General features: G+C 73.7%; 50 protein-coding genes and 1 pseudogene (1 of these 51 only partly in view). 26 read left to right on the top strand and 25 right to left on the bottom strand.

The genetic code is table 11. The features are described from left to right. Positions 1-257, bottom strand: the 5' end (the start) of a protein-coding gene (locus tag ABWI04_RS11375; protein WP_353832332.1) for a methyltransferase. The gene continues 748 nt to the left of window position 1, outside the view; 257 of the gene's 1,005 nt are visible here — the first part of the coding sequence; the start codon lies at positions 255-257; its stop codon lies off the left edge, out of view. Between the two features lie 129 nt (positions 258-386). Between ABWI04_RS11375 and ABWI04_RS11370 the strand changes: the two genes are divergently transcribed. The 3 genes from ABWI04_RS11370 to ABWI04_RS11360 all read left to right on the top strand — a co-directional run bounded on the left by ABWI04_RS11370 (position 387) and on the right by ABWI04_RS11360 (position 3,609). Further along, positions 387-1,148, top strand: a complete 762-nt coding sequence (locus ABWI04_RS11370; protein ID WP_353832331.1) for a class I SAM-dependent methyltransferase — start codon at positions 387-389, stop codon at positions 1,146-1,148. A gap of 32 nt (positions 1,149-1,180) precedes the next feature. After that, positions 1,181-2,380 (top strand): macrolide family glycosyltransferase, encoded by a 1,200-nt coding sequence (locus tag ABWI04_RS11365; RefSeq protein ID WP_353832330.1) that lies wholly within the window; start codon positions 1,181-1,183, stop codon positions 2,378-2,380. An 80-nt stretch (positions 2,381-2,460) separates the two neighbouring features. Next, positions 2,461-3,609, top strand: a complete 1,149-nt coding sequence (locus tag ABWI04_RS11360) for a DegT/DnrJ/EryC1/StrS family aminotransferase (RefSeq protein ID WP_353832329.1) — start codon at positions 2,461-2,463, stop codon at positions 3,607-3,609. Positions 3,610-3,646: 37 nt separating this feature from the next. Here ABWI04_RS11360 and ABWI04_RS11355 read toward each other — a convergent pair whose 3' ends face one another. The 3 genes from ABWI04_RS11355 to ABWI04_RS11345 form a co-directional block, all read right to left on the bottom strand. Further along, a complete protein-coding gene (locus tag ABWI04_RS11355; RefSeq protein ID WP_345182108.1) occupies positions 3,647-3,922 on the bottom strand; it encodes a MoaD/ThiS family protein in 276 nt (91 codons plus the stop codon). Positions 3,923-3,931: 9 nt separating this feature from the next. Further along, on the bottom strand, positions 3,932-4,840 hold the full coding sequence (locus tag ABWI04_RS11350; protein WP_353832328.1) for an SUMF1/EgtB/PvdO family nonheme iron enzyme: 909 nt from the start codon (positions 4,838-4,840) through the stop codon (positions 3,932-3,934). Between the two features lie 81 nt (positions 4,841-4,921). Next, positions 4,922-6,274 carry a nucleotide sugar dehydrogenase gene (locus ABWI04_RS11345; RefSeq protein ID WP_353832327.1) on the bottom strand — a complete coding sequence of 451 codons (1,353 nt, stop codon included), beginning with the start codon at positions 6,272-6,274 and terminating at the stop codon, positions 4,922-4,924. Positions 6,275-6,500: 226 nt separating this feature from the next. On the opposite strand from ABWI04_RS11345, the gene ABWI04_RS11340 reads away from it, so the two are divergent. Genes ABWI04_RS11340 through ABWI04_RS11315 form a run of 6 tightly spaced genes read left to right on the top strand, consistent with a single transcriptional unit; the run spans position 6,501 to position 12,599 of the window. Then, a complete protein-coding gene (locus ABWI04_RS11340; RefSeq protein ID WP_353832326.1) occupies positions 6,501-7,298 on the top strand; it encodes a crotonobetainyl-CoA--carnitine CoA-transferase in 798 nt (265 codons plus the stop codon). Then, positions 7,291-8,601: an aminotransferase class V-fold PLP-dependent enzyme gene (locus tag ABWI04_RS11335; protein ID WP_353832325.1), complete on the top strand. Its 1,311-nt coding sequence runs from the start codon at positions 7,291-7,293 to the stop codon at positions 8,599-8,601. The genes ABWI04_RS11340 and ABWI04_RS11335 overlap by 8 nt, the downstream gene beginning before the upstream one ends. 1 nt (position 8,602) lies before the next feature. Continuing rightward, on the top strand, positions 8,603-9,721 hold the full coding sequence (locus ABWI04_RS11330; protein WP_345182118.1) for a trans-sulfuration enzyme family protein: 1,119 nt from the start codon (positions 8,603-8,605) through the stop codon (positions 9,719-9,721). Between the two features lie 19 nt (positions 9,722-9,740). Further along, entirely contained in the window at positions 9,741-10,694 is a 954-nt protein-coding gene (locus ABWI04_RS11325) for a homocysteine S-methyltransferase family protein (RefSeq protein ID WP_353832324.1), read from the top strand. Between the two features lie 37 nt (positions 10,695-10,731). Further along, a complete protein-coding gene (gene rfbB, locus ABWI04_RS11320; protein ID WP_345182123.1) occupies positions 10,732-11,730 on the top strand; it encodes a dTDP-glucose 4,6-dehydratase in 999 nt (332 codons plus the stop codon). Further along, the gene (locus ABWI04_RS11315) at positions 11,727-12,599 is read left to right on the top strand and encodes a class I SAM-dependent methyltransferase (protein WP_345182125.1); all 873 of its coding nucleotides are present in this window, start codon (positions 11,727-11,729) and stop codon (positions 12,597-12,599) included. The genes rfbB and ABWI04_RS11315 overlap by 4 nt, the downstream gene beginning before the upstream one ends. A 30-nt stretch (positions 12,600-12,629) precedes the next feature. Here ABWI04_RS11315 and ABWI04_RS11310 read toward each other — a convergent pair whose 3' ends face one another. Continuing rightward, positions 12,630-13,352, bottom strand: a complete 723-nt coding sequence (locus ABWI04_RS11310) for a hypothetical protein (protein ID WP_353832323.1) — start codon at positions 13,350-13,352, stop codon at positions 12,630-12,632. A gap of 397 nt (positions 13,353-13,749) precedes the next feature. On the opposite strand from ABWI04_RS11310, the gene ABWI04_RS11305 reads away from it, so the two are divergent. The 4 genes from ABWI04_RS11305 to ABWI04_RS11290 all read left to right on the top strand — a co-directional run bounded on the left by ABWI04_RS11305 (position 13,750) and on the right by ABWI04_RS11290 (position 18,650). Then, on the top strand, positions 13,750-16,644 hold the full coding sequence (locus ABWI04_RS11305; RefSeq protein WP_353832322.1) for a M36 family metallopeptidase: 2,895 nt from the start codon (positions 13,750-13,752) through the stop codon (positions 16,642-16,644). A gap of 256 nt (positions 16,645-16,900) precedes the next feature. Then, complete coding sequence (locus tag ABWI04_RS11300; protein ID WP_345182130.1) at positions 16,901-17,494, top strand: lytic polysaccharide monooxygenase auxiliary activity family 9 protein; 594 nt, start codon at positions 16,901-16,903, stop codon at positions 17,492-17,494. A gap of 95 nt (positions 17,495-17,589) precedes the next feature. Continuing rightward, the gene (locus tag ABWI04_RS11295) at positions 17,590-18,246 is read left to right on the top strand and encodes a TetR family transcriptional regulator (protein ID WP_179848736.1); all 657 of its coding nucleotides are present in this window, start codon (positions 17,590-17,592) and stop codon (positions 18,244-18,246) included. Continuing rightward, positions 18,243-18,650 (top strand): phosphomannose isomerase type II C-terminal cupin domain, encoded by a 408-nt coding sequence (locus ABWI04_RS11290; protein WP_345182132.1) that lies wholly within the window; start codon positions 18,243-18,245, stop codon positions 18,648-18,650. The genes ABWI04_RS11295 and ABWI04_RS11290 overlap by 4 nt, the downstream gene beginning before the upstream one ends. Here the strand turns inward: ABWI04_RS11290 and ABWI04_RS11285 are convergent. From ABWI04_RS11285 to ABWI04_RS11230, 12 genes are all read right to left on the bottom strand, one after another. Then, the gene (locus tag ABWI04_RS11285) at positions 18,635-19,705 is read right to left on the bottom strand and encodes an ABC transporter ATP-binding protein (RefSeq protein WP_345182134.1); all 1,071 of its coding nucleotides are present in this window, start codon (positions 19,703-19,705) and stop codon (positions 18,635-18,637) included. The genes ABWI04_RS11290 and ABWI04_RS11285 overlap by 16 nt on opposite strands. After that, positions 19,702-20,736, bottom strand: coding sequence for an ABC transporter ATP-binding protein (locus tag ABWI04_RS11280; RefSeq protein ID WP_345182137.1), 1,035 nt, complete (start codon positions 20,734-20,736; stop codon positions 19,702-19,704). The genes ABWI04_RS11285 and ABWI04_RS11280 overlap by 4 nt, the downstream gene beginning before the upstream one ends. A 25-nt stretch (positions 20,737-20,761) precedes the next feature. Then, positions 20,762-21,640: an ABC transporter permease gene (locus ABWI04_RS11275; protein WP_345182139.1), complete on the bottom strand. Its 879-nt coding sequence runs from the start codon at positions 21,638-21,640 to the stop codon at positions 20,762-20,764. 103 nt (positions 21,641-21,743) lie between these two features. Beyond that, the gene (locus ABWI04_RS11270) at positions 21,744-22,670 is read right to left on the bottom strand and encodes an ABC transporter permease (protein ID WP_353832321.1); all 927 of its coding nucleotides are present in this window, start codon (positions 22,668-22,670) and stop codon (positions 21,744-21,746) included. After that, positions 22,670-23,731 (bottom strand): LacI family DNA-binding transcriptional regulator, encoded by a 1,062-nt coding sequence (locus ABWI04_RS11265; protein ID WP_353832320.1) that lies wholly within the window; start codon positions 23,729-23,731, stop codon positions 22,670-22,672. The genes ABWI04_RS11270 and ABWI04_RS11265 overlap by 1 nt, the downstream gene beginning before the upstream one ends. After that, positions 23,728-25,242 carry an ABC transporter substrate-binding protein gene (locus ABWI04_RS11260; protein ID WP_353832319.1) on the bottom strand — a complete coding sequence of 505 codons (1,515 nt, stop codon included), beginning with the start codon at positions 25,240-25,242 and terminating at the stop codon, positions 23,728-23,730. The genes ABWI04_RS11265 and ABWI04_RS11260 overlap by 4 nt, the downstream gene beginning before the upstream one ends. 11 nt (positions 25,243-25,253) lie before the next feature. Beyond that, on the bottom strand, positions 25,254-25,595 hold the full coding sequence (locus ABWI04_RS11255) for a hypothetical protein (protein ID WP_345182147.1): 342 nt from the start codon (positions 25,593-25,595) through the stop codon (positions 25,254-25,256). A gap of 14 nt (positions 25,596-25,609) precedes the next feature. Continuing rightward, positions 25,610-26,560: a DUF6772 family protein gene (locus tag ABWI04_RS11250; RefSeq protein ID WP_345182149.1), complete on the bottom strand. Its 951-nt coding sequence runs from the start codon at positions 26,558-26,560 to the stop codon at positions 25,610-25,612. Next, entirely contained in the window at positions 26,557-27,657 is a 1,101-nt protein-coding gene (locus tag ABWI04_RS11245; RefSeq protein ID WP_345182151.1) for an exonuclease/endonuclease/phosphatase family protein, read from the bottom strand. The genes ABWI04_RS11250 and ABWI04_RS11245 overlap by 4 nt, the downstream gene beginning before the upstream one ends. A 167-nt stretch (positions 27,658-27,824) precedes the next feature. Further along, the gene (locus ABWI04_RS11240) at positions 27,825-30,617 is read right to left on the bottom strand and encodes a family 20 glycosylhydrolase (RefSeq protein ID WP_353832318.1); all 2,793 of its coding nucleotides are present in this window, start codon (positions 30,615-30,617) and stop codon (positions 27,825-27,827) included. A 143-nt stretch (positions 30,618-30,760) separates the two neighbouring features. Continuing rightward, the gene (gene mctP, locus ABWI04_RS11235; protein WP_345182155.1) at positions 30,761-32,371 is read right to left on the bottom strand and encodes a monocarboxylate uptake permease MctP; all 1,611 of its coding nucleotides are present in this window, start codon (positions 32,369-32,371) and stop codon (positions 30,761-30,763) included. 4 nt (positions 32,372-32,375) lie between these two features. Next, positions 32,376-32,627 carry a DUF3311 domain-containing protein gene (locus ABWI04_RS11230; protein WP_353832317.1) on the bottom strand — a complete coding sequence of 84 codons (252 nt, stop codon included), beginning with the start codon at positions 32,625-32,627 and terminating at the stop codon, positions 32,376-32,378. 333 nt (positions 32,628-32,960) lie between these two features. Between ABWI04_RS11230 and ABWI04_RS11225 the strand changes: the two genes are divergently transcribed. From ABWI04_RS11225 to ABWI04_RS11210, 4 genes are all read left to right on the top strand, one after another. Next, entirely contained in the window at positions 32,961-35,123 is a 2,163-nt protein-coding gene (locus ABWI04_RS11225) for an anthranilate synthase component I (protein ID WP_353832316.1), read from the top strand. Between the two features lie 148 nt (positions 35,124-35,271). After that, positions 35,272-35,418: a GPGG-motif small membrane protein gene (locus ABWI04_RS11220; protein WP_165959128.1), complete on the top strand. Its 147-nt coding sequence runs from the start codon at positions 35,272-35,274 to the stop codon at positions 35,416-35,418. 70 nt (positions 35,419-35,488) lie between these two features. Then, the gene (locus ABWI04_RS11215; protein WP_345182161.1) at positions 35,489-36,406 is read left to right on the top strand and encodes an SDR family oxidoreductase; all 918 of its coding nucleotides are present in this window, start codon (positions 35,489-35,491) and stop codon (positions 36,404-36,406) included. Positions 36,407-36,482: 76 nt separating this feature from the next. Beyond that, entirely contained in the window at positions 36,483-36,887 is a 405-nt protein-coding gene (locus tag ABWI04_RS11210; protein WP_353832315.1) for a ChaB family protein, read from the top strand. On the opposite strand, the gene ABWI04_RS11205 is transcribed toward ABWI04_RS11210, so the two are convergent. Beyond that, positions 36,884-37,870: a helix-turn-helix transcriptional regulator gene (locus ABWI04_RS11205; protein WP_345182165.1), complete on the bottom strand. Its 987-nt coding sequence runs from the start codon at positions 37,868-37,870 to the stop codon at positions 36,884-36,886. The genes ABWI04_RS11210 and ABWI04_RS11205 overlap by 4 nt on opposite strands. 100 nt (positions 37,871-37,970) lie before the next feature. Between ABWI04_RS11205 and add the strand changes: the two genes are divergently transcribed. After that, positions 37,971-38,996, top strand: a complete 1,026-nt coding sequence (gene add, locus ABWI04_RS11200; RefSeq protein WP_353832314.1) for an adenosine deaminase — start codon at positions 37,971-37,973, stop codon at positions 38,994-38,996. Positions 38,997-39,005: 9 nt separating this feature from the next. On the opposite strand, the gene ABWI04_RS11195 is transcribed toward add, so the two are convergent. Both ABWI04_RS11195 and ABWI04_RS11190 read right to left on the bottom strand, forming a co-directional pair. Continuing rightward, positions 39,006-40,259, bottom strand: coding sequence for a DUF1266 domain-containing protein (locus tag ABWI04_RS11195; protein WP_353832313.1), 1,254 nt, complete (start codon positions 40,257-40,259; stop codon positions 39,006-39,008). Between the two features lie 204 nt (positions 40,260-40,463). Next, entirely contained in the window at positions 40,464-42,524 is a 2,061-nt protein-coding gene (locus tag ABWI04_RS11190; protein ID WP_353832312.1) for a molybdopterin-containing oxidoreductase family protein, read from the bottom strand. 160 nt (positions 42,525-42,684) lie between these two features. Here ABWI04_RS11190 and thyX point away from each other — a divergent pair, with 160 nt between their 5' ends. Together thyX and ABWI04_RS11180 are read left to right on the top strand one after the other, a co-directional pair. Then, positions 42,685-43,482 (top strand): FAD-dependent thymidylate synthase, encoded by a 798-nt coding sequence (thyX, locus tag ABWI04_RS11185; RefSeq protein WP_345182173.1) that lies wholly within the window; start codon positions 42,685-42,687, stop codon positions 43,480-43,482. A gap of 51 nt (positions 43,483-43,533) precedes the next feature. Further along, positions 43,534-44,256, top strand: coding sequence for a dienelactone hydrolase family protein (locus ABWI04_RS11180; RefSeq protein WP_353832311.1), 723 nt, complete (start codon positions 43,534-43,536; stop codon positions 44,254-44,256). Positions 44,257-44,274: 18 nt separating this feature from the next. Here ABWI04_RS11180 and ABWI04_RS11175 read toward each other — a convergent pair whose 3' ends face one another. Beyond that, on the bottom strand, positions 44,275-44,679 hold the full coding sequence (locus tag ABWI04_RS11175) for a PaaI family thioesterase (RefSeq protein ID WP_353832310.1): 405 nt from the start codon (positions 44,677-44,679) through the stop codon (positions 44,275-44,277). 121 nt (positions 44,680-44,800) lie between these two features. On the opposite strand from ABWI04_RS11175, the gene ABWI04_RS11170 reads away from it, so the two are divergent. After that, the gene (locus tag ABWI04_RS11170; RefSeq protein WP_345182190.1) at positions 44,801-45,601 is read left to right on the top strand and encodes a helix-turn-helix domain-containing protein; all 801 of its coding nucleotides are present in this window, start codon (positions 44,801-44,803) and stop codon (positions 45,599-45,601) included. Positions 45,602-45,607: 6 nt separating this feature from the next. On the opposite strand, the gene ABWI04_RS11165 is transcribed toward ABWI04_RS11170, so the two are convergent. After that, entirely contained in the window at positions 45,608-46,663 is a 1,056-nt protein-coding gene (locus ABWI04_RS11165; protein WP_353832309.1) for a globin domain-containing protein, read from the bottom strand. Positions 46,664-47,271: 608 nt separating this feature from the next. Between ABWI04_RS11165 and ABWI04_RS11160 the strand changes: the two genes are divergently transcribed. From ABWI04_RS11160 to ABWI04_RS11150, 3 genes are all read left to right on the top strand, one after another. Then, positions 47,272-48,021, top strand: coding sequence for a gamma-glutamyl-gamma-aminobutyrate hydrolase family protein (locus ABWI04_RS11160; protein WP_353832308.1), 750 nt, complete (start codon positions 47,272-47,274; stop codon positions 48,019-48,021). Positions 48,022-48,099: 78 nt separating this feature from the next. Beyond that, the gene (locus tag ABWI04_RS11155) at positions 48,100-49,065 is read left to right on the top strand and encodes an alpha/beta hydrolase (RefSeq protein WP_345182184.1); all 966 of its coding nucleotides are present in this window, start codon (positions 48,100-48,102) and stop codon (positions 49,063-49,065) included. Next, positions 49,062-49,853 carry an enoyl-CoA hydratase/isomerase family protein gene (locus ABWI04_RS11150; RefSeq protein ID WP_353832307.1) on the top strand — a complete coding sequence of 264 codons (792 nt, stop codon included), beginning with the start codon at positions 49,062-49,064 and terminating at the stop codon, positions 49,851-49,853. Before ABWI04_RS11155 ends, ABWI04_RS11150 begins: the two co-directional genes overlap by 4 nt. 70 nt (positions 49,854-49,923) lie before the next feature. Here ABWI04_RS11150 and ABWI04_RS11145 read toward each other — a convergent pair whose 3' ends face one another. Further along, positions 49,924-51,105, bottom strand: coding sequence for an acyl-CoA dehydrogenase family protein (locus ABWI04_RS11145; protein ID WP_345182188.1), 1,182 nt, complete (start codon positions 51,103-51,105; stop codon positions 49,924-49,926). A gap of 130 nt (positions 51,106-51,235) precedes the next feature. On the opposite strand from ABWI04_RS11145, the pseudogene ABWI04_RS11140 reads away from it, so the two are divergent. Beyond that, positions 51,236-52,669, top strand: a pseudogene (locus ABWI04_RS11140) (aldehyde dehydrogenase family protein). A 3-nt stretch (positions 52,670-52,672) separates the two neighbouring features. Here the strand turns inward: ABWI04_RS11140 and ABWI04_RS11135 are convergent. Both ABWI04_RS11135 and ABWI04_RS11130 read right to left on the bottom strand, forming a co-directional pair. Beyond that, the gene (locus ABWI04_RS11135) at positions 52,673-53,266 is read right to left on the bottom strand and encodes a TetR/AcrR family transcriptional regulator (protein WP_353832306.1); all 594 of its coding nucleotides are present in this window, start codon (positions 53,264-53,266) and stop codon (positions 52,673-52,675) included. A gap of 25 nt (positions 53,267-53,291) precedes the next feature. Then, positions 53,292-54,527, bottom strand: coding sequence for an ROK family transcriptional regulator (locus tag ABWI04_RS11130; protein ID WP_345186288.1), 1,236 nt, complete (start codon positions 54,525-54,527; stop codon positions 53,292-53,294). A 156-nt stretch (positions 54,528-54,683) separates the two neighbouring features. On the opposite strand from ABWI04_RS11130, the gene ABWI04_RS11125 reads away from it, so the two are divergent. Further along, entirely contained in the window at positions 54,684-55,988 is a 1,305-nt protein-coding gene (locus ABWI04_RS11125) for an ABC transporter substrate-binding protein (protein WP_353832305.1), read from the top strand. Positions 55,989-56,037: the final 49 nt, after the last annotated feature.

Raw genomic sequence — 56,037 nt, 5'->3', positions numbered from 1 at the left:
AGCGCGTCGCCCCTCGCGGTCAGCCGGAACCGCCCCGGCTCGTCCTCGTGGACCACGTCCCGCGCCGCGAGCAGGCGCAGGATCCGGTACAGCGCGCCCTGCCCCGTCCCGGTGGCGGCGGCGAGCTCGGCCGTCGTGCGCGGGCCTTCGGCCAGGTGGTCGGCCACACCGAGTTCGGCCGCCGCGCGCAGCGCGGCCGAGTAGGTGAACCCCATCGCCTCCTCGAACAGGAAGAGCGCGGACTGCTGCGCGTCCATCGGCCTCTGCTCCCTCCCGACGGCAGCCCGCCGTGGTCCGTCCTCGCCAGAGAGTTACTCTATGAATATAAAGTAACTTGGGCCTCGTGCAACGGGGGTGGATCAAGGTTGACGCCAGGAGACGCACCGATGGGCTACGGAGCGGCGCACGCCGAACTCTACGATCCCGTGTTCCTCAGCCGCGGGAAGGACTTCGAGGCGGAGGCCGAGGGGCTGAACCGCCTGGTCCGGTCCAGGCTGCCGGGAGCGCGGTCCCTGCTCGACGTCGCGTGCGGCACCGGAGCCCATCTGGAGAACCTCGCCAAGCACTTCGACCACGTGGAAGGACTCGACCACTCGCCCGCCATGCGGGAGGTCGCGCGGGGGCGTCTGCCCGGCGTCGCGGTGCATCCCGGCGACATGCGGGACTTCGAGCTCCACCGGACCTTCGACGTCGTGACCTGCATGGGCAGCGGCCTCGCCGAGGCCGACTCGCCCGAGCAGATGGCCGGCTCGGTCGCCAGGATGTCGGCGCACCTCGCTCCGGGCGGGGTCCTCATCGTCGAGCCGTGGTACTTCCCTGACAACTTCCTCGACGGGCACGCCGCCGGGCACCTGTTCCGGGAGGACGGGCGGGTGGTCTCGCGGCTGACGCACTCGGCGAGGCACGGGGACAAGAGCCGGGTGGAGATCCGGTTCATGATCGTGGACTCGTCCGGGTTCCGGGAGTTCACCGAGGTGGTCGTGAAATACCTGCTCCCCAAGGAGCGGTACGAGGCCGCCTTCGAGCGGGCCGGCTGCTCCGTCGAGTTCGTGCCCGGCTTCTCGCTGGCCGACGGCCGCCCGAACAGCCCCGGCCTCTTCGTCGGAGTCCGCGCGGGGGAAGCGGCCGAACCCGTCCGTCATGCTTGACTTTCATATAGTCAACGCTTGATGCTACCGCCATGCGGAGCGCAGCGGCCCACCGAATCGCCCTTGTCAACGTCGCCAACCACGGCAGCGTGCTTCCCACCCTTCCGGTGGTGTCGGAGCTGGTCCGGCGCGGCCACGACGTCGGTTACGTGACGTCGCCGGAGTACGCCGGGATGGTCGAGCGGGCCGGCGCGACGGCGATCCCCTACGCGTCGGGGGCCTCCGGCGCGGCCGAGGCGTTCGCGGACGACGACCCCGCCCGGCCGCACCTGCTGTACCTCGCGGAGAACGAGGCGATCCTGCGGGCGGCGCACGCGCACTACGGCGAGGACGCGCCGGACCTGGTGCTGTACGGGGAGGTGCCGATCATCGCCGGCCAGGCGCTGGCGGCCGTCTGGAAGCGCCCCGCGTGCCGGATCAACCCGGGCTTCGCCTCCAACCACGTCTACTCCTACTCGCGGGAGATGATCGAGGAGACCGGCGGCGTCGACGAGCGCACGCGGGACGTCGTCGACGCGCGGCTGGCCGATCTCCTCGCCGGGTACGGCCTGCGGGACCGGGCGGGGGAGTTCGCCGAACGCGTCGAGGACCTCAACCTGGTCCTCATCCCGCGCGAGTTCCAGATCGCGCAGGACACCTTCGACGAGCGGTTCGCGTTCGTCGGGCGCTCGGCGGCGCGAGAGGACCGGCCCGGCACGTGGCGGCCTCCGGAGGACGGCTCGCCGGTGGTGCTGATCTCGCTGGGGACGACCTTCAACGACCATCCCGACTTCTACCGGCAGTGCGCGGAGGCGTTCGCGGGCACGCCCTGGCACGTGGTGATGGCCCTGGGGGACCGGGTCGGGGCGGGCGATCTCGGCCCGCTGCCCCCGAACGTCGAGGCGCACCGCTGGGTCTCCCTCCCCGCCGTGCTCGAACACGCGCGCCTGCTCGTCACCCACGGGGGCATCGGAGCCGTGATGGACGCGCTGACCGCGGGGCGGCCCATGGTCGTCGTGCCGTTCACGTTCGACGTCAAGCCGATGGCCCGGCGGGTGGGCGAGCTCGGGCTCGGGACGGTGGTCCCCGCGGCGGAGTTCACCGGCGCGCGGCTGCGCGAGGCGGTGGAGGACCTGGCGGGCGACCGGGCCGCGCTGGAGCGGGTGCTCCGCATGCGCGAGCACGCGGCCCGGGCCGGCGGCGCCGCCCGCGCCGCCGACGTGCTCGAGGCCTATCTCGCACGGGAGCGTTGACCGGGACGAAGGCCGCGCCTTAACTTTAAAATTAGGTACTAAATACGGCCGGGCGCCGTCCCGAAGAGAGGGAGTCCGCGATGATTCCGCTGTTCAAGGTCGCGATGGCGCCGGACGCGCTCGGCCGGATCTCCGAGGTGCTCGACAGCGGCCGCCTGGAGCACGGACCCAAGGTGGCCGAGTTCGAGAAGGCCCTGGCGCTGCGCCTCGGCAACCCGCGCGTCCTCGCGGTCAACTGCGGCACCTCCGGTCTCCACCTCGCGCTCAGCATGGTGGCCGACCCCGACCGGTTCCCCGCGACGGCCCAGCCCTCCGGCGGCGCCGGCGGGCCGGGCGAGGTGCTGAGCACGCCGCTGACCTTCGAGGCGACGAACTGGCCGATCCTGGCCCACGGGCTGCGCGTGCGCTGGGTCGACGTCGATCCGGGCACGCTGACGATCGACCTGGACGACCTCGCCGCGAAGATCTCACCGGCCACCCGCGCGATCGTCGTCGTCCACTGGCTGGGCTACCCGGTGGACCTGAACCGGCTGCGCGAGATCCTCGACCGGGCCGAGGAGGCCCACGGGTTCCGCCCCGTGGTGATCGAGGACTGCGCGCAGGCGTGGGGCGCGACCTACCGGGGGGCGCCGCTCGGCAACCACGGGAACGTCTGCGTGTACAGCTTCGGCGCCATCAAGATCCTCACTGCCGGGAGCGGGGGGCTGATCGTGCTCCCCGACGACGACCTGCACCGGCGGGCCCGGCTGCGCCGCTGGCTCGGCATCGAGCGGCAGGCCGACCGGGTGCACGGCGACTACGACGTCGCCGAGTGGGGCTACCGCTTCCCGATGAACGACATCTCCGCCGCGATCGGGCTGTCCAATCTGGAGATCGTCGACGGGCTGCTCGCGCGGACGCGCCGGAACGCCGCCTTCTACGACAAGGAGCTGTCGGGGATCGCGGGCGTCGAGCACACCGAGCGGGCCGACGACCGGGAGCCCTCGTTCTGGGCGTACCCGCTGAAGGTGGCGGACCGTACGTCCTTCATGCGGAAGATGGCCGACGCCGGGATCATGACGAGCGTGATCTCGCGGCGCAACGACGCCCACAGCTGCGTCGCCGCGGCCCGGGAGGAGCTGCCGGGCCTGGACGGCGTGCACGACCGCGTGGTCAACGTTCCCGTCGGCTGGTGGCTGTCGGAGGAGGAGCGCGCCCACATCGCGGACACGATCAGGTCGGGCTGGTGACCGCCGCGGCCGCGGCGGGCCGGGCCGGGCGGGAGGCCTAGCCTCCCGCCAGCGGCGGAATGATCTCGACGCGGCTGCCGGGCGCCAGCTCGACGTCGTCCGGCGGCGTCGTGCGGGGCACCTGCTCGCCGTCGACGAGGAACAGGTGGTAGGGCAGCAGGTCGCCGGCGGGGGAGTAGAGCCGGTAGCCGGCCTCCGGGTGCGAGCGCACGAACGTCCGCAGGAGCTCGCTCAGGTTGGCCGCGGGCAGCTCCGAGCGCACCTTGCCGGAGGTCACGTTGTGCCAGCTGCCGGGGACGATGAGGTGGGGCATGGGGCATCCTCACAGGTCGCGGACGCATCGGAAACCACTGGCGAAGCAGGCCCATCCGGTGGGGTCGCCGTGCAGGCGCTCGCTGGTGCGGGCCTGGAAGCGCAGGTTCATCCACGAGCCGCCGCGGATGACGCGGAACCGGCCCATCACGCTCAGCAGCGACTCGTCGCAGTCGGGGGACGGGCCGTAGAGCCGGCTCGGCGAGGCCGTCCACTCGTAGACGTTGCCCGCCATGTCCGCCACCCCGTAGGGGCTGTCGCCGTGCGGGCTGAAACTGCCGACCGGGGTGGTCAGGGGGATCGGGCCCTGGTCGTTCTGGAGCTTCTTCCACCACGCGCGCCATTCGGCGGCGCTGCGGGCGGCGTCGCCCAGCCGCAGTTCGGTGGTGTTGGTCCACTCGCGGGACCACTCGTCGCCCCACGGCCACAGCCGGTACCCGGGGCCGCGCGCGGCCAGCTCCCACTCCGCCTCCGTCGGCAGCCGTGCGCCCGCCCACGCGGCGAAGGCCTCGGCGTCCTCGACCGCGATGTGGACGGCGGGGTGGTCGTCCGGCGGGACGTACCCGGAGTCCCGCCCCGCCGGACGGCGCCAGGACGCGCCGGGCGTGCTCTGCCAGTAGTCGGCGCCGTAGACCAGGCTCCAGCCGCGGCGCTCGGCGACCGTCCGGTACCCGGTGGCCTCCACGAAGGCCGCGTACCGGCCGGAGGTGACCGGGTGGCGGTCGATCAGGAACGGCGCGACCTCCACGAGCGTCTGCGGGGTCTCGTCGCGGAACCAGGGCGTGGGGAAGGGCTGGTCCTGTTCGGCCAGCCAGTCGAGCACCCACTCGGGCGATCCGAGCCGGAAGGACGCTCCCTCGATGAGGACCGCCTCCCCGGCCGAAGCCCCGCCGCGCAACGCCGCCTCGTGGTCTGCCACAGCGCCATCCCGTAGATCAGGGTTCTCGTCGAGCAGAAACTATATAAACATATAGCACTTGGGTGCCGCTCGCGTCACGGCTCACCGCCCGATCCCGCGGTAGCCGAACCCGAGGTCGCGGAGCCGCTGGATCGTCTCCGCCGGATAGTGCATGCGCCCGTCGAAGACCAGGCACGGCATCGCGACCAGCCGCCGCAGCCTCTCCAGGTCGATGCCGTGGAACCCCCGGTGCCCGGCGAGGAAGGCGACGGAGTCGGCGCCCTCGACCGCCTGGTCGAGGTCGTCGGCGGGGGAGCCGCCCACCTCCGCCCGGATCCGCTCCCGGTCGGCGAGGGGGTCGAAGACCCGGACCTCCGCGCCGGCCGCCTGGAGGGCCCGGACCACCCCCCTCGCCGGGGTGTTGCGCAGGTCGCCGGTGTCGTTCTTAAAGGCGGCGCCGAGGACGGCGATTTTCGCCGACGCCAGGTCCTTGCCCAATTTGGCAAGGCCGTCCCTGATGACCTCGTAGGCGTATTCGGGCATGGCGTCGTTGACGTGCCGCGCCGTCTCCACCGTCCGCAGCCGGACGCCCCGGTCGCGGGCGGTGCGCCAGGTCATCCAGGGGTCCTTGGTCAGGCACGGTCCGCCGACGCCCGTGCCGGGCCGCAGGATGTTGACCCGCCCGTCCCCCTTCGGGAGCGAGTTCGCCGCGGCGATCACCTCCATCACGTCGACCTCGAACAGCGCGCAGAACCGGGCGAGCTCGTTGGCCATCGCGACGTTCGCGTCGATCCACCAGTTGCCGGCCAGTTTGACGATCTCGGCGATGTCGGCCGTGGGCACGATCCGGACGGGCACGCCCAGCGCCGCCTTCCAGAACCGCGCCGCCGCCGCCGTGACGCCGGGGCCGCACCCGCCGACGACGACCGCCAGTTCGCGCAGCTGGGCCAGCGCGTCCCCCTCGGCCAGCCGCTCCGGGCAGTAGGCGAGTCCGAAGTCCCGGCCCTCGGCCAGGCCGCCGCTCTCCAGCAGCGGAACGACCAGCGTGCGCGTGGTCCCGGGGGCGACGGTGCTCTTCAGGATGACCAGCTGGCCGGCGCGCAGCCGGGGCGCGAGCTGCCGGCACGCCTCCTCCAGTTGCGCGGTCACCAGGGCGCCGTTCCCGTCGACGGGCGTGCCGACCGTGATGAGCACGACGTCGGCGTCCGCCAGGACGTCGTAGTCGGTCGTGCACGCCAGCCGCCCGCTCGCGACCAGCGGGGCCAGCGCCTCGGCGAGTCCGGGCTCGGGGATCGCGCACCGGCCGGCCCGCAGCCCGGCGATCATCGGCGCGTCGCTGTCGACGCCGACGACGGTCATGCCGCGCTCGGCGAGCGCCGTCCCGAGGCACGTGCCGATGTAGCCGAACCCCAGGATCGCGATCCGCGGGCTCGGAGAATCTGACAAGAATTCCATGGCCGCCTTCCTCGCCGTTCTCCGCGCCTTCGGCGCTGCCGGGCATAGTTACAATATATTACTGAAGTGATGATGTCCCGGGCTGGCCTGCGAGAGCGCCGGTCCGCACGGGCGCCGACTGCCTGTTCTCCGGGGCGCTTCCGGGCGTGGTCGTTGGAGTCGTCCGATCACTTGCTATATGATAGTTAAGTGAGTGACCTCGCGCTCGTGACCTCCGGAACGGGAGATGGTGACCGAGGAACGCCCCGCCGGCGTCGACCTGTCCTCGCTGGCACAGCGCCATGCCGACCAGTGGGCCCTCGCGGGCGGGCGCGGCCCCTCGATCGCCCGGCTGGCCCGGACCGCCGTCCGGCTGGACGAGGACTACTGCCGGGCCGTGGCGGCGTACTACGACCGCGCGCCGCTGCGCGGCGGCGACGCGGAGCTGCGCCGGCGCTACGACCGGTTGAAGCGCCAGAACCTCCGGCAGTTCCGGTCGATCGTCGAGGCGGGCATCGAGATCGCCCCGTGGCTCGGAGAGGGGCAGCCGTACAGGGGATCACGAGACCTGCGCGAGAGCGTGCACCGGACCGGGCGGCTCCACGTCTACCTGACCAGCGCGGGCCACGGACCGTCGCCGGCCGCCGGCGACCACCCGCTGTCCGGGCCGTCGGGCATCGTGGTCGACGGGGTGGAGTTCTGCCACAACGACCTGTTCCGGGCCGTGCACGACATCTTCGGGCACGTGATGCTCGGCAACGGGTTCGGCCCCAAGGGCGAGTTCCTCGCGGCCTTCTGCCACATGCACACGTACTCGCGGGACGTGCATCCGATCCTGTTCACCGAGCAGATCGGTCAGATCTGCTGGTTCTTCTACGGCCCGCACCTCCTGGACGGCGCGGGCAGGCTGCCGGGACCCGGCGAACCCGGCCACGTGCCGCCGGCCCGCCGCCCGTACCCGGAGCAGAAGGTCTTCGCGTTCCCGGTGCGATTCCTCGACGCGTTCACGAGCCTTTTCCAGCTTGAGAGGAGTCCGGATGACTGACCTGATGCCGCAAGCGGGGGGACCTCCCGTACGGTTCGCGGACCAGGATCTCCTTCCCAGATCCATCAGGGACGACTTCCCGATCCTGGCGACCGCGCAGGGCGGCGGCGGGCCGCTGGTCTACCTGGACAACGCCGCGACGGCGCAGAAGCCGCGGGCGGTCCTCGACGCGATCGTCGACTACTACTCGACGGCGAACAGCAACGTGGGCCGCGGGTACTACCGGCTGAGCATGGCCTCCACCGACCGCTACGAGGAGGCGCGCGAGACCGTGCGGCAGGCGCTCGGCGCCGAGCACGCCGACGAGATCGTGTTCACCCGGGGCACCACGGACGCGGTGAACATGATCGCGGACGGCTTCGGCGCCGGGCTCGTCGGCCGGGGGGACCAGGTCGTCGTCACCGGCATGGAGCACAACTCCAACCTGCTGCCGTGGCGGCGGCTCTGCGAGCGGGCGGGGGCGGAGCTGGTCGTGGCCCCCGTGGACGAGCGGGGCGCCGTCGACGCCGCGGCCTTCGCCGCCGTCCTCGGGCCCCGCGTCCGGATCGCCGCCGTCGCCCACGTGTCCAACGTGCTGGGCACCGTCAACCCGGTGCGCGCGATGATCGCCGAGGCGCACCGGCGCGGTGTCCCGGTCGTCGTGGACGGAGCCCAGGCGGTGCCGCACGCGCCGGTGGACGTGCGCGGTCTCGACGCCGACTTCTACTGCTTCTCGGGGCACAAGGCCTACGGCCCGATGGGCACCGGGGTGCTGTACGGCAGGCGGGAACTGCTCGCGGAGCTGCCGCCGTACCAGGTCGGCGGGGGGACGGTGAAGGGGGTGAGCCACACCGAGCCCGTCCGCTACGTCCCCGTGCCCGCCCGGTTCGAGGCGGGCACCCCGAACGTCGCGGGAGCCGTCGGCCTGGCCGCCGCGCTCCGGTATCTCCGCGATCTCGGCTGGGACGCCGTGCGGCGGCATGACGAGGCCCTGGTGCGGTACGCGGTCGAGTCGCTGCGGCGGATCGACGGCGTGCGGGTCGTCGGCGACCCGGCCGCGGCCCCGAGCGGGATCGTGTCCTTCGTCGTCGACGGCATCCACCCCTACGACGTCGGCGGGCATCTGGACCGCCACGGTGTGGCCGTGCGGAGCGGCGTGCACTGCGCCAGCACCTTCCTGGACGAGATGGGCCTGCTCGGGACCGTGCGGATGTCGTTCGCCGTCTACAACACCGTCGACGAGATCGACGTCGTGGCCGGCGCCCTGCGCTCGGTGCGGCCGGGCACCTGGACCGCCGACCACCCGACCACGCGTTTCCTGTGACATGCGCTTCGACACAAGGCTGGTCCACCTCGGCCAGGAATCCGACGGCGTCACCGGGGACGTGGTGCCGCCCGTCCATGTCGCGGCCACGTTCGAGCGGCGGGTCCAGGACCCGTTGCGCTACTTCTACTCGCGCGGCGAGAACCCGACGCGGGAGGCCCTCGAACGCTGCCTCGCCGGACTGGAGGACGCGCGCTTCGCCCTCGCCTTCGCCTCCGGGCAGGCGGCGGGGACCACGGCGCTGTCCCTGCTGCGCGCCGGCCGGAGGCTGATCGCCTCGGACGACGTGTACGGCGGCACCCGGTCGCTGTTCGCGCTGCTCGGCCGGCACGGCATCGCCGTGGACCACGTCGACCTCACCGACGCGCGCGCGCTCGACGCCGCGCTCGGCGACGACGTGGACATGATCTGGGTGGAGGCGCCGACCAACCCGCTCCTGAAGGTCGCCGACCTCGCGGTGGTGTGCGAGCGGGCCCGGCGGGCCGGCGCCCGCGTGGTGGTGGACAACACCCTCGCCGGCCCGGCGCTGCAGCGGCCGCTGCGGTTCGGCGCCGACATCACCCTGTACAGCACCACCAAGTCGATCGCCGGCCACTCCGACGTCATCGGCGGCGCTCTGGTCTACGACGACGAGGACCTGCACCGCGAGCTGTCGTCCCACCGCACCACCACGGGGAGCGTGCCCGGCGGCTTCGACTGCTTCCTGGTGCACCGCGGGCTCAAGACGCTCTCGCTGCGCACGGCCCGGCAGGTCGCCAACGCGGAGGAGATCGCCGCCGCGCTGCGCGGGTGCGCGCGGGTGGGCGCCGTCCACTATCCGGGGCTGCCCGAGCATCCGCAGCACGAGGTGGCGGCCCGGCAGATGTCGGCGCCCGGGTCGATCCTGAGCTTCGAGTACCTCGGCGAGCCGGAGAAGCTCCTGGACCGGGTGCGGCTGTACGCGTGCGCGGTCAGCCTCGGCGGCGTGCGCTCGCTCATCGAGTGCCCCGCCATGATGACGCACGCCTCCGTCCCCCGCGAGGTCCGGGGGCGGCTGGGCGTCTCGGACAACCTCATTCGGGTGTCGGCGGGCATCGAGGACCCCGCCGACCTGGTGCGGGACCTGATGGACGCGCTCTGAACTGCGGAGGGATGGACACATGAACGACCTATCCGGGGCACGCCGGTCCGGAGGCGGCGGGCCCCTGTGGCTGGACGGCGCGACCGCGACCGAGCTGCAGCGCGCCGGCATGAGCGTCGACGGCCCGTGGTGGACCAACCGGGCCATGAACACCGAGGCGGACCGCACGCGGCTGCGCGGGATCCACCAGGGCTACCTGGGCGCCGGAGCGCAGGTGATCACCGCCAACACCTTCCGGTGCAACCTGCGGGCGCTCAGCCGCCTCGGCCTCTTCGACGCCGGCCTGGCCTGGATGGTGCACGCCGCCGTGGGCGTGGCCCAGTCGGCGGTCCGCGCCGTCCAGGACGGGCGGGCGGACGGGCCGCAGGACGCGGACCGCCCCCTGGTCGCGGGCTCGGTGGGGCCGGTCGAGGACTGCTACCGGCCCGACCTGGTCCCTCCCGACGACGAGTTGCGGGACGAGCACCGCTGGCTGGCGACGGAGCTGATGCGGGTGGGCGTGGACCTCGTGCTGGTCGAGACGATGAACTCCGAGCGCGAGGCGCGCATCGCGCTGGAGGAGGTGCGGCGGGCGGGCGCCCGCGCCTGGGTCGGCTTCGTGTGCGACGCCGACGCCCGGCTGCTGTCGGGGGAGAAGCTGGCCGAGGCGGCCGCCGCCGCCGAACGGGACGGCGCCGAGGCCGTGCTCGTCAACTGCACCGCTCCCGCCGACAGCGAGACGGCGCTGCGGGCGCTGCGGGACGCCTGCTCGGGCCCGATCGGCGTCTACCCCAACATCGAGGACCGCGGCGGCATCCCCCGTTCGGCGCACGTCGACCGGCACGTCCCCGCCGCGATGGGGCCCGAGGAGTTCGCCGATCTGGTCGCCCGCTGGGACGCGGAGTTCTCCCTGGACGTGGTCGGCGGCTGCTGCGGCACGACGCCGGACCATCTGGCCGCGGCCCGCGACCGGCTGCTCCGGAGCGGGCGGTGAGGGTCCGCGGCGCCCGCCGCCGGGCGCGGACCGGCTCATGAGGATCCTCGTGACCGGCGGCGCCGGGTTCGTCGGGTCCCACTACGTGCGCCGGCTCCTCGGGCCCGAACGGGCCGGGGGCGGCGCGCACCAGGTCACCGTCCTGGACAAGCTCACCTACGCCGGCAACCCGGCCAACCTCGACCCGGTGCGCCGCGCGCCGGGCTTCGCCTTCGTCCACGGGGACGTCGCGGACGCCGCGGTGGTCGACGACCTCGTCGCCGCCCACGACGCGATCGTCCACTTCGCCGCGGAGTCCCACGTCGACCGGTCGATCCGGTGCGCGCAGGACTTCGTCGTCACCAACGTCCTCGGCACGCAGACGCTGCTGGAGGCGGCGCGGCGCCACGGCACCGCCCCGTTCGTGCACGTGTCGACCGACGAGGTCTACGGGCCGATCGGGACGGGGCGGTGGAGCGAGCGGGACCCGCTGTCGCCGGGGAACCCGTACGCGGCGTCCAAGGCCGCGGCCGACCTCGTCGTGCTCGCCTGCCACCGGACCTTCGGGATGGACGTCCGGATCACCCGGGGCTGCAACACCTACGGCCCGTACCAGTTCCCCGAGAAGATCGTCCCGCTGTTCGTCACCGAGCTGCTCGACGGGGGGAAGGCGCCGCTGTACGGCGACGGGCTCCACGTCCGCGAGTGGCTGCACGTCGACGACCACTGCCGCGCCGTGCACCTGGCGCTGACGAAGGGCCGGGCGGGCGAGGTCTACAACGTCGGCGGCGTTCCGCTGACCAACCGCGAGCTGACCGGGCGGCTGCTGGCCCAGTGCGGCGCGGGCTGGGACGCGGTCTCGTACGTGGAGGACCGCAGGGGCCACGACCGCCGGTACGCGATGGACTGCACGAAGATCGCGGCGGAGCTCGGGTTCCGGCCGCGCCGGGACCTCGCCGCGGGCCTCGCGGAGACCGTCGCCTGGTACCGGGACAACCGCGAATGGTGGGAGCCGCTCACGATGCACGTGCCGCGGGACGTGGAGGTGAACTCGTGACGGCCGCGGACATCGACCCCGTCGCCGTCAAGCAGGGGCAGCGGGCCTCCTGGGACGCCCTCAGCGCGAACTGGGCGGCGGCGCAGGAGAGGTTCGAGCTCGGAGCCGCGGCGGTGACGCGGCGGCTGCTCGATCTCGGCGGCGTGCGGGAGGGCCAGGCGGTCCTCGACGTCGGGACCGGCCACGGGGAGCCCGCCCTGACGGCGGCCCGTCGGGTGGGGCCCACCGGGAGGGTGACCGGAGTGGACATCTCCCCGGCGATGCTCGACCTGGCCAGGCGCCGGGCCGAGGGCACGCCGAACCTCGTGTTCGCCGAGGCGGACGTGGAGTCCATCGACCTGCCGGCGGGCTCGTTCGACGTCGTGCTCAGCCGCTGGGGGCTGATGTTCGCGGTGGACCGCGTCGCCGCCTTCCGCGGCCTCGCCCGGCTCCTGGCCCCCGGGGGCGTGCTCGCCGCGGCGGTGTGGGGCGAGGCGCCGAGCGCGCCGGCGATCTCGCTGGGCTTCCGGGTGCTGAGCGAGCGGCTCGAACTGCCGCCCCCGCCGCCCGGAACGCCGGGCCCGTTCAGCATGGCCGACCCGGAGCGCCTCGCCGCCGAGGTGGCCGCGGCGGGGTTCGCCGACGTGTCGGTGACCGAGTTCGTCGTGCGGTTCCCTTTCGACTCCGTCGAGCAGTGCGTCGCGTTCACCAAGGCCGTGACGCCGCCGATGCTGCTGCGGAAGCTCGCGGAGCGCTTCGGCTCCGCGGACGACCCGGGCACGTGGCGGGCCTTCGCCGACGCCACCGGGCCCTACCGCTCCGGCGGCGAGGCGTTCACGCTGCCGTCGACGGCGCTGATCGTCCGGGCCGTCGCGCCCGTCCGGGACTAGCCCGCCGGCCCCGCGCCGGGGCCGGCGGCGTCACGGTGCGGGCGGCGGGCACCGGCGGGGCAGCACGACCCTGCCGGGGGCGTGCTCGAAGGTCGACATCACCAGCCACTCGTCCAGCTCGGGGTCGTACAGGTTCTGGAGGCCGAACTGCAGCACCTGCCAGAAGGTCGTCGGGTCGCGCTGGTCGACGTAGACGTCGCCGAGCGCGATCGGGAACCTGAGGTAGTTCCCCGGAGGGAGCTGCGGAGCGACGACGCCGACCCGCCAGTGGTCGACGTGCCGCTGCGGCCTGCGCTGAAGGATCTCCCGCCCGACGAACCGCGCCGTCGCGAGTTTGCGGTTGAGGACGCCGAGGTCGAATCCCGGAATCCGCGAGCACCGGTGGTCGCGGAGACCGGGCCATTTGTAGGTCAGGGTGTAGAGGGAATTCTTGTAGATGAGGTTCGTGAACCAGATCGGGTATCGCGGACCGCCCGCGATCATCTGGCTGTTACCGCCGTTCCCCGTCCAGGTGAACGGGACCGTGATGCCGAGATCCCGGACGATCCATTTCCCCGTCCCGCGGAAGTCCCGCGGGAGTCGGGGCGGCGAAGGCGTGTGCGGGCCGGCCTGCTCCGCGGTCGTCGCATCGCCCGGCGGCCGGGGTCCGATCGGGGAGGCGGCCCGGGCGGGCCCCACGGCCGCCGGGGCCATGGCGACCGATCCGGCGAGCACACCCAGCGCGGCCGTCCGGCGCGAACGTGTCCAGTTCATGATTCTCCCGGCGCCGCGTCGCGCGCGGGTTCCGGCGCGGCATGTCGAACGCGGCGATCATTTTGCTCCCTCCCCGGCGGCGGAGGAGCGAAGACCACAGGCAGGTCAGGGTCTGTTCCCGACCCGGTGAGGGCGCGGGCGGCGGGCGGTGGCCGGGCCCGGTCAACCGGCCGGGCGGTCGCGGCGGGCGTGGCCGCCCGGCAACGATCGGGCGCCTGACATGGGGTTTTCGAGGAAACGGCGGTGTCAAGGGCGAAGACCGCCGCACGGCGACACTTCGTAAATGTGGTGATTCGCCATAGGTGAGTGGTGAAAGCGCTGCTTGTCTCTAGATCGGCCGGATGTCCCCTCCGGCCGATTCCCGAGACCGGGCCCGTCGGCCCGCCTCCAGGAGGCAATGGTGCCCAGGACGCGCTGGACCGCCCTGACCGCTCTGGCGGCCACCGGAACACTCCTCACCGCCGGCCTCGCGGTCCCCGGACGGGCCGAGCCGCCGCCTCCCCGCCCGCGGCCGCCGGGAGAGCACACCGAGCCGGCCGACAAGGACGCGCGGCCCGGGCGGCTGGCCCCGACGAGCCGCCAGGTGGGCGCCGCCCGCGGCGTGACCGTGCGGTGGAACAGGCTCGGCACGCCCGCCTCGGTGACCGATGCCGGGCCCCTGGCCGGCGGGCTGCCCGGGGATCCGGAGAAGGCCGCCCGCGCGTACCTCGCCGGGCACCGGGACCTGTTCGGCCTCGACGCCGCCGCCGTCGGCGCGCTGGAGAAGGTCGCCGTCAACCCGGTCGGCGACGGCGCGGCCGTGCTGCTGCGCCAGCGGTTCGGCGGCCTTCCCGCCGGCCACGACGGCCTGGTGGCGGTCGGGGTGACCCGCGGCGAGGTCGTCTCGGTCACCTCGACCCTCTCCCGCGACGTCGCCGCCCCGGCGCCCGCCACGCTCTCCCCGCGGGACGCGGTGGCCGCGGCCGGGCGGGACGCGGGCATCCCCGCGTCGGCCGGCGACCCCCGCAAGGCGCGGCTCGTCGCGGTGCCCACGGCCGAGGGCGTCCGCAGCGCGTACCAGGTCACGCTCATGGACGCCTCCGGGGCGGAGCCGAAGGCCGTCACCTCCCACGTCGACGCCCGGACGGGCTCGGTGCTCGTGCGGGAGAACCTCGTCGACCACGACAGCGACGACCCGCGCTGGGCGGTGTTCCCGGCGACCCCGCCCGGCGACTACTCCTCCCGCGACACCCGGGAGACCTGGTGCTTCGCGCCCGCGGCGGGGTGCCGCACCGTCGGCGGCGACCCCTCCAGCGGACGGCCCTGGGACGTCGACCCGGCGACCGGCGCGTCCAGCGCGACGACCGTGGGCAACGCGGCGAGGTCGTACGAGAACCGCGCGAGCGGCGACCCCTTCACGGTGGGGACCCGCACCAGCGCGCCGAAGCCCGACCGGAACTACACCTACCCGTGGACCAACCAGTGGCACACGGGCAGGTGCGACCCCGCGACGCTGGACAGCCCGCAGGAAGCGGACCTGGAAGCGGCCATGTCCAACCTGTTCGTCCAGCACAACCGGATGCACGACTGGTCGTACCGGCTCGGGTTCACCGAGTCGGCCTGGAACATGCAGGCCGACAACGGTGGGCGCGGCGGGCTCGGCGGTGACCCCGAGCAGGGCAACGCGCAGGCCGGCGCGCGGTTCCCGACCGTCCGCGACAACGCCAACCAGATCACCCCGCCGGACGGGACGCCCGCCATCACCAACATGTACCTATGGCAGCCGATCGCGGGCTCGTTCTACCCGCCGTGCGTCGACGGCGACTTCGACATGAGCGTCATCGGCCACGAGTACACCCACGCCATCTCCGGCCGCATGATCGCCGGACCGGACGCCGGGTGGAGCGGCCCGCAGGCGGGCGCCATGAACGAGAGCACCTCCGACCTGTTCGCCATGGAGTACCTCAACGAGTACGGGCTGCGCCAGCCCGGCCGCACGCCGTACGTCATCGGCGGGTACGTCACCGGAGACCGGCGCGCCGGGATCCGCAACTACGACATGAGCCGGAGCCCGCTGAACTACGCCGACCTCGGATACGACCTCGTGGGCACCCAGGTCCACGCCGACGGCGAGATCTGGACCGCCACCCAGTTCGACCTGCGCCGGGCGTTCGTCCGGAGGTACGGCGAGGGCGGCGCCGCGTCGCAGCGCGGGTGCGCCGACGGGACGGTGCCGGCGGCGAAGTGCCCGGGCAACCGGCGCTGGGCGCAGCTGTCGTTCGACGCGCTGCTGCTCATGGCCGGCGGTGCGGTGAGCTACGTCGACCACCGCGACGCCCTGCTGGCCGCCGACACCCTCCGCTTCGGCGGCAGGGACCACGAGATGATGTGGAAGGTCTTCGCCGAGCACGGCCTCGGGAAGGACGCCGCGAGCAACGGCCCCGCCGACGCCGACCCGACGCCGAGCTTCGCCTCGCCCCTGTCGCGCAACGCCCGCGTCCGGCTGACGCCCCTCGGGGACGCCAGGGGCGGCAAGGTGCGCCTGTACGTGGGCGACTACGAGGCCCGCGCGGTCCCCGTCGCCGACACCGACCCGGCGACCCCGCTCGGCGACACCGTCGCGCTCACCCCGGGCCGCTACTCCTTCGTCGCGGTGGGCGCGGGCTTCGGGCACCGGCGGTTCACCGCCGCGGTCGGCGCGTCGCAGCGGACCCTGCCGGTGGCGATGTCCCGCAACGAGGCCGCAAGCGCCAACGGCGCGACGGCGACCGGCGACGGCGCGTCCCAGGCCGCGCTGCTCGACGAGACCGAGGCGACGAACTGGCAGTCGGTGGCGGCCCCGGTCGCCGGACGCCAGGTGACCGTGGACCTGGCCGGCGACCGCCCGGTCAGGGTCGGCAGGGTGCAGGTGAGCGCGATGCTGCGGCCGTCGGTGGCGGGCGACCCGGAGGGCGCGGGCGGCACGCAGAACCGGTTCACGGCGCTGCGCGCCTTCCGGCTGCTGGCCTGTGACGCCTCCAAGGCCGACTGCGCCCAGAACGCCTCGTACCGCACCGTCTACACCAGCCCGTCCGACGCGTTCCCGGCCGACCGGCCGCGGCCCACGGCGCCGGACCTGATCCTGCGCTCGTTCGACCTGCGGGACGTCACCGCGACGCACCTGCGGCTGGAGGTGGTCTCCAGCCAGTGCACGGGCGCGCCGGCCTACGCCGGGGAGCAGGACGACGACCCGCGGTCGGCCACCGACTGCGGCACCGCGAGCCCGAGCGCGGGCATCGTGCGGACCGCCGAGCTCCAGGCGTTCGCCCGCTAGGAGAGAGGCCGGACCGAGCGGGGGGGCGGAGAGGATCCGCCCCCCCGCTTCGCCTCGCAGGGCGGGCCGCCGGGGCCCGCGGCTTTGCCGTGCCTGCCAGAGGCTTGTCTCCGCGTGCCCGATCCCGGGCGGTCCGGTTGACGGAGCGGCGCGGCGCCGCGACCTTCTAAAAGGAAAGTTTCCTTAGAGTTGGCCTCTGGGCCGGCTCCCTCCGCCTTCGGGTACGCCGTACCTCCCCCCGCCAAGGAGACGCAGGATGCCAAGGAAGACCAGCCTCGCCGTGGCCGCCGCCGTGACCGCCGGGCTGCCGCTGGCGCTCGCCGTGCCGGCCTGGTCCCACGGGTACACCACCTCGCCCCCGAGCCGCAGCTACCTGTGCGGGACGCACCAGGTCCGCAACTGTGGCCAGGTCCAGTGGGACCCCGACGGCGTCGAGGGGCCGAAGGGCTTCCCGCAGCGCGGACCGGGCGACGGGAAGATCTGCGCCGGCGCCGACGGGCGCTGGGCGCCGCTCGACGACCCGCGCGGCGGGACCGGGTGGCCCGCCACGAAGGTGACGGCCGGCCAGTCGTTCAGCATCAGCTGGCAGTTCACCGCCGCGCACGCCACCACGTCCTTCCGCTACTTCCTCACCAAGGACGGCTGGGACGCCGCCAAGCCGCTGACCCGCGGCGCTCTGGAGCTCACGCCGTTCCTCCAGCAGAACTACAACGGGCGGCCGCCGTCCGGCCAGACCACCCACACCGGGACGCTCCCGCAGCGGCACGGCCGGCACCTCCTGCTCGCCGTGTGGGACATCGCCGACACCGGCAACGCCTTCTACCAGTGCTCTGACCTCGACTTCGGCTGACCCGCCGGCGGGCGGCCGGCCCGCGGCGGGCACGCCTCCCCGCCGCGGGCCGGCCGGTGTTGTCACCGGGTAACACCCCCGGATACCGTGCTGTCATGACGAGTGCGGCGGGCCGGCCGGGGCCCGGACCACGGCGTGACCCCGGCCGCCGCCGTGCCCTGCTGGAGGCGGCCGACCGGGTCATCCAGCGCGAGGGGCCCGAGGCGTCCATGGCCGCGATCGCCGCGGAGGCGGGGATCAGCAAGCCGATCCTGTACCGCCACTTCGGCGACAAGAGCGGCCTCTACCAGGCGCTGGCCGAGCGGCACACGCGCAAGCTGATCGAGGGCATCCGGGACGAGTTCTCCCGCGGCGACCCGATCCGCGACCGCACCCGCTCCACCATCGACACCTACCTGGCGACGATCTCCAAGAACCTCAACCTCTACCGGTTCCTCATGCACCGGGCGAGCGCCGAGGACACGGCCACGCACAGCGCGATGAGCACCATGATCCGGGACGTGAGCCGGGAGCTGGCCGAGGTGATGATCGCCGAGGGGGAGATGGCGGACCGGACCCGCGCCTACGTGTGGGGCCACGCGATCGTCGGCATGGTGCAGACGGCCGGCGACTGGTGGCTGGACCACGCCGACGACGTGCCGCGCGAGGCCGTCGTCGACGGCCTCGTCGACCTCGTCCTCGGCGGGCTTCCCGCCGCCGCGTCCGAAGCCCGCGGCCCCCGCCCGCCCGACGACCCGCGATCCCCGAGGTGACCGTGCAGACCGACGTGCCGACCGGCGCGCAGCCCCAGGCCCGCCGTGACCCGCGGCCCGTGCCGGACGTGCGGACCGAGCGGCGGCCCTGGGGCCGCTTCGAGCGCTTCACCCTCAACGAGCCGTCCACCGTGAAGATCATTCACGTGGAGCCGGGCCAGCGGCTGAGCCTCCAGCGGCACCGCGACCGCGACGAGCTGTGGGTCGCGCTCGACCCCGGCGCGGTGTTCGAGGTGGCCGGGCGCCGCGTCCTCCCGGAGGTGGGGGAGCGGGTGCTGATCCGCGCGGGGGAGACCCACCGGCTCGGCTCGGACGGCCCGGCCGTGCGCGTCATGGAGATCGCCTTCGGTCGGTTCGACGAGGACGACATCGAGCGCCTCGACGACGCCTACGGCCGCGCCTGACCCTCGCGGCCCCCGCCCTCCGGCGCCCGTTCCCGCGCGGGCGGGGCCGTCGTTCCGGCGCCGTCGGCGAAGTGGCAGGCCACCGCCTGGGGCAGCCCGTCCCGCGGGACGAGCGCGGGCGTCTCCCGCTCGCAGACGTCGGCGGCCATGTAGCAGCGGGTCCGGAACCGGCATCCGCTGGGCGGCTCGGCCGCCGACGGCACCTCCCCGCGCAGCACGATCTCACCCGCGTCGTCGCCGGGCCGGTCGCGGACGGACGGCGCCGCCGACAGCAGCGCCCGCGTGTAGGGGTGCTGCGGGTCGCCGAACACCTCGGCGGCCGGCCCCCGCTCGACGATCGTGCCGAGGTACATGACGGCGACGTCGTGGGCGATGTGCCGGACGACGTCCAGGTCGTGGGAGATGAACAGGTACGCCACGCCCAGCTCGGACTGCAGGTCCGCCAGCAGGTTGAGGATCTGCGCGCGGACCGACACGTCCAGCGCGGACACCGCCTCGTCGCACACCAGGAGCTTCGGCCGCAGCGCCAGGGCGCGGGCGATCGCGACGCGCTGGCACTGGCCGCCCGACAACTGGTGCAGGTGCCGGGGGCCGTGCTCGGGGGCGAGGCCCACGAGGTCGAGGAGCCGGGCGACCTCGGCGTCCTCCCGGTCGCGCGGCACGATCCCCGGGTGGACGCGCCAGCCCTCGGCGACGACGTCGGCGACGGTCATCCTCGGGTTCAGCGACGTGTAGGGGTCCTGGAACACCATCTGCAGGTCGCGGCTCATGCGGCGGCGCCGGCGGGGCGGGACGGACGCCAGGTCCGCGCCCGCGAACTCGATCGACCCGGCGAACGCCGGGCGCAGCCCCACCACGGCCCGCGCCAGCGTCGACTTGCCGCAGCCCGACTCGCCGACGACGCCCAGCGTCCGCCCGGCCCGCACGGTCAGGTCGAGCCCGGCGACGACGGGCACCCGCCGCCGTCCGAACCCGTGGCGGCCGGGGCGCTCGTACCCCGCCTCCAGGCCGCTGACCCTGAGCACGACCTCGGTGTCCTGCGCGGTGGCCGTCATCGGGGCTCCTCGCTGTGCTGGGAGGCGACGACCTCCGCGGAGTGGTGGCAGGCGACGGCGCGGTCGCCGTCTCCGGTGAGCGGCGGGTCCTCGGTGCGGCACCGGTCGGTCGCGAACGGGCAGCGCGGGTGGAACGCGCAGCCGCCGGGACGGTGCCGCGGGTCCGGCGGGACGCCGTCGATCGGCTTGAGGCGGCCGCCGGACCCGGCGTCCGGCACGGCCTCCAGCAGGCCGAGCGTGTACGGGTGGGCGGGGCGGGTGTAGACGGCGTCCAGCGGGCCCCGCTCCACGATCCGCCCGGCGTACATCACCGCGACGTCCTGCGCGACCCGCGCCACCACGCCGAGGTCGTGCGAGACCAGCAGCGTCGCGAGGTCGGCCTCGCGCTGCCGCCGCGCGAGCAGCCGCAGGATCTGCGCCTGCACCGTGACGTCGAGCGCGGTGGTCGGCTCGTCGGCCAGCAGCACCGACGGGCCGAGCGCCAGCGCCATCGCGATCACCGCGCGCTGCCGCATGCCGCCGGAGAACTCGTGCGGGTGGTCGCCGTAGCGGGACTCGGCGGAGGCGATGCCGACCTCGCGCATCAGCGCGACCGCCCGCTCCCGGGCCTCCCGCCGGCCGAGGCCGAGGCGCCGCCGGAAGGGCTCGGCGATCTGCGGGCCGACGGCGAAGCCGGGGTTCAGCGCCGCCATCGGGTCCTGGAAGATCATCGCGACGCGGCTGCCGCGGGTCTCGCGCCAGCGCCGGGCCGAGAAGCCGCCCGTGTCCTCGCCCTCCAGGACGACGGACCCGGAGGTGATCTGCGCGCCGGGCGGCAGCAGCCCGATGAGCGCGAGCGAGGTCAGGCTCTTGCCGCTGCCGGACTCGCCGACCAGGGCGAGGACGCGGCCGCGCCGCAGCCGCAGGTCGACGCCCCGCACGACCGGCGTGACCTGCCGGCCGGAGCGGAACCCGATGTGCACGTCGCGCAGCTCCGCGGCCACGTCCCCGGAGGCCGGGGCGTGCGCGTGATCGACGGCTGGAACGGTCATGTGCGCCTCCATGGGATGTGCGCCATCAGATCTGCGAGCGCGGGTCGGACAGGTCGCGGAAGGCGTCGCCCACGAGGCCGACGCCGGTGACGACGGCGGCCAGCGCGATCGCCGGCATCGTGGAGATCCACCAGGCCGAGCCGAGGTAGTCGCGGCCCGCCGAGACGGTCGCGCCCCACGACGCCTGGTCCGGCGGGATGCCGAGGCCGAGGAAGCTCAGCGACGCCTCCGCCACCATGACCAGGCCGATCTGCACGGTCGCGGCGACCAGCAGCGGCTGCCAGCACGACGGCAGCACGTGCCGGAACAGGATCCGCGCGTGCCCCGCGCCGAGCACCCGCGCCGAGTCGACGAACTCCAGGTCCCGGGTCGCGAGCGCGGACGCCCGCACCACCCGGGCGAAGATCACCCAGCGGGTCACCGCCAGCGTGATGACGATGTTGGTGACGCTCGGGCCGAGGACGCCCGCGATGAGGATGGCCAGCAGGATCGACGGGAACGCCAGCTGCACGTCCCCGAACCGGGACAGGACGGCGTCGGTCCAGCCGCCGAAGTAGCCGGACACGAGCCCCGCCACCAGGCCCGCGGCGCCGCCGATGAGCACGGTGGCGGCGCCGACGAGCAGCGACACGCGGCTTCCGGCGAGCAGCGCGGACAGCAGGTCGCGCCCGACCTGGTCGGTGCCGAGCCACGCGACCGACCCGTCCCCGAGCCGGGCGCCCGGCGCCAGCAGCCGGTGCGGCAGGTCGGTCGCGGCCGGGTCGTAGGGCATCAGCAGCGGCCCGAACACGGCCGCCAGGACGAACAGCCCGACGATGGCGAGGCCCGCCCACGCCCGCGCGGGCAGCCTCCTGCGCCGCCGGGCCGCGGGGACCGCGACCGCGGCGGGTGCGATGGCACTCATGCTTCCTCCTTGTGGGGGACGGTCCCCCACGCCCCCTGCTTCGCTGCGCTCATGCGTTCTTCGGGTGGGGGGGCGACCCCCCCACCCCCCCGGTTCGCTGCGCTCATGCGTTCTCCGGGGTGAGACGTGGGTCGAGGGCGACGCACAGGACGTCCACGAGGAGGTTCAGCGCGATGTAGGAGACGGTGATCGTGACGATCGCGGCCTCGACGACGGCGTAGTCGCGGTTGGTGATCGCGTCCACCATCAGCGAACCGATGCCCGGCCAGGAGAACACGACCTCGATGATCACCGCGTTGGCGATGAAGTTGCCCATCAGCAGCCCGAGGACGGTGACGACGGGCAGCGCGATGTTGCGCGCCACGTGCACGTACATCACGGCGCCCTCGCCGGTCCCCTTCGCGCGGGCGGTGCGGACGTAGTCCTTGCCGCTCTCCTCCAGCGCGCCGTTGCGGACGAGCCGGGCCAGCCAGCCCACGAACGGCAGCGCCAGCGTCACCGAGGGCAGGATGACCGCCTCCGGGCCGCCGCCCGCCGTGCTCGGCAGCCAGTTCAGCTGCCGCGCGAACAGCAGGATCAGCACGATGCCGAGCCAGAACGACGGCACCGCCTGCCCGACCAGCGAACCCGTGGAGACCAGCAGGTCGAGGATCCTGCCGGGCCGCCGCGCGCACATCATGCCGAGCGGGTAGCCGGCGGCGAGGGTGATGACCAGGGCGAGCGAGGCCAGCGTCAGGGTGGCGGGGAACCGGTCCAGGACGGCGCCCATCGCGCCGCCGCCGAGCCGCCACGAGTCGCCGAAGTCGCCGCGCAGGATCTCGCCCATGTGCGCGAGGTACTGCCGCCACAGCGGCTCGTCCAGCCCGAAGTCGGCCCGGACGGAGGCGAGCTGCGCGGGACTGGCGTCCGGTCCGAGGATCAGCGTCGCGGGGTCGCCGGGGACGACGCGCACGACGAGGAACACGACCGTGACGGCGCCCCAGGCCACGATGAGGGCCTGACCGGCGCGCCTCAGCAGGAACCGTCCCATCAGCCGCCTCCGTTCGCGGTCCGCGACGAGGCGCGGACGACCAGTTCCGCCGGCAGCAGGGTCTGCCGCGGGGAGCCCGCGCCGGACTCGCCCGACATCCGTTCGAGGAGCCGGTCCACCGCGGCGGCGCCGACCCCGGCGGCCGGCAGCCGGACCGTGGTGAGCGGCGGCGCGAGATAGGCGGCGAACGGGTGGTCGCCGTGCCCGGCGACGCGGACGTCGCCGGGGATGCTCAGCCCGTGCTCGGTGAGCGCCCGGTACACGCCGAGCGCGAAGTAGTCGTTGCCGGCCAGGACGGCGGCGCCCGGCCCGACGCGGGCGGCGAGCCCGCGCCCGATCTCGTAGGAGTCCACCGGGTCCCACGGCTGCGAGCTGGCCTCGCGGCGCCGGGTCGGCACCTTCACCATGTGGTCGTCGCGGACCGCGATGCCGTGCTCGTCGAGCACGGACCGGAACCCTCGGACGCGCTCCGCGACGGGCGAGATGTCCAGGTCCTCCTCGACCAGGTACAGGTCGCGGGCGCCCTCGGCGACGAGGTGCTCGGTGGCGCGCCGCGCGCTGTCGTAGTAGTCGACGCCGACGAGGTCGGTGTCGAGCCCCGGCAGGTCGCGGTTGACCAGGACGACCGGCGTCCCGGACTTGCGGAGCCGGTCCCAGTGGTCGATCCCGTGCTGGACGGGCACCGCCAGGACGCCGTCCACGCCCCAGCGCATCAGCTCGTCCACGACGCGCCGCTCGTTGTCGACGCTGTCCTCGGTGACCATCAGCATCAGCGAGTAGCCGTGGACCCGGCCGCGCTCCTCGATGGCGCTGATCAGACGGGTGTAGAAGGGGTTGGACGGGTTGGTGATGACCAGCCCGAGGGTCATCGCGTTGCCCTGCACGAGGGACCGCGCCATGGTGTTCGGCACGTACCCGAGGCGTTCGGCCTCGGCCCGCACCCGCTCGCGGGTCTCGGGGCTGACCGCGTCCTTGCCGGCCAGGGCGCGGGACACCGTGTTGACCGACAGGTCGAGGGCGGCGGCGATGTCCCGCAGGGTGGCCCTGCGGCGGGGTGTCATGGGTTCCTCCTGACCGTGGACAGGTCCGGCTGGTTGTTCGCCGCCGGGGTGAAGCCGGAGAGCCCGGTCCGCAGCCCGTAGGCGGTGGTGAGCGCGGCGGGGAAGATCCCGACCGCGTCGTCCCAGATCGTCTTGCAGGCCCGCGCGTACAGCTCCTCGCGCCGGCCGGGGTCGGCGGCCTGCCCGGCCTCGGCGAGCACCGCGTCCAGCCCGGCGTTGCGGTAGCCCATCCGGTCGGCCTTGGACGTGTAGAGCCGGCCGAGGGTGAACGCGGCGTCGCCGGTCGTCACGGTGTTGGTCTGCAGCTCCATGTCCCAGTCGAGGGAGTTGAGGCGCTGCAGCCACTGGGCCTTCTCGATGCTCTGCGGCCTGACCTCGACCCCGATCCGCGCCCACGCCGAGATCATCGACTGGGCCAGCTCCCGGGCGAGGGGGCCGGTGGCGTCGAACCACATCATCGTGGTCTCGAAGCCGTCCCCCAGACCGGCGGCGCGCAGCGCCGCGCGGGCCGCGGCCGGGTCGTACCGGTACGGCGCCTGCTCGGCGTAGCCGAAGACGGTCGAGGGGATCGGCGCGCGCATGCGCACGGCGCCCGCGCCGAACAGCTTCCCGACGATCTCCTCCATGTCGAGCGCCTGCCACATCGCCCGCCGGACCCTCGGGTCGGTGAACGGCTTGCGGCCGCAGTTGAACCACGTGAGGTAGTAGGTCCAGCTCGGCACCGTCTGGACCTTGACGCCGCGCCGCCCCCGCACCTCGCCGAGCTGGTCGGACGGGACGGGCCACAGCAGGTCCACGTCCCCGTTGCGCAGCGCCGTGATCGCGCTGGAGGTCTCGGCGATGAACGGCATCGAGATGCCGGGCAGCCCGGCGCGGCCTCCCCAGTACCCGTCGAACCGGGCCAGCTCCACGTTGGTCGACGGGGTGAACCCCGTCACGCGGAACGGGCCCGAGCCCACCGGGCGGCGCTTCTGCGCCGGGTCGGCCACACGCCGGGCCGGCACGATGAACAGCAGGGTCAGGTTCACCGGCAGGGTGCCCATCGGGCCGTCCGTCACGAACGTGACGCGGTGGTCGCCGTCGGCCCGCGCGGACTTCACCGTGGCCCACAGCGCGGACTGCGCCGACTTCACCGCCTTGGTGCGCTCCACGCAGGCGACGACGTCCCGCGCGGTCAGCGGGCTCCCGTCGTGGAAGCGGACGCCGGGGCGCAGGTCGAACACCCACGTCGTGTCGTCCGTCCGCCGCCACGACGTCGCCAGGCCGGGCGCGAGCCGCCCGCCCTCGTAGCGGACGAGCGTGTCGAACACCAGCCGCTTGACGATCAGCGACGCCTCGTCGACCGCCGTCCCCGCGTTGTAGGGGTCGAGGTCGGTGACCGGCTGCCCGAACGCGGCGCGCAGCGATCCGTCCGGCGCGGCCGCCGCCCCGGGCACCGCGCAGCCGCCGAGCGCCACGGCGGAGGCGGCCAGGCCGGTCAGGGCGAGGAACTCGCGCCTGCGCACGTCCATGACGGCTCCTCTCAGCTCTTCAGCGCGAGGTAGATCATGACCTTCGCCGACGCCTCGCCGCCGCCGGCCTCGCCCTCGACGGCGCCCTTCAGCCGCAGCCAGCCGCCGAAGCCGGACGACTCCCAGGTGACGAGGTCGCCGGTCACCTCCCGCTCGGGGTCCAGGTCGCACCAGTGCAGGCCGTCGGGGGAGACCTGCGTGGTGACCCGCATCAGGGTGCCGGTCCCGGTCCGCTCCAGCGTCCGGACGAACCAGCGGGCCTCCGCGGCCCACGCCACCTCGTACGGCTCCGTCGCGAAACCGCCCGCGAGGGTGCGGTTGCGTTCCAGTACCGCCGTGAACGACTCGCGCATGCTCTGGGGGCTCCTCACCAGTCGACCGAGATCAGGACAGAGTCCAGGAACAGGAAGTTGCGCACGTCGGTGTGCGTCCTGACCGAGACGTAGAAGTTCAGCAGGTTGCCCAGAGAGCCGTACTCCTCCTCGTACGGCGGCACCGGCACGTCGCGCATGTCGTAGACGGTGTCGTTCACCTGCAGTTCGATGTTCGAGCGCGTGCTGGTGTCGATCACCCAGCGCACGTAGTGCCAGTTCACCTTGGTGGGCACTTCGTTGTAGCAGAGTTCCTGCGGGCCGCCGAACGGCTTCCAGTCGTCCGGCTCCGGGGCGGTGAAGTCCGCGGTCGGCGGCAGCTTGATCTTGCCTTCGAAGTGCTCGCGCGGGGTCGGCTCGGGCACCGTCGGGTACACCCACTCGCGCCGCAGCCGGTTCTCCAGGTCGGTGTTCAGGTAGCGGGCGACGCAGTGGTAGCGGACGCCGTCGCAGATGTCGGTCGCGATGGTGAACGCGCCGAACTGCTGCTCGGACGGGTGCAGGTTCGCGTCCCACTCGCCGGCGCCCGCCTTCGACGCCGCCTGGTTCTCCTCCGAGGCCGCCTCGGTCTTGAACGTCAGGTACGCCTCGAACTGCACGCGCCCCCGGCCGGCCATCGTGAGCCGCCGGATCGCGACGCCGGTGTGCCCGGCCACCGGGCGCGTCGCGACCTTCAGCGCGTACGTCCCGGACATCGCGCCGTGCGTGCCGACGTCGAAGAAGTTGCAGGAGCTGAGCTGCGGCGGCCGGAAGTCGCGCATGTGGTCGTCGACGGTGTCGAGGTTCCCGTGCCCGTCGTAGTTGCCGAGCAGCTCGATCCACCCGTGCGTGCCGGTGTTGAACTCGTCGTGGACGAGGATCCGGTCGAGCGGGTTGAAGCGGGACAGGGCGGGGTCGGCCCGGCGCAGTTCGGCGGCCAGCGACCGCTCGCTCGCGGGGGAGGTCATCGGGTGGGCTCCTGAATCCTCACGGTGGCGTGCACCATGTTGTGGTCGGACCGCAGCAGGTCGCGGGGCTCGCCGGCCTGGGCGGTGGTCTGCGGGACGAGCGTCCACTGCAGGACGCGCGTGCCGTTGCGGACGAAGATGTGGTCGATCTTGTCCTCGGACCTCGGCAGCGGGATCTTGCCGCCGTTGAACGAGGCGTACTCGGCGCCGGTGCGGCGGCTCGCGGGCGCGGCCTCGAACGAGTCGGCGTAGCCGACGTCGGAGAAGGCGTCGTAGGCGCTGTGGCCGTCCTCCTTCGACGCCGAGTTCATGTCCCCGGCGAACACGATCGGCAGCCGCCGGGTGTCGGCGTTGTCCCGGGTGAGGTACTCGGCCGTCCGGCGCGCGTCGAGGTAGCGGACCTCGTCCCAGTTCTTGGTCCAGCCGTTGGGGTCGGTCGCGCCGTTCTTGCGGTACTCCAGGTGCATGTCGACGACCACGAACCGCAGCCCGGTGCGCAGGTCGCGCAGGGTGTTCCAGGTCATCGTCTTGCCGTAGATCTCGGTGGAGTCCGGCAGCCAGAGCAGGTCGTGGGGGAGCGCGCGGCCGCGCTCGTCCAGGTGCGAGAACCTGCGGGCGTCGTAGTAGGTGAAGCGCCCCGCGCCGGACTGCAGCCGGTAGCCCTCCTGGGGGTGCCTCGTCCCGGCGTAGTCGGCGGGCGCCTCGGCGTAGCCGCGGGCGGCCATCGCCTTGGTCAGCGGGGCGCGGAACGACTCCACGTCCACGCCGGGCTGCGTCGGGGTGGCGTTGTTGCCGATCTCCTGGGTGACGACGACCCCGGCGCGCGCGCGGACGATGTCGTCGGCGACCCGGGCGGCGCGCCCGTCGGCCCACGGTTCGAGCTTGGTGGCGCAGTCGCGCCCGATGGTGTCCACGCAGGCCTGCGTGGTCGGCAGGCATCCGTGCCCGCAGGTGTTGTAGGTCGCGATCCGCAGGTCGATCTTGCGGTGCGGGCCCTGCGCGGCCTGCGCGCCCGCGGCGGGGGCGAGCAGCGCCGCGGCGGCGAGGGCGGCCGTCAGGGCCGCGAGGGGGCGGGCGGGGGGACGCGGTGTCCTCATGCGAGGAGGCCTTCCGTTGTCGGCGGCGTCACATTAACGTTAACGTGATCGTTCACACACCTTCGATGTTCACCTATCCGCCTGTCAAGAGCCGAAAAGAAAACGACCCGGCCGTCCGCGTGAGCGGACGAACCGGGCCGTCGCCGTGCCGGTCGGGAGGCGCCCGGCTACTGGAGGAGCGCCCAGTGGCCGGGGTCGCGCCCGGGTTCCCCGCCGGAGCCGTCGCGGGTCGCCCGGAAGAGTTCGCCCTGGTGGCTCACCAGCGCCCCCGCCTTGTAGGCCGTGCTGTTCCGCCAGGCCGGGACGCCGGCCGGGGAGATGCGGCTGCTGCGGCCGTCCGCGCTCCGGGTCCGGGCGAGCGCGTACGCGCCGACCCGCACGGGCCCCGCGTACGGCCGCCAGTTCGCGCCGTCGGTGGAGTACTCGACCGCCAGGCCCGGGTCACGGACGTTCGCCGCCAGCGTCCCGTCGGAGACCTTCGCGCCGGGCGGCGGGACGCGGTAGTTCACCCCGGCGCCGCTCAGGCCCACCGGCTTGTAGAACGACAGGAGCGGGAACGTCTTCTGGCCGAGCGTGTTGCTGAAGACGCCCCAGGCCGCGTCCATCTCGTCCGGTGCGGGGGTGTCGCGGTTCCAGGCCCGCTCGGCGGCGCCGAGCAGCTTCGGGAACGCCTGGTACTCGCGGATCCCTGGAGCCTTGCCGTTCTCGGCCCACAGCTGCGCCTCCAGGCCGAGGATGTTCCTGCGGCCCTCGGCGGTCAGCTTCGTCCAGGACGGGTTCGGCGTGACCGGGTTGCCCCAGCGGTCCTCGGTGGCGTTGGCGTACACGTCGAACGGCTGGTAGGTGAAGGTGCTCTTCTCGTCCACGTAGGCGGCCCAGTAGTAGCCGGGCTCGTCCGGGTCCTTGTTGTAGGCGAGGTCCATGTAGAGGTTCGTGGCGTGCGCGAGGATCACCGGGGTGCCCTCGTTGGCGAACCGGTAGGCCCAGTCCTCGCGTCCCCAGCCCCAGACGTTCTGCCAGGGCAGCGGCGTGAACCCCTTGAGGCGGAACGAGCGCGTCGGGTCGGTGATGTCCTCCCAGCCGGCGGTCGCGGGGGCGTACTTATGCGCGATGGCGTTCCAGCGGGTGAAGAACAGCTCCTTCAGCTCCTCACCGGACCTGCCGGCCGTCTCGGGCGCCTTCTGGCACGCCGGGGACCCCGACCACCACCCCTCGGGCGGGCCCGGCGGCTCGTCGCCGCCGAGGTTGAGCCGGTTGAGCGGGGCGCCCGCGCGCTCGTACATCTTCGCCACCTCGGAGGCGACCTTGTCCAGGAAGGCGTACGTGCTGGGCAGGCACGGATTCGCGAGATTGTCGGTGTAGTACTGGACGCTGGTGTGCCGGCTCGTGTCGGCCGGGTCCAGCAGCCGGTACGCGGAGTCGTGCGTCCGCTGGTACCGGCGTTCCATCGACTGGACCGCGGCGCGCGCGTGCGCCGGGAAGTTCAGCTCGGGGACGACCTCGACGTGCCGCTCGGTCGCGTATCTGAGGATCTCCTCGAAGTCCTGTACGGAGTAGAAGCCGCTCCCCTTGCCGACGAAGTTGAGCGTGCCCTGCTCGAAGCCCTGGTAGGCGGGCTCCCGGCCGAGGTTGGCCTCGGCCGGCCCGGCCGCCTTGCCGGAGATGCCGTCGCCGGGGCCGAGGTCGTTCGCCGACCCCATGCCCTGGTGCAGAGCCTCCGTCTCCTTGAGGTCGAAGGCGCGGCCGGAGCCGAACCCGGTCAGCTCGGGCAGCCCCGGGATCTGCAGCCGCCAGCCCTCGTCGTTGGTCAGGCCGAGGTGCAGCCGGTTGAGCTTGGTGAAGCTCATCAGGTCGAGGAACTTCTCGACGGTCCGCTTGGTCTCGAAGTGGCGGCCCACGTCGATCTGCAGGCCCCGGTAGCCGAACAGCGGCGCGTCGGAGATCCTCGCGCGCGGCACCTCGACCGTGGACGCGGGCCGTCCCCTCGCCGCCGCGTAGGCGCCCGCGGGAACGAGCTGCCGCAGCGTCTGGACGCCGTAGAGGACCCCGGCGCGGTCGGCGCCGACGATCCTGACTCCGCCGCCGTCGGCGGTCAGCGTGTAGCCCTCGGGGTCGGGCTCGCCGTCGCGGTCGGCGTCGAGCCTCGGGTCGACGCTCAGCGCGACGGGCGCGCCGCGCCCGCCGGCCACGTCGGTCAGCGCGGAGCGCAGGTAGCCCGCCTCCCGGCGCAGCGAGCGCGGCGCCGAGACGGGCGACCCGCCGCCGATCGCGACCGTGCCGCCGGAGGCCGCGGCCGACAGCGGCTGCGGGACGATGCTCTGCCGCAGCGTGAGGTCGAGCCTGCGCGCCGTGTTCTCGGCATAGCGCGACGCGGCGGTCTGCACGGGCCGGTGGTCGCCCGAGAACGCGGTGGTCTGCTTCGGATCCGCCGGGTCCAGCAGCGCCTTGGCCGGGACCCACGACGGCCGCCCGCCGCCGAAGGCGATCGTCCACCCGGCGGGCGCGTCGGACTTGTGGACCGCCCACAGCTCGAAGTCGACGTCGATCGCGCGCCGCTCGCCGGGCCCGACGGGCGCGAAGCCGTCCCCCGGCCTGAGCGTGTAGAAGTCGCCGCTCCGCGCGGCGTCCGCCCGGGTGATCGCGAGGCCCTGGCCCGCGAGCCGCGCGCGGGCGGAGTCGCCCGCCGCCCCGTCCAGGACGGCGGCGGGCCGGCGGACGGCGTTGAAGTACATCGCCCATCCGCCGGCGCCCAGCGCGCAGCGGTCGTCGTGGTTGTCGATGGTCAGCCGCGCGCGGTGGTACTGCGCGTCGGCGACGGTATGGTCCACCGGCTGGTAGGTGACCATGAGATCGCGCGCGTCCGGGCGGCAGGCCGCGGCGGCGGCTCCCGGCGTGACGATCGCCGCGAGGCTCGCGGCGAGCGCGGCGGCCGACAGCACGGCCGCGAGTCGGTTCGGCATGAATAGGAAAGTAACCTAATAGTTTGCCGCCCGGCCGCGCCTGATCCGGCCACCGCGGAAGGCGCAGGCGGCGCCGCCCGTCCGCTCCCGGTCAGTCCGGGGATCTTGACGGGTCGGCGCCGCCGGTGGCCGGCCGGGCCGGATCAGGTGCTGGCCTCCAGCTCCAGATCCTTGACCCGCGGGTCGCCCTCGTCGGCGAGGTAGTCCGCCGCGCGCGTCGCGTCCTCGCCGTCCGCGAGCTTGGCGGCCCTGCAGACCAGGGTGCCGGCGACCGCGACGACCACGTTGACGGCGAGCGCCAGCATGCCGACGTACACCGTCGTCTTGGTGTCCAGGCCGAGGTCACTCAGCGGGTAGGCCGAGCCGCCGAAGTGCTCCTTGCCCTTCGCCGGGTTCGGGATCCGGTACAGCATCCACAGGCCGGCCGCCATGCCGGCGGCCCAGCCGGCGATGAGGGCGCCGCGGTGGAACCAGCGGGTGAGGAGGCCGAGACCCACCGCCGGCAGCGTCTGCAGGATGATGACGCCGCCGATGAGCTGCAGGTCGATGGAGAACTCGGGGTCGAGCGCGAGGATGCACACGACCGCGCCGGCCTTGACGATCAGCGAGACCAGCTTGCTGACGGTCGCCTCCTCCCTGGCGTCGGCGTCGCGGCGGATGTACTCCTTGTAGATGTTGCGGGTGAACAGGTTGGCCGCCGCGATCGACATGATCGCCGCCGGGACCAGCGCGCCGATGCCGACGGCGGCGAACGCCACGCCGGCGAACCAGTCGGGGAACATGTGGTCGAACAGCTGCGGGACCACGGTGTTGGTGTCGGGCTTGCCGTCCGTGGTGACCGGCTTCACGCCCGCCGCGACGGCCATGTAGCCGAGCAGCGCGATCAGGCCGAGCACGAAGCTGTAGGCGGGCAGCGCCGCCATGTTCCGCTTGATCACGTTGCGGTTCCTGCTGGCCAGCACGCCGGTGATGCTGTGCGGGTAGAGGAACAGCGCCATCGCGGAGCCGAGCGCCAGCATCGCGTAGTTCAGCTGGCCGCTGCCGGCGATCGTGATGCCGTCTCCGGGCGCGGGGGTCTTGTCGAACTTGGCCTTGGCCGCGTCGAAGATGTCGCCCCAGCCGCCGAGCTTCGCCGGGATGTACAGCACCGCGACGATGATGACCAGGTAGATCAGCACGTCCTTGACGAAGGCGATCAGCGCGGGGGCGCGCAGCCCGGACTGGTAGGTGTAGGCCGCGAGGATCACGAACGCGATGATGATCGGCCAGTGCCCGTTCACGCCCATCGTCTTCAGCACCGCCTCGATGCCGACCAGCTGCAGCGCGATGTAGGGCATCGTGGCGACGATGCCGGTGATCGCGATGACGAGCGCCAGCGTCGGGGAGCCGAAGCGGGCCCGGACGAAGTCGGCCGGCGTCACGAAGCCGTGCACGTGCGAGACCGACCAGAGCTTGATCAGAACCAGGAACACCAGCGGGTACACGACGATCGTGTACGGGACGGCGAAGAATCCGGCCGCGCCCGCGCCGAACACCAGGGCGGGGACGGCCACGAACGTGTAGGCGGTGTAGAGGTCGCCGCCGATCAGGAACCAGGTGACCCAGCTGCCGAAGCTGCGGCCGCCGAGGCCCCACTCGTCAAGGCTGTGCATGGAGTCGGGCCGCCGCCACCGGGCGGCGACGAAGCCCATCCCGCTGACCAGCAGGAACAGGACGGCGAAGATGATGATCTCGGTGAGGTGGTCGCGTGCCATCGGCTCAGCCCCGCTTCTTCGTCATCTGGTACACGAGGACGGTGCAGGCGACGCCCAGCGGGATGAAGGCCAGCTGGATCCAGTAGAAGGCGGGGAAGCCCGCGAGGCGGGGCTCATCGCTGTTGTAGAGCAGCGTGAGCAGCGGGAGCACGACGGGAACGACCAGGAGCCAGTTCCAGGGGCTCCGGTCGGTGCGGTCGGCGCCCGGCGGCGGGGGCTGGGTCGGAGTCGGTTCCCGGGAGTCGTCGGGAGTCATGGGGTCCTCCTCGTCTGGCCCGCGCACGGTCCGCCCGGGTCGCGCGACGGGACCGTGCCGGGGGTGCGGCCGGGCGAGCCTACACACGCCCTGGTCACAGCCCGATATCGGCCGCGGCACGACTTCGGTGGATCGCTCCACGCCGGGAAGCGCCAGGTAGGGAACCGTGCGCCCGTGGTAGCCTCGCCGCATGCGAACCGCAGCCTCCCGGTGGTGGTGGCGCCGCTGAGGCGGTGCCGGTTCGCGCGTGTTCACGACCAGGCGACCGCCCTCACCGGCGGTCGTTTCCTGTTCGCGACGCCCGGTGGGGGCCCGACATGAGGGGCCACCGCGGTGGAGACCGTCTCACGACAGCCGCTGACCAGCGAGTTCGTCACGGCCGGGGGCGTACGGGTGACCCGTACCGCCGTCCCGGTCGACTCCGAGCGCAAGTCCGACGCGCTGAACGTCCTCGTCGCCGCCGTGGGGGAGCGGCGCGGCGGCGTGCTCAGCTCCGGCATGGAGTACCCGGGCCGCTACAGCCGCTGGCACATGGCCTACGTCGATCCCTGCCTGGAGATCGTCGCGCGCGGCCGGACGGTCGCCGTCCGCTCCCTGAACGGGCGCGGCCGGGTCGTCCTGCCCGCGCTGGCGGGCGCGCTGCGCGAGGTCGGCGAGGTGCGGACCGACGAGCCCGGCCTGTTCGAGGTCTTCGTCCCGCCGGCCGAGGGCTTCTTCGCCGAAGAGGAGCGCAGCCGCCAGCCGACCGTCTTCACCGCGCTGCGCGCGGTCGTCGACCTGTTCCGCTGCGACGATCCGCACCTCGGTCTGTACGGGGCGTTCGGGTACGACCTGTCGCTGCAGTTCGAGCCGCTGCGGACGCGGCTGGAGCGCCCCGACGACCAGCGCGACCTCGTCCTGCACCTGGCCGACGAGATGGTCGTCGTCGACCGCAAGCGCGAGACCTCGCACCGGATCTCCTACGAGTTCGAGGTCGACGGGTCGGGCACCGCGGGGCTGCCGCGCGGCACCGGGGCGACGCCGGTCCGGCGGCGGGCCGCCGTCCCGGCGCAGCCCGTCCCCGGCGTGTACGCGCAGATGGTGCGGGACGCCAAGGACAAGTTCGTCAGGGGCGACCTTTTCGAGGTGACGCCGGGGCACGCGATGTACGGGCGCTGCGACGCGCCCGCGGCGTTCTTCGAGCGGCTGCGGGAGTCCAATCCGGCCCCGTACGAGTTCCTGTTCAACCTCGGCGAGGGCGAGTTCCTGGTCGGCGCGTCGCCCGAGATGTTCGTCCGGGTCAGCGGCGACCGCGTCGAGACCTGCCCGATCGCCGGGACGATCAGGCGCGGCGCCGACCCGCTGGAGGACGCCGAGCAGATCCGCACGATCCTGTCCTCGGCGAAGGACGAGTCCGAGCTGACCATGTGCACCGACGTGGACCGCAACGACAAGTCCCGGATCTGCGTGCCCGGCAGCGTGCGCGTCCTCGGCCGCCGGCAGATCGAGATCTACTCCCGGCTCATTCACACCGTCGACCACATCGAGGGGCGGCTGCGCCCGGGCTTCGACGCGCTCGACGCGTTCCTCACCCACATGTGGGCGGTGACGGTCACGGGCGCGCCGAAGGCGTGGGCGATGCAGTTCATCGAGGACCACGAGGACTCGCCCCGCCGCTGGTACGGCGGCGCGGTCGGCTGCGTCGGCTTCGACGGCTCGATGAACACCGGGCTGACGCTGCGGACCGCGCAGATCCGCGACGGGGTGGCGACCGTGCGGGCCGGGGCGACGCTGCTCTACGACTCCGACCCCGACGAGGAGGAGCGCGAGACGCACCTGAAGGCCAGCGCCCTGCTGGGCGCGCTCGCCGCCGCGCGGAAGGGCGCCGGGGTCGTGCCGCAGGAGGCGCCGCTCCCCGCGCAGCCGGGCGAGGGCGTCAGGGTGCTGCTCGTCGACCATGAGGACTCGTTCGTCAACACCCTCGCCGACTACTTCCGGCAGCACGGCGCCTCCGTGGTGACCCTGCGGCACGGGTTCCCGCTGCGGCTGCTGGACGAGCACGCGCCCGACCTGGTCGTGCTGTCGCCGGGCCCCGGACGCCCGGAGGACTTCGGCACCCGCGCGCTCCTGGACGAGCTGGACGCCCGGAGGCTGCCGGTCTTCGGCGTGTGCCTCGGGCTGCAGGCGATGGTGGAGCACGCCGGCGGCGAGCTGTCGCTGCTGCCCGAGCCCTCCCACGGCAAGCCCGGCCGGGTGGAGGTGAAGGGGGGCGACCTGTTCGAGGGCCTGCCCGGGGAGTTCACCGCCGCCCGCTACCACTCGCTGCACGCCACGCCCGACCGGGTGAAGGGGTTCCAGGTAACGGCGCTGACCGGGGACGTCGTCATGGCGATCGAGGACCCGGCGCGGCGGCGCTGGGCCGTGCAGTTCCACCCGGAGTCGATCCTCACCGCGGCCGGGGGCGCAGGGCACCGCATCGTCGCCAACGTCCTCCGCCTGTGCCGCGCCGCGGGCTGACGCCCCGGTCGGGGCGCGGATGATCGCCGTCGTCGCGCGGAGGGGGAGGGGGAGGCTCGGCCTTCCCCCTCTGTAACAAAACGGGTAATTCGGTCATCCGCAAAGAGATTGGGGTTTCTTGGGTCTCCCTGGGGGGACGCCGGGGTCCATGATGACAATCCTGTGGCTCATCGCGGTCATCCTGGTGATCGCCGGCATCTACGTGATCCTCGCGCGGCGCGACCTCCTCTGGGGCATCGTCCTCATCGTCGTCGGCCTCCTCGTCGGCCCGGGCGGGGTGAGCATCTTCACCTGACCGAAAACCCGGCCGACCGGGGCGAAAACCCTGACGTGACCTGTCAGGTTTCGGTGCCAGCATCGTCCCCATGAGTCGTGCACTGACTGGAAAGATCGCACTGGTCGCGGGCGCCACGCGCGGAGCGGGACGGGGAATCGCCGTCGAGCTCGGCGCCGCGGGCGCGACCGTCTACGTGACGGGACGGTCCACCCGGACCCACCGGTCGGAGATGGACCGTCCCGAGACCATCGAGGAGACCGCCGAGCTGGTCACGGCCGCGGGCGGCGAGGGCGTCGCCGTCCAGGTCGACCACCTCGACCCGGCGCGGGTCGCCGCCCTCGTGCGCCGCATCGACGAGGAGCACGGGCGGCTGGACGTCCTCGTCAACGACATCTGGGGCGGGGACCGGCTCTTCGAGTTCGGCAGACCGCTGTGGGAGCAGTCCCTGGACGACGGCCTGCGCATGCTCAGGCTGGCCATCGACACCCACGCCATCACCAGCCACTGCGCCCTGCCGCTGCTGATCCGCCGGCCGGGCGGCCTCGTCGTGGAGGTCACGGACGGGACCGCCGAGTACAACGCGGCGTACCGCAAGGAGTGCGGCTACTTCTACGACCTCGCCAAGTGCGCCGTCCTCCGGATGGCCCTCGCCCAGTCCGAGGAGATCGCGTCCTACGGCGCGACGGCCCTCTCGCTGACGCCGGGATGGCTGCGCTCGGAGGCGATGCTCGACAACTACGGCGTCACCGAGGAGACCTGGCGCGACGCCACCCGGAAGACGCCGCACTTCGCGATCTCCGAGTCGCCGGCCTTCGTGGGCCGCGCCGTGGCGGCCCTGGCCGCCGACCCCGAGCGGGCGCGCTGGAACGGGGCGTCGCTGTCCAGCGGCGGGCTCGCCCAGGTCTACGGGTTCACCGACGCCGACGGCAGCCGCCCCGACGCCTGGCGCTACGTCGTCGAGGTGATCGACGGGGGCCTTCCCGCCGACGTCGCCGGCTACCGGTAGCCGGCGGGCCCCGCCGTACCGGTTTGAGGGCGCGCTGACCGGTTATCCGGCGTGGAGACTCGTGAAAGGAGGAGCCATGCCGATGACGGACAAGAGCGGCGAGCCGCGGAAGGAGGAGCTTCCCGGCACGCTCCAGCGCTCCCCGAAGGAGGCCCAGGAGACCTTCGCCAAGGCCCACGACTCCGCCGTCGAGACCTACGGCGAGGGCGAGCGGGCGCACCGCACCGCGTACTCGGCGCTCAAGCACAGGTTCGAGAAGCGCGGGGACCGGTGGGTCCCCAAGGGGCACAAGGGGCCGTCCGACCCGCGGGCGAAGAACCCCGACGCGCGCCACGGCAAGGGCAGGAGCTTCGGCGGAGTGGACGTCGAGGGCAGCAGCAAGCGCGAGCTGTACGACCGCGCCGCCGCCCTCGACGTCCAGGGCCGCTCGAAGATGACCAAGGAGGAGCTCGCCGAGGCGATCGCGCGCAAGCAGGACTAGCCGGGCGGCCGGTCCGCCGTCCGGTACAGCTCCGCCAGGCGGGCGGCCGCGTCCGCCATCCGCTCCCGCAGCTCCGGCGGGGCGAGGACCTCGACCTCGGCTCCGAGCCGCATCAGCTCGGACGCCGCGACGGCCGCCGACTCGACGGGCAGCGTGGTCACCACCCATCCGCGCTCGTCGGGCCCGCCCGCGGCGGCCGCCGCCTGGCGGGCGGCGTACGGCTCGACGGCGTAGCGCAGGATCCGCATGCCGGCCGGGGACAGGCGCACCACGGCCTCCTCGCGCAGCACCGACCGCACGAAGGCGGCCGCCTGCACGCGCCAGTGCCCGGCGAGGTCGAAGTCCTCGTCGCGCTCGAAGAACTCCCCGGTGGGGCGCACGGCGGCGACGCGGTCCACCCGGTACGTGCGGTGCCCGCCCCCGGCCCGCGCGACCAGGTACCAGACGCCGTTCTTCAGGACGAGCCCGTACGGCTCGGCCGTCCGGGTGACCTCGGAGTCCTTGCGGCGGTAGCGCAGCTCCACGGTCTCGTCGTCCCACACCGCGCGGGCGAGGTCGCGCAGTAGCGGCGGCGGCCCGCTCTCGCCGAACCAGCCGGGCGCGTCGAGGTGGAAGCGCTGGTTCGCGCGGGCGGGCGCGTCGCGCAGGGCCTTCGGCAGCGCGGCGAGGACCTTCAGCTCGGCGGCCGCGAGCGCGTCCGCGCGCCCCATGTCGCCGGCGGGGCCGGGCAGGCCGGACAGGAACAGCGCCTCGGCCTCCTCGCGGGTGAGCCCGGTGAGCCGCGTCCGGTAGCCGCCGACCAGCCGGTACCCGCCGCCCCGCCCCTGGTCGGCGTAGACCGGCACCCCGGCCGCCGACAGCGCCTCCATGTCGCGGTAGACGGTGCGCTCGGACACCTCCAGCTCGCGCGCCAGCTCGGCGGCGGTCATCGTCTCCCGGGACTGCAGAAGGAGCACGGCGGAGATCAGTCGGGCGGCGCGCACGGTGCCCATCCTGCCGAACGGGGAGGGTTCCTGACAATTTCGTGGGAGGTTCGCCGCGTTCGCCTGTCCCGGCACGCCGGATCGCTGTTAATTTCGCGGCGTGCCTACCGACAACACGAGCATCGCGGCGTTCATCGACGCCCTCCCGAAGGTCGAGCTCCACGTCCACCTCGTGGGCTCCGCCTCCGTCCCGACCGTCCTCGAACTCGCCCGCCGCCACCCGGACGGGTCCGTCCCCGCCGACGAGCGCGAGCTGCGCGCCTTCTACGAGTTCCGCGACTTCCCGCACTTCGCCGAGGTGTACGAGTCGGTGTCGAGCCTCGTCCGCACCCCGGAGGACGTCGGCACGCTCGTCTCCGGCATCGCCCGCGACCTCGCCGCGCAGAACGTCCGGTACGTCGAGCTGACCGTCACGCCCTACACCCACCAGCGGGCCGGGATGCCGATGCCCGCGGTGACCGAGGCGCTCGACCTCGCCGCCCGCGAGGCCCGCGACCGGTTCGGCCTCGGCCTGGCCTACATCTTCGACATCCCCGGCGAGTTCGGCGCCGAGGGCGCCCGCGGCACCCTCGACCACGCGCTGCACCACCCGCCGGAGACGCTCGTCGGGTTCGGGATCGGCGGCATCGAGCAGGCCCGCGCGCCGTTCCGGGACGCGTTCCGCGACGCGTTCGCCGCCGCCCGCGCCGCCGGCCTGCGCAGCGTCCCGCACGCGGGGGAGATGAGCGGCCCGGAGACGATCTGGGAGGCCGTCGAGGGGCTCGGCGCCGAGCGCATCGGCCACGGCACCAACTGCCTGGACGACCCCCGCCTCGTCGCCCACCTGCGCGAGACCCAGCTGCCGCTGGAGGTGTGCCCGACCTCCAACGTCTGCACCGGCCAGGTCGCGGACCTCGGCGCCCACCCCCTGCCGCGGATGCTGGAGGAGGGGCTGTTCGTCACCCTGAACAGCGACGACCCGCCGATGTTCAACACGACCCTCACCGGCGAGTACCGCGTCGCGGCCGAGGCGTTCGGGCTCGGCCGCGCCGAGCTGGCCTCCCTGGCCCGCAACGCCGTGACGGCCTCGTCGCTGGACGAGGAGGGGCGCAAGGCGATCACCGCCGAGATCGACGCGCTGGTCTGAGCCGGACGGTCAGCCCCAGGCCATGCGCCGCCACGGGCTGCCGGGGTCCTCGGCGAGGATGCGGTGGCCGGTGAGGGAGCGTTCGTACCATTCGCCGAACTCGCCCTCGTCGAACCGCAGCATCCGGCCGAGGACGTACCCGGCCGAGAACTCCTGCCACGACGCGTACGTCTGGTGGGCGCGGTGCCCCGCCGTGAGGACGCACTTCTCGGCCTCCTCGGCGTCGCAGTACCCGGCGTTCAGGCCCCAGCGGGCCATGTTCACCGCGCGCCCGAGGTCGTAGCCGAAGACGCTCTCGACGCGGCCGTCGGGCGGGAGCAGGCCGTCCGCCCGGAACCGCGCCTCGTAGCGCAGGACCGCCTCGGAGAGGTCCAGGACCTCCCGGACGGTCTGCTCGGAGATGTCGCGCTCGCCGCACCAGGCGACGATCGCGTCCTGCCAGGCCCGCTTGCCGGTGCCCCGGCCGCGCCGGTCGAGCACCATCTGGATCGCCGGGTCGCTGTTGCGGGCGTCGAGCAGCGCGTCCATCTGCTCGCGCCAGCTCTCGGTGCCGGTGATGCCCCAGTCGCGCTCCAGCAGCACCCGGTCGTCGCGGGCGCTCTCGTCGTCGGCCAGGCTGTTCCAGGCGACACCGTTGCCGACGGCCAGATGGGCGCCGACGGCGAGGGCCGCGGCGAGCCGCCCCCAGGCGGCGCTGCCGGGGTCGGTGACGAGGACGTCGTGGTCGCGGTCGGGGCGCCGCTCGGCGTCCGCGAGCAGCTGGGCGACCTGCCGGTACGCCTCGCCGCCGGGCGGCATCTGCGCCAGCAGCTCGCGCAGCGGCCGCAGCGCGCCGCGCGGGCCCGCGTCCTTCAGGATCAGCCGCGCGGCGTGCGCGCCCGCGGCTCCGGCGCGCTTGGGGTCGCGCAGCGACCCGAACCCCGACATCGCGGCCCAGGCGCGGCGCGCGGCCTCGCCCGTCCGGCCCGCGGCGGCCAGGACGTGCGCCGCCTGGGCGTCCAGCCCGGCCCTGACCTCGGCCGGCATCGCGCCGGCCGCCCGGTCCAGGACGTCGAGGACGCGCTGCGCCTCGCCGGTCCTCCCCGCGGCGGCGAGCGCCCGCGCGTACCGCGCCCGCGCCGCGGCGGCGGACGCCAGGTCGCCGCGCGCCTCCATGGCGTCGGCGGCGTTCGCGTAGGCGGCCGCGGCCTCCTCGGCCCGGCCCTGCCGCTCGTACCTCCTGGCGCGGTCGAGCACAGCGCCGGTATCGGCCTGAAACGTCATCGATCCCTCCAGGCCACACCGTACCGCTCACAAAGATCACGTTTCCCGCCCTCGCGGAAAGCCGCGGCCCGGCAGGATGGGGCCCGCCGACCGCCCCCGCGTGGCCCCGGTCGACCAGATCATCTTCGACCACCTCCACACCGCCGGCCGCCTCCGCTGACGCCGCCGTCTCGCGGGGGTCATCCACGGAGTACCGCCTCCCGCTCATCCGGCCGGCGGCGGTGGCGCCGGCAGGGCGGTGACCTCCACGCGGGTGTCGTGGAAGACGGGGCCGCCGCCGAGGTCGGTGGCGCGCTCGTCGACCACGGCGTTGGCGTTGGAGCCGCCGGAGAGCTTGGCCCAGTGGCCCTTGCCCGTCGCCGCGACGCCGGGGCGGACCTCGTCGGTGATCTTCAGGACGGCCTCGAAGGATCCCCGCTCGTTGCCGACCACGACGCGCTGCCCGTCGACCAGGCCCCGCGCCCGCGCGTCGTCCTCGTGGAGGCGGACGGCGAGTCCGCCCGAGCGGCGCCTCAACTCCGGGTTGTTGGCGAACTGGGTGTTGAGGAACTCGTGGGACGCGGCCGAGACCAGGGCGAGGGGGTATCTCCCGGCCCGCTCCTCGTCGGCGACCTCCGCGGGCGGGACGTAGCCGGCGAGCCCCGCGGCGGACGAGCGGAACTCGAACCGCCCGGACGGGGTGGGGAAGCCGTCGGCGTACGGCAGGAACGGGTCCGGGACCGACATGCGCACGAACCCCTCCTTGCGGAGCCGGTCCAGCGTGACGCCCGCCATCCACGGGTGGTCCGACGCCAGCAGTTGTTCGGCGAGGCTCTCGTCGGAGTCGTAGAGGGCCGGTTCCCGCAGGCCCATCCGGTGCGCCAGGCGGCGGAAGGTCTCGGTCGTCGGCAGGCACTCGCCGGGCGGCGCCACCGCGGGCTCGTTCCAGGTGAGGTACAGGTGACCGTAGCCCTCGTGCAGGTCGGTGTGCTCGTGCTGCGCCGTCGCGGGCAGGACGATGTCGGCGTAGTCCACGGTGTCGGTCGGGAACTGCTCCAGGACCACGGTGAACAGGTCGTCGCGGGCCAGGCCCCGGCGCACCTTGTTCTGGTGCGGGGTGCTGCCCGCGGGATTGGCCGCGATGACGAACAGGGCCTTGACGGGCGGGTCCTGGACGTCCAGCAGCCCCTCGCCGAGGCGGCTCATCGACAGCGTCCGCACCGGGCGGGGGCGCAGGTCGTCGCGCCACAGCGCGGCCTTGTCCAGCTTCACGTGGCCGGACGTGGAGAACGCGAGCCCGCCGCCGCGCCTCGCCCAGTCGCCGGTCACGGCGGGGATGGCGGCGATCAGCCGCAGCGCGGCCCCGCCGCCGGAGTGCCGCTGGAGACCCTGCGTCGCGCGGATCGCGGTGGGGCGGGTGCGGGCGATCCGCTCGCCGAGCGCCACGATGCGGTCCGCCGGGACGCCGGTGATCCGCGCGGCCCGGTCCGGGGGGTACTCGGCGATCCGGTCGCGGAACTCCCGCCATCCGAGCGTCCCCCGGGCCAGGAAGTCCGCGTCCTGCGCGCCGAGCCCCACGATGACGTGGAGCAGGCCGAGCGCGAGCGCCCCGTCCGTTCCGGGCAGCGGCGCCAGGTGCTCGTCCGCCTGCCGCGCCGTCCGCGTCCGCACCGGGTCGATCGCGACCAGGTGCGCGCCCGCCTTCCGCGCGTCCTGGACGAACTTCCACACATGGTGCCCGCTGGTCAGCGGGTTGGTGCCCCACAGCAGGACGAGCCGGGCGTGCGCCAGGTCCTCGGGGTCCATGCCGCCCGGCGAGCCGACCGCCTCGGCCATCCCGGCGCTGCCCGCCGCCGAGCAGATGTCGGCGCTGTGGGCCGAGGCGCCGAGCACGTTGAAGAACCGCCGGCCGGAATACCCTTCGAGGCCCTGCAGGTAGCCGAGCGTGCCCGTCCCCCAGTAGGGCCAGATCGCCTCGCCGCCGTGCTCCCGGGCGACGTCCTGCAGCCGCGCGGCGATCTCGTCGAGCGCCTCGTCCCACCCGATGCGCTCGAACCGCCCCTCGCCCTTGGCGCCCACGCGGCGCATCGGGTGCAGGATGCGGTCCGGCTGGGCGGCGCGCTCCAGCCACCGGTTCACCTTCGCGCACAGCGCCCCGCGCGTGTACGGGTGGCCGGGGTTGCCGCGCAGCCGGACCGCCGCCCCGTCCCGCACGGTGACGACCCAGGAGCAGCCGTCGGGGCAGTCCAGCGGGCAGGCTCCCAGCACTGTCAGTTCCGATGGCATAGAACCCTCCTAGCTGGACGAACCTCTCCAGTGTGCGCCACGACCCCATGAGCGTGATCCAGGACGCTCATGACCCCCGAAGGCCGTGCCCCAGGTCGCGGCCGGGGTGGCGGGGTGGTTTCCTAAGGGGCGACGGAAACGACCCGTAGGGGGAACGAGAGTGAAGAGCGTCGAGCCCGAGGTGTTCCTCGTTGCGCGGCCCGAACTGGACTACGACGAGGTCGCCCGGTACCTGCGGGAGGTGGGCGGGGAGGGCTGGCTGGAGCGGCTCGACCGCGGGGAGCTCGACGACGAGCTCAACGACCCGCAGAACCTCGCCGAGTTCGCGGGGCGGCTCTGCTACCGCTCCTGGGAGCCGGGCCTCAACCCCAACGTCACCAAGATCCGCACCGACTCCGGCCAGTACCTGGAGAACATCCTGCGCAGCCTGCACGGCTCGGTGCTGGAGCACGTCAGCTTCAGCTTCGTCCTGCACAACGTGAGCCGGGTGCTGACCCACGAGCTCGTCCGGCACCGCCCGGGCGTGGCCATCTCGCAGGAGTCGCTGCGGTTCGTCCGGCTGCAGGACATCCCCTTCTGGTTCCCGGAGTGGGCCCGCGAGGACACCGAGCTGATGAAGCGCGCCACCGCCATGCTGGAGCAGATGGAGGAGTTCCAGGGCTGGATGGCCGCGCACTTCGGCCTGGACGACGAGGGCGTGCCGTTCAAGGAGAAGAAGCACAAGACCTCGTTCATGCGCCGGTTCGCGCCCGAGGGCGTCGGCACCGGCCTGGTCTGGACGGCCAACGTCCGCACCCTGCGCCACACCCTGGAGAACCGCACCGCGCCCGGCGCCGAGGAGGAGATCCGGCTGCTCTTCGGCAAGATCGGCGAGGTGATGCGCACCGAGGCTCCGGACCTGTTCGGCGACTACGTCGTCGAGGACGGCGCGTGGGTGCCGCAGTGGCGCAAGGTCTGATCCTCCGCGGGGTCTAGGCGCGCGGGCTCGCCTGGGGAATTATTGGACGCTATGTCTGACATCTCCATTCCGGTAGGCGACCGCGCGCTTCCGGGCTACCTCGCCGTCCCCGAGGGGGAGGGGCCCTGGCCGGGCGTCGTGATCGTGTTCGAGGCGATGGGCGCGAACGACGACATGCGCGCCCAGGCCGACCGGTTCGCCGCCCACGGGTACCTCGCCGTCCTGCCCGACCTCTACAACGGGGCGCCCTGGGTGCGCTGCGTCGCCAAGGCGATGCGCGACATGCGGGCCCAGCGCGGGCCGACCTACGACCATATCGAGGCGGCCCGCGCATGGCTCGCCGGCCGGGACGACTGCACCGGCGGCGTCGGGGTCTGCGGGTTCTGCATGGGCGGCGGGTTCGCGCTGGTCGCGGCGGCGAAGTACGACTTCCAGGCCGCCGCGGCCAACTACGGGATCCTGCCGCGCCGGCCGGAGGAGTCCCTGCGGGGCGCGTGCCCGATCGTCGGCAGCTACGGCGCCGCCGACCCGTCGCTGCGGGGGGCCGCCGGCAGGCTGGAGCGCGCCCTCACGGCCGCGGGTGTGCCGCACGACGTGAAGGAGTACCCGGGCACCGGGCACGGGTTCCTCACCGGCCTCACGCCGCCGCCCCCGTTGGGCCCGATCGCGAAGATCGTCATGGGCTTCGGGAAGGGCCGCGAGAACGCCCCGGACGGCTGGGACCGCATCCTCGGCTTCTTCGCCGAGCACCTCTCTAAAAAATCTACAACGTAAAGGTGCTCGGCCGGCAGCTCAGAAGCGGAGCACGGCCTGGGTCTGGGTCACCTGGGCGACACGGCGCCCGGACTCGTCGTACAGGTCGGTCTGGACGACGATCGAGGTCCGGCCGGTGTGCAGCGGGCGGGAGGCGCCCCGGACGCGCCCCTCCCTGACCCCTCGGAAGAAGTTGGTCTTGGACTCCAGCGTCGAGGTGGAGGTGTCCGGCGGGAGGTTGAGGAACGCGCACGCCGCGCCGAGCGTGTCGGCCAGGGCCATGAGGGCGCCGCCGTGCATGAGACCGCCGGCGGTGCACCGGTCGGGGGCCCAGTCCAGGTGGCCGGCGACCTCCTCCGGCCCGGCGGTGTCGATCTCCATGCCGAGCGCGCGGGCGAACGGCATGGCGTCGGTCAGCTGGTCGGGGGTGAGCCCGGTCGTCATGAGGCCTCCTGCGGCGGGTGTCGAAGGCCCCACCCTCGCCGTCCGGGCGTCAGAGCGTCCATTACCCCGCACGTAATCGTGAGCCTGACCCGGATGCCGCTACCGTCGTGGCGTGACGACGATGACGACGGGACTGAGCGACGTGCGGCCGATCGGGGACCAGCTCCGGGCGTGGCGGCAGCGGCGCAGGCTGAGCCAGCTGGAGCTGGCGTCGGAGGCGGACGTGTCGACGCGGCACCTCAGCTTCGTGGAGACGGGGCGCTCGGCGCCGAGCCGCGAGATGGTGCTGCGGCTCGCCGAGCACCTGGACGTGCCGCTGCGCGACCGCAACCTGCTGCTGGTGTCGGCCGGGTACGCGCCGGTGTTCGACGAGACGCCGATCGAAGAGCCGAAGATGGACACGGTCCGGGCGGCGCTCCGGCAGGTGCTGGAGGGCCACGAGCCCTATCCGGCGGTGGTCGTGGACCGGTTCTGGAACCTGATCGACGCCAACGGCGCGGCCGCGTTCTTCATGGAGGGCGCGCCGCCGGAACTGCTGGAGCCGCCGCTGAACGTGCTGCGGCTCAGCATGCATCCGGACGGGATGGCCAGGAACATCCTGAACCTGGCGGAGTGGCGCGCCCACATGATCGACCGCGTCCGGCGGCATGTGGCGCTGACCGCGGACGCGGCGCTCGCCCAGCTGCACAAGGAGCTGCGGAGCTTCCCCGGCGACGTGGGGGAGGCGATCGCCCCGCCCGCGAGCCACGAGGTCTTCGTTCCGCTGCGGATGCGGGTGGAGGGCCGGGAACTGTCGTTCTTCAGCACGATCGCGACCTTCGGGACGCCGGTCGACATCACGGTGGCGGAACTGGCGATCGAGTCGTTCTACCCGGCGGACGCGAAGACGACCGAGTTCCTGCGGGAGCGCGCCGGCTGGTGACGCGCCTCAGTCCCCGGCCGTGAGCAGGTCGTGGTGGACGCGCGTCAGCGGAGCGCCGAGCCGCTGCAGGGCGGCGACCGTCGCGCGGACGAGCGGGGCGGGTCCGGCCACGTAGGCGTCGTGGCCGGCGGCGCCGTCCACGAGCTGGGGAAGGACGTCCGGCACGCGGCCGGCGAGGACACCGGCGGCGGGTTCGCGTGACACGACGGGGACGACCTGGAGCCGGGCGTGGGCCGACTCCAGGTGCCGCAGCTCGGGGAGGTCGTACAGGGCGCTCTCCGTGCGGGCCGCGGCGACGAGCAGGACGTCGCGGCCCGGGTCGGAGGCGAGGGCCTGCTCGGCCAGCGCCTTCACGGGGGCCAGGCCGGTGCCGCCGCCGATCAGCAGGAGCGGGCGGCCCGAGTCCGGGTCGAGGGTCATCGCGCCGTCCGGCGGGCCCAGCAGCACGCTGTCGCCCGGACCGGTGTGCCGGACCAGCGCGCCGCTCACCCACCCGGCGGGACGGGCCCGGACGTGCAGGCAGATCGTCCCGTCCCGGCGGGGCGCGTTCGCGATCGAGTACGGCCGCCAGATCCGCGGCCAGCGGGCGGTCTGGACGCTCACGTGCTGCCCGGGCGCGAACGGCAGGGGGCGCTCGGGGCGCAGCGTGAGGACGGCGAGGTCGAAGGCGCGGCGCTCGTGCCGCACGACCTCGGCGACCCACCACGGCGGGGCGCTCGCGGCGTCCCGCTCCGCCGCGGCGGCCATGGCGTCGGCCGCGGCGCGGTAGGCGGCGCGCCAGGCCGCCTCGGTCTCGGCCGTCCAGACGTCGGCGGCGAAGGCGCGCAGCGTCGCGGTCAGGGCCTCCTCGACGGCCGGATAGTGCTCGCGCAGGACCCCGTACTTGCGGTGGCCGCGGCCGAGGCTCTCAAGGTGGCGGGCGAGCTCCTCGGGGTTGTCCTGGCTCCACACGATCCGGCTGAGCGCCTGGAAGAACCGGTCGTGCTGGGCGCCCATCGCGGGCGGGAACAGGGTCCGCAGCCGCGGCCGCGCCGCGAAAAGGCGGCCGTAGAAATAGCTCATGGCGCCCGCCGGGTCGGCCTCAAGCCGTGCGAAGCATTCTTTGATAACGCGAGTTTCCGGTGCCATTCGGTCGGCTCGCCTCCCAAGCGGGCTGTTTTCGGCGGTCGGGCGGCAGGGCCGACGGAGGATCCGGCCGTCCTTGCTGCCCGAGTTGCTGAGATTCTCTCACCCATCCCCGCAGGTGTTCAATCGATTGCCGCCACAGAGGGCCGCCTTCGCTACTCATTGTAATTGTTCGTCAATTCCCCGTGACCGACGGTAAGTGAATCGGTCAACGCATACTGATCGGTATCCGATCGGGGTGCGAACGTTTCGGAAGAACCGTCCGGAAGGGGAGGAAGAACCTGCATCAGGGAAGAAGATTTCCGAATTCTTCGGTGTTTCCGCCGCGAGGCGCCCCGCGGCAGGCCACCGCCCCGGCATCGCGATGCGCCGATCTCGCCACTTCCGACGGCGGAGCCGCGTGCCGTGCGGCAAGCTGACCCGAGGAGGGCCGGGGGGCGGACGGCGCGAGGGTGGGCGGGCGGCGCACGGTGACGTGCGGCCGGCCGATCGCCCGTGTCGGCGGCCGCCCCGGGGCCGGGGTCCAGCACAGGGGGGAGACACGCATGTCAGGAGCCGTGCGCGGAGCGCCGCACCCGGAGGCCGGTGAGAGCGGGCCGCCGCTCATCGGCATCACCACCTACCAGGAGCCGGCCCGCTGGGGGTTCTGGGTGCGCGAGGCCGCGCTGCTTCCCGTGCCGTACGCGCGCTCGGTCGAGCGGGCCGGCGGCGTCCCGGTCCTGCTGCCCCCGGCCGCGACCCTGCGCGGACTGGACACCCTGGTCTCGCGGCTGGACGGCGTCGTCCTGGCGGGGGGCGGCGACGTCGACCCGGAGCTGTACGGCGCCGCCCGGCATCCCGAGACCGGGCCGCCGCAGCCCCAGCGCGACCGGTTCGAGCTGGCCCTCGTCCGTGCCGTCGTCGACGCCGACCTGCCGTTCCTGGCGATCTGCCGGGGGATGCAGGTGCTGAACGTCGCGCGCGGCGGCGCCCTCGTCCAGCACCTGCCGGAGGCGGTGGGCCACCGGGGGCACGCCCCCGCCGCCGGGGTCCTCGGCTCGCACCGGGTGCGGACCGGGGAGGGGAGCCGGATCGGCAGGATCCTCGGGGCCTCCTCCGACGTCCCCACCTACCACCATCAGGCGGTGAGCCGGCTCGGCAAGGGCCTGACCGCCGTCGCGTGGGCCGAGGACCAGGTGGTGGAGGCCGTGGAACTCCAGGGCCACCGTTTCGGCGTCGCGGTCCAGTGGCACCCCGAGGAGAGCGACGACAGGCGGCTCTTCGAGGCCCTCGTCGCCGAAGCCGCCGGACGCTGACGCGGGGATTGGGGGCCCGGCCACCGGGCAGGCCGAGGGGTGGATTTCCGCCGATGTCCCCCCACCGGAGGCCGCCGCATGCCCCTGCACCCGCAGACCGTGAGCTTCCTGGAGCAGCTCGCCTCGTGGACCGCCGTGCCCCCGGGGCGGGACGGGCCCGCCGAGCCCACGATCGAGCAGATGCGGGAGCGGATCGGCGCGGCCTTCCCGGTCGTGCGGCGCGAGCTTCCGCGGGTCCGCGACGTCGAGGTGCCCGGCCCCGGTGGCTCCGTGCCGGTGCGCCTGTACCGCCCCGCGCCGCCCGAGCGAGGGCCGCTGCCGGCCGTCGTGTACCTGCACGGCGGGGGATGGGTGCTCGGCGGCGTCGACAACGTGGACGCCTTCTGCCGCGACCTGGCGGCCGCGGCGGGGTGCGTCGTGCTGAACGTCGGCTACCGGCTGGCCCCCGAGCACCCGTTCCCCGCGGCGGTGGACGACGCCTGGGCCGTGGTGTCCTCGGTGGCGCGCGAGCCCGGCCGGTACGGCGTGCTGGAGGGGGCCGTGGCGGTCGCCGGCGACAGCGCGGGCGGCAACCTCGCCGCGGCCGCCGCGCTGCTGGCCAGGGACGCCGGGGTCGCCCTCGCCCACCAGCTGCTCGTCTACCCGGTGACCGACACGGCGAGGGACACCCCGAGCTGGCGGGAGTACGGGACGGGCTACGGGCTGGACGCCGGGTCGCTCGCCCGGTTCATGGAGCTCTACCGGGACGGCGCCGACCCGGCCGATCCCCGGCTGGCCCCGCTGCGCGCCGCGGACCTGGCCGGCGCCGCGCCCGCCACCGTGATCACCGCCGAGTGCGACATCCTGCGCGACGAGGCGGAGGCCTACGCGCGGCGGCTCGCCGAGGCCGGCGTGCCGGTGGAGCTGCGCCGCTACGACGGCGTCGTGCACTCCTTCTTCCTGCTGCCCGAGATCTTCGACGCCGGCGCCGAGGCGGTGGAGTTCGCTGTGCGACGATTGCGCGCGGCATTCGACGACCACTCGCGGCAGGGGAGTGCGGCATGACGCGGTACGACGCGTACGAGCGGCTGAAGATCGACTGGGCGGCGGACGGGGTGCTGCGGGTCACGATCAGCACACCGGGCAAGCTGAACGCGGTCGACACCACCGGGCACCGCGAGCTGGCGGAGATCTGGCGGGACGCCGACGCCGACGACGACGTCCGCGCGGTGCTCGTGCGGGGGGAGGGCACGGCGTTCTCCGCCGGCGGCGACCTCGCCATGATCGAGGAGATGATGACCGACCACGCCTCCCGCCGCCGGATCATGCGCGAGGCCCGGGACATCGTGATGAACGTCCTGAACTGCTCCAAGCCGGTGGTCAGCGCCGTGCAGGGCCCGACGGTGGGCGCCGGTCTCGCGGTCGCGCTGCTGGCCGACGTGTCCGTCGCGGGCCGCACCGCGAAGATCATCGACGGGCACACGCGGCTGGGCGTCGCGGCCGGCGACCACGCGGCGATCGTGTGGCCGCTGCTGTGCGGGCTCGCGAAGGCCAAGTACTACCTGCTGCTCAACGACGTCCTCACCGGCGAGGAGGCCGAGCGGATCGGCCTGGTCTCGCTGTGCGTGGACGACGCGCACGTGCACGAGCGCGCGCTGGAGATCGCCGGACGCCTCGCCGCCGGGCCCGCCGAGGCGCTGTCGTTCACCAAGCACGCGCTGAACAACTGGCTGCGCCTCGCGGGGCCGACGTTCGACGCCTCCCTGGCGATGGAGTTCTTCGGGTTCACCGGCCCGGACGTGCGCGAGGGCGTCGCGGCGATCCGGGAGAAGCGCCCGCCCCGCTTCGGCTGAGGCGCGTCCCCCGCCTCCGTGCGTCCCGTGGCCCGGGCCGCGCCCGCGTGGCCCGGGGCATGAGGACGGGTCAGTACGACTTGGGGAGTCCCAGCTCGTGCTGGGCGATGTGGGCGAGGACGAGTTCCTCGGCGACCGGGATGTTCTTCGCGATGCGAGCGTCCCGGAACATCCGGGCGACCGGGTACTCCAGGGAGTACGCCATGCCGCCGTAGGTCTGGAACGCCCGGTCGGCCGCCTGCCAGGCCGCGTCCGCCGCGGTGAGCTTGGCGATGTTGGCCTCCGAGCCGCAGGGCCGGCCGCGGTCCCACAGCCAGGCGGCCTTGTAGGTCATCAGCCGGGCCAGCTCCAGCTGCGCCTTGATCCGCGCGAGCGGGAACGCGACGGCCTGGTTCGCCCCGATCGGCGTGCCGAAGGGGGCGCGCTCGCCGGCGTACTCGCAGGCGATCCGCAGCACCAGGCCGCCGGACCCGACGCCGCCCGCGGCGGCCAGGATCCGCTCGGGGTTGAGGATGTCCCACAGCACGGCGAAGCCCTCGTCGGGCTCGCCGAGGACCCGGTCGGCGGGCACGCGCACTCCGTCCAGGAAGACCATGCTGGAGGCGACGGTGTTGGTGCCGAGCTTTGGGATCGGCCGGTAGGTCAGCGTGCCCTCGGCCACGGCCTCCTTGACGTCCACCAGCAGGACGGTGAAACCCGCGGTGCGGGGGCGTGCCTGCGCGGCCGGGATCGTCCGGGTGACCAGCACGAGGAGGTCGGCGCGCTCGACGCCGGAGATCCAGATCTTCTGGCCGCTGACGACGAAGGAGTCGCCGTCGCGGCGCGCCTGGGTGGAGATGGCGATGGCGTTGCTGCCCGCGTCCGGCTCGGTGATCGCGAAGCACGTCTCGATCTCGCCGGAGGCGATCCTCGGCAGGAGTTCGCGCTTCTGCTCGGCGGTGCCGTGCCGGGCGATGGTCAGGCCGCCGAACGCGGGCGTCAGCAGGTACATGAAGGACGCGGCGCCGCCCGCGCCGCCCTCGGCGAGGGCCTCCAGGGCCACCGCCAGCTCCAGCAGGCCCTGGCCCCCGCCGCCGTACTCCTCGGGGATCGCCAGGCTGTGCCAGCCGCCGTCGACCAGCTCCCGCCAGACCTCCTCCGGCCAGCGCTTGTCCGCGTCGCACCGGCCCCAGTAGTCCTGGTCGTACTTCCCGGCGACCGCCAGCACGCCCTCGCGCACCGCGGCCGCGCCCTCCGGCAGGTCGAAGTCCATCGCGCCTCCTCGCACGTTCTCGCCTGGGCTCACGGTAGCCGACGCGAGTAAGTGTTCACTGACGCGGGGTGGGTCTGAAGCGCCCCGTGCCGGGTAGGCGACACCGGGAGCCGACACGGAAGGGGAGGCCATGCGGCCGCGCGACAGGTGGATGCTGGCCGGCGGACGGTGGAGCCAGGGGACCGGGGACGAGACGTTCACGGTGACCGATCCGGCGACCGGTGAGCCGCTCGGGGTGGTGGCCGCCTCCTCGGCGGCGGACGTGGACGCGGCCGTGGCGGCGGCCCGCGCCGCCGCGCCCGGCTGGGCGGCGACGCCGGCGGCCGATCGGGGCGCGGCGCTGCACGCGGCGGCGCGCGCGGTCGAGGAGCGCATGGACGAGCTGGCCGCCCTGGTGACCGCGGAGATGGGCAAGCCGACCGGTGACGCGCTCGGCGGCGTGGAGGCCGGGATCGGCACCCTGCGCCAGTACGCCGAGCTGGGTCCGCTGCACGGCGGGCGCAGCCTCCAGGGCGGACGGGACGCCGCCGACTTCATGGTCCGCGAGCCGTGGGGCGTCGTCGCCGCCATCACGCCGTAGAACGATCCGGTCGCGATCGCGTGCGGCCTGGTCGGCGCGGCCGTGGCGACGGGCAACACGGTGGTCCACAAGCCCTCCGAGCGCACGCCCCACACCGGCGCGATGCTCGCCGAGCTGATCGCCGGGTCCCTGCCGGACGGGGTCCTGAACGTGGTCGCGGGCGGCGGCGCGGTCGGCGAGGCCCTCGCCGGGCACGCGGGCGCGGACGTCGTCGCGCACGTCGGCTCCACCCGCGCCGGCCGCCGCATCGCCGAGCTGGCCGCGCGGACCGGGGCGAGGACCGTCCTGGAGAACGGCGGCGCCGACCCGCTGATCGTGGACGCGGGCGTCGACCCGTCCTGGGCCGCCGGGCAGGCCGCGCTCGGGTGCTTCGCCAACGCCGGGCAGATCTGCACCTCGGTCGAGCGCGTCTACGTGCACGAGGCCGTCGCCGAGCCGTTCCTGGACGCGCTCGCCGCCCGCGCCCGGGCCCTGCGCACGGGGCCGGGCGCCGACCCGTCCACCGAGCTCGGGCCCCTCGTCGACGAGCGCCACCGCACCCAGGTCCACCAGCAGGTGGAGAAGGCCCTCGCGGACGGGGCCCGGGCGCTGGCCGGCGCCCGCCTGCCCGAGGGCCCCGGCTGCTTCTACCCGGCGACCGTCCTGGCCGGCTGCGCCGACCACATGGCGGTCATGGCGGAGGAGACCTTCGGCCCCGTCGCTCCCGTCCGCACCGTGGCCGGGTTCGAGCAGGCGCTGGAGGCCGCGAACCGCTCCCGCTACGGCCTCGCCGCCACCGTCCTCACCCGCGACATGGCGCACGCCCAGGCCGCCTGGCGCACGCTGGAGGCCGGCACCGTGAAGATCAACGCGGTGTTCGGCGGCGCCCCGGGCGGCGCGGCCGCCCCGCGCCGCGCCAGCGGCCGCGGGTTCGGCTACGGCCCCGAGCTCCTGGACGAGATGACGGCCGTCAAGGTCGTCCACGTCCAGGCCGCCGCCCCCTGACCCTCACCCGGCGTCCGCTCCGCGCGGCCCCGCGGCGGCGGCCAGGTAGCGGGTCACCATGCGGGCGACGAAGTGGGCGAAGGCCTCCGGGGGCCCGGACGGGAGCATGATGTGGCTCATCGTCAGGCGCACGGCCGCGTCGGCGATCTCGGTGAGCGCGGCGCGGTCCAGATCCGGCCACTGGCGCAGGGCGTGCTCGGCGATGCGGGCGCTGGCCGCGAACAGCACCGGCTCGGCCTGCGTGGTGAGCAGCGGCAGCATCTCGTCGCCGCCCGCGCCCGTCAGCACCGCCTTCTTCAGCTGGTCGTCGGCGGAGGTCTCCATCGTGAACGTCACCGCGGCGACCACCGCCGAGTAGACGTCGGCGTGCTCCGACAGCACGGCGTCGATGCCGTCGAGGTAGCGATCGTTGTCGCGGATCACCACCGCCTGCGCGAGCCCCCACTTGTCGCCGAACTCGTTGTAGACGGTCTGCCGGCTCACCCCGGCGGCGGAGGCGACGTCCCGCATCCGGACGGCCCGGTAGCCGCGCTCCACCAGGAGGTCCGCGGCGGCGTCCAGCAGGGATTCGCGCACGGAACGGCCGGCGGTGCCCATGTGTCGTCGCCCTCCAGGGTGCTGGTCAGTACGCCATTATCCCCCGCGGGCCGCCGCCGGGCCATCGCGCGCCCGCCGGGTCGCCGCCGCCGTCGAGCAGGTGCGCCAGCGGGAGGGTGGCCGCGCCCACGGCGACCGCCTCCGGCCCGAGGTGGCACAGCTCGATCGAGGTCTGCGCGAACGGCTGCCGCAGCGCGTAGGCGGCGGTGGCCGCGACGATCCGGTCCAGCATCCGGCCGCCGATCAGCAGCCCCGCCCAGCCGCCGATGATGATCTTCTCCGGGCTGAACAGGTTGACCAGGTCGGCGATGCCCGCGCCGAGGTGCTCGGCGACGTCGTCGCGCAGGGCGGCCGCCGCCCCGGACGGGTCGGCCAGCAGCCCGGCGAGGGCCGCCTCCTCGTCCGTCCCGGCCGGGCCGCCCGCGGCCCTGTAGCGTTCCAGCAGGGCGGTCGCGCCGACGTAGGCCTCCAGGCACCCGCGGGACCCGCACCGGCACGGCGCGCCGCCGACCCGGGACGTCGTGTGGCCCCACTCGCCCGCGCTGCCGGCCGCGCCCCGGTACGGCGAGCCGTCGATCATCACGGCCGCGCCGACGCCGGATCCGACCAGGGCGACGACGGCGTCGCGATGCCCGCGCCCGGCGCCGAACCACATCTCCGCCTGGCCGAGCGACGTCGCGCCGTTGTCCACGAACAGCGGGAGACGGGTGCCCTCGCGCAGCATCCGCTCCAGCGGCACGCCGTCCCAGCCGATGGTCTGGCAGTGCACGACCGCCTCCGGGCCGCGCTCGATCACCCCGGGGACGCCGACGCCGACGCCGATGATGGACGCCGGGTCGACCGACGCGCCCTCGATGACCGCCGGGAGGCCCTCCAGGATGTGCCGGACGACGGCGCGCTCGTCGTGGCCGCCGTCGCCGAGGGGCAGGTCGGCCTTGGCGAGCTGGGTCAGCTCCAGGTCGAACAGCTCGACCATCACCCGCGTCTCGCCGACGTCCACGCCGACGAGGTGGCCGTAACCGGCCGCGGTCTTCAGCAGCACGCGCGGCCGCCCGCCGTCGGACTCGACGCTGCCCGCCTCCACGACGAGCCCGGCCTCGATCAGCTCGCTCACCACGTTGCTGACCGAGGCGGGGCTGAGGCCGGTCTCGCGGGCCAGGTCCTGGCGGCTCAGCGGGCCGTCGAAGTACAGCCGCCTCAGCAGTACCGACCGGTTGGCGCGGCGCAGGTCGCGCACGGTCCTCCGGCGCCGTTCCGGCATCGGCCCCCCTCATCCCGCGGCCCGGGCCGGGCCGCGTCCCCCGCAGCTTCTCAGGTCTTGACCCGCCCATTATGTCACTGCTTAGATCACGGCGTGAAATAAGGTGTGATCTAACTCTCGGAGTGACCCCCGTCACCTGATCGGAAGGCCGAGCCGATGCGTCCACACCCCTCGCGGGCCCTCGCCGTCCTCGCGGCCGGGCTCCTGCTCACCGCCGCGGCGGGCTGCGGCGGCGGCACCACGTCCGGCGACGGCGACCCGAGGACGCTGACCTACTGGGCCAGCAACCAGGGCACCGACCTCGCGGCCGACCGGAAGGTGCTGGAACCGGAGCTGGCCAAGTTCGAGAAGCAGACCGGCATCCGGGTGAAGCTGGAGGTCGTCCCCTGGACCGACCTGCTCAACCGCATCCTCGCCGCCACGACCTCCGGCCAGGGGCCGGACGTGCTCAACATCGGCAACACCTGGTCGGCGTCGCTGCAGGCGACCGGCGGCCTGCTGCCCTTCGACTCCGCCGCGATGGCCGAGGTCGGCGGCGCGGGGCGGTTCGTCCCCGCCGCGCTCGCCGCCGCGGGCGCCAAGGGCAAGGCCCCGGCCGCCGTCCCGCTCTACTCCCTCGCCTACGGCCTCTACTACAACAGGAAGATGTTCGCGGACGCGGACCTGGAACCGCCCAGGACGTGGCGGGAACTGGTCGACGCCGGCCGCGCCCTCACCAAGGACGGCAGGTACGGAATCGCGATCGAGGGCGCCAGCATCCCCGAGAACGTCCACCAGGCGTTCACGCTCGGCCAGATGTACGGCGCCGACTTCTTCACCCCGGACGGCAGGCCGCAGTTCGCCACCCCGCAGGCCGTCGCGGCCGTCAAGTCCTACATCGACCTGCTCGGCAAGGAGAAGATCGCCGCGCCGGGCAACGCCGAGTACTCGGCCAACCAGTCGCTGAACGACTTCGCCACGGGCAAGGCCGCGATGCTGCTCTGGCAGGCCACCACCAGCGGGCTCACCAACCTCGGCATGAAGCCCGGCGAATGGGGCGTCGTGCCGACCCCCCGGCCGTCCCCGGCGCCGCCGGGCGGCCGGAACATCACCTCCATGGTCGCCGGCATCAACATCGCGGTCTTCAGGAACACCGGCAACCGCGGCGGCGCGCTGAAGTTCGTGAAGTTCATGACCGGGGACGAGGAACAGAAGATCCTCAACAGGGCGTACGGATCGCTGCCCCCGGTCGTCTCGGCCCAGAGCGACCCGGCCTTCGACACCGCGGACCTCAGGGTCTTCAAGAGCGTCCTCGCCACGAGCGCGGCGCCGCTGCCGCAGGTGCCGCAGGAGAGCCAGTTCGAGACCGCCGTCGGCACCGCGATGAAGGAGCTGTTCGCCGACGCCGCCGCGGGCCGCCCGACCACCGAGGCCGAGGTGCGGGAGCGGCTCGCCGCCGCCCAGCAGCAGATGGGCGGGTAGCGCGTGACCGCCGCCGACGTGCCGGCCGCCGCCCTCCCCGACGGGGAGG

The organism is Actinomadura sp. NPDC000929, assembly GCF_040492065.1.
GTDB classification, from domain to species: domain Bacteria; phylum Actinomycetota; class Actinomycetes; order Streptosporangiales; family Streptosporangiaceae; genus Spirillospora; species Spirillospora verrucosospora.
This window is presented reverse-complemented; position numbering and strand designations above follow the sequence as displayed.

Coding starts and splice junctions, on each gene's coding strand:
- ABWI04_RS11250 (WP_345182149.1), bottom strand. CDS start 26,560: ATGACCTCCCCCGCGAGCGAGCGGTCGCTGGCCGCCGAACTGCGCCGG.
- ABWI04_RS11175 (WP_353832310.1), bottom strand. CDS start 44,679: ATGACGACCGGGCTCACCCCCGACCAGCTGACCGACGCCATGCCGTTC.
- ABWI04_RS11295 (WP_179848736.1), top strand. CDS start 17,590: ATGACGAGTGCGGCGGGCCGGCCGGGGCCCGGACCACGGCGTGACCCC.
- ABWI04_RS11230 (WP_353832317.1), bottom strand. CDS start 32,627: ATGACTCCCGACGACTCCCGGGAACCGACTCCGACCCAGCCCCCGCCG.
- ABWI04_RS11330 (WP_345182118.1), top strand. CDS start 8,603: ATGCGCTTCGACACAAGGCTGGTCCACCTCGGCCAGGAATCCGACGGC.
- ABWI04_RS11125 (WP_353832305.1), top strand. CDS start 54,684: ATGCGTCCACACCCCTCGCGGGCCCTCGCCGTCCTCGCGGCCGGGCTC.
- ABWI04_RS11240 (WP_353832318.1), bottom strand. CDS start 30,617: ATGCCGAACCGACTCGCGGCCGTGCTGTCGGCCGCCGCGCTCGCCGCG.
- ABWI04_RS11325 (WP_353832324.1), top strand. CDS start 9,741: ATGAACGACCTATCCGGGGCACGCCGGTCCGGAGGCGGCGGGCCCCTG.
- ABWI04_RS11340 (WP_353832326.1), top strand. CDS start 6,501: ATGGTGACCGAGGAACGCCCCGCCGGCGTCGACCTGTCCTCGCTGGCA.
- ABWI04_RS11310 (WP_353832323.1), bottom strand. CDS start 13,352: ATGAACTGGACACGTTCGCGCCGGACGGCCGCGCTGGGTGTGCTCGCC.
- ABWI04_RS11255 (WP_345182147.1), bottom strand. CDS start 25,595: ATGCGCGAGTCGTTCACGGCGGTACTGGAACGCAACCGCACCCTCGCG.
- ABWI04_RS11160 (WP_353832308.1), top strand. CDS start 47,272: ATGTCAGGAGCCGTGCGCGGAGCGCCGCACCCGGAGGCCGGTGAGAGC.
- ABWI04_RS11355 (WP_345182108.1), bottom strand. CDS start 3,922: ATGCCCCACCTCATCGTCCCCGGCAGCTGGCACAACGTGACCTCCGGC.
- ABWI04_RS11220 (WP_165959128.1), top strand. CDS start 35,272: ATGATGACAATCCTGTGGCTCATCGCGGTCATCCTGGTGATCGCCGGC.
- ABWI04_RS11165 (WP_353832309.1), bottom strand. CDS start 46,663: ATGAGCTATTTCTACGGCCGCCTTTTCGCGGCGCGGCCGCGGCTGCGG.
- ABWI04_RS11260 (WP_353832319.1), bottom strand. CDS start 25,242: ATGGACGTGCGCAGGCGCGAGTTCCTCGCCCTGACCGGCCTGGCCGCC.
- ABWI04_RS11210 (WP_353832315.1), top strand. CDS start 36,483: ATGCCGATGACGGACAAGAGCGGCGAGCCGCGGAAGGAGGAGCTTCCC.
- ABWI04_RS11275 (WP_345182139.1), bottom strand. CDS start 21,640: ATGAGTGCCATCGCACCCGCCGCGGTCGCGGTCCCCGCGGCCCGGCGG.
- mctP (WP_345182155.1), bottom strand. CDS start 32,371: ATGGCACGCGACCACCTCACCGAGATCATCATCTTCGCCGTCCTGTTC.
- ABWI04_RS11365 (WP_353832330.1), top strand. CDS start 1,181: ATGCGGAGCGCAGCGGCCCACCGAATCGCCCTTGTCAACGTCGCCAAC.
- ABWI04_RS11285 (WP_345182134.1), bottom strand. CDS start 19,705: ATGACGGCCACCGCGCAGGACACCGAGGTCGTGCTCAGGGTCAGCGGC.
- ABWI04_RS11135 (WP_353832306.1), bottom strand. CDS start 53,266: ATGGGCACCGCCGGCCGTTCCGTGCGCGAATCCCTGCTGGACGCCGCC.
- ABWI04_RS11170 (WP_345182190.1), top strand. CDS start 44,801: ATGACGACGGGACTGAGCGACGTGCGGCCGATCGGGGACCAGCTCCGG.
- ABWI04_RS11130 (WP_345186288.1), bottom strand. CDS start 54,527: ATGCCGGAACGGCGCCGGAGGACCGTGCGCGACCTGCGCCGCGCCAAC.
- ABWI04_RS11180 (WP_353832311.1), top strand. CDS start 43,534: ATGTCTGACATCTCCATTCCGGTAGGCGACCGCGCGCTTCCGGGCTAC.
- ABWI04_RS11265 (WP_353832320.1), bottom strand. CDS start 23,731: ATGACACCCCGCCGCAGGGCCACCCTGCGGGACATCGCCGCCGCCCTC.
- ABWI04_RS11270 (WP_353832321.1), bottom strand. CDS start 22,670: ATGGGACGGTTCCTGCTGAGGCGCGCCGGTCAGGCCCTCATCGTGGCC.
- rfbB (WP_345182123.1), top strand. CDS start 10,732: ATGAGGATCCTCGTGACCGGCGGCGCCGGGTTCGTCGGGTCCCACTAC.
- ABWI04_RS11155 (WP_345182184.1), top strand. CDS start 48,100: ATGCCCCTGCACCCGCAGACCGTGAGCTTCCTGGAGCAGCTCGCCTCG.
- ABWI04_RS11300 (WP_345182130.1), top strand. CDS start 16,901: ATGCCAAGGAAGACCAGCCTCGCCGTGGCCGCCGCCGTGACCGCCGGG.
- ABWI04_RS11370 (WP_353832331.1), top strand. CDS start 387: ATGGGCTACGGAGCGGCGCACGCCGAACTCTACGATCCCGTGTTCCTC.
- ABWI04_RS11345 (WP_353832327.1), bottom strand. CDS start 6,274: ATGGAATTCTTGTCAGATTCTCCGAGCCCGCGGATCGCGATCCTGGGG.
- ABWI04_RS11335 (WP_353832325.1), top strand. CDS start 7,291: ATGACTGACCTGATGCCGCAAGCGGGGGGACCTCCCGTACGGTTCGCG.
- ABWI04_RS11280 (WP_345182137.1), bottom strand. CDS start 20,736: ATGACCGTTCCAGCCGTCGATCACGCGCACGCCCCGGCCTCCGGGGAC.
- ABWI04_RS11145 (WP_345182188.1), bottom strand. CDS start 51,105: ATGGACTTCGACCTGCCGGAGGGCGCGGCCGCGGTGCGCGAGGGCGTG.
- ABWI04_RS11360 (WP_353832329.1), top strand. CDS start 2,461: ATGATTCCGCTGTTCAAGGTCGCGATGGCGCCGGACGCGCTCGGCCGG.
- ABWI04_RS11305 (WP_353832322.1), top strand. CDS start 13,750: ATGGTGCCCAGGACGCGCTGGACCGCCCTGACCGCTCTGGCGGCCACC.
- ABWI04_RS11150 (WP_353832307.1), top strand. CDS start 49,062: ATGACGCGGTACGACGCGTACGAGCGGCTGAAGATCGACTGGGCGGCG.
- ABWI04_RS11215 (WP_345182161.1), top strand. CDS start 35,489: ATGAGTCGTGCACTGACTGGAAAGATCGCACTGGTCGCGGGCGCCACG.
- ABWI04_RS11190 (WP_353832312.1), bottom strand. CDS start 42,524: ATGCCATCGGAACTGACAGTGCTGGGAGCCTGCCCGCTGGACTGCCCC.
- ABWI04_RS11245 (WP_345182151.1), bottom strand. CDS start 27,657: ATGAGGACACCGCGTCCCCCCGCCCGCCCCCTCGCGGCCCTGACGGCC.
- ABWI04_RS11195 (WP_353832313.1), bottom strand. CDS start 40,259: ATGACGTTTCAGGCCGATACCGGCGCTGTGCTCGACCGCGCCAGGAGG.